The organism is Burkholderia sp. AU31652, assembly GCF_002223155.1.
Classification (GTDB): Bacteria; Pseudomonadota; Gammaproteobacteria; order Burkholderiales; family Burkholderiaceae; genus Burkholderia.
Window position 1 is genome coordinate 1,134,632 of record NZ_NKFG01000005.1, and the last position, 56,957, is coordinate 1,191,588.

Consider the following 56,957-nt stretch of genomic DNA (forward strand, 5'->3'; position numbering starts at 1 on the left):
CGAAACGCGCCGACGGTGCGCTGCAGCGTGCTCGAATAGACGGCCGACGACACGTAGCCGATCTCGATCCGGCCAAGCTCGCCGCGCTCGGCCAACGCAGCGAGTTCGCGGCCGCGCTGCAGGTGTTCGACCGCGGCGCGTGCCTCGGCGAGATAGGCCTCGCCGGCCGCGCTCAGCGTGACCGCGCGGCGCGACCGGTGAAAGAGGCGCACGCCGAGCACGCGTTCGGCCTCCTGGATCTGCCGCGTGAGCGCGGGCGGCGCCATGTCGAGCGCTTCGGCCGCGCGGGCGAAGTGCAGGTGCTGCGCGACGCTGAGGAACGCGCGTACGTGGCGGAATTCGAGCCGGTCCATGATTGCAATTTTCGTCAATAAAACAGCGTCGGCGTGTCAATGACAGGCAATACGGGCCAAGCCTAGCATACGGCTCGTCGATCCTGTTCCGGAGTAGCCGATGTCCCAGCCTTCCCCGGCGTCGCGCGCAGGCGCGGCTGCCGCCCCGCGCACGGGCGCCCGCCTGCCCGCCGCCGCGACGCTCGCCGTCGCGTCCGCCACCTGCTCGCTGATCGTGCTCGACACGAACGTCGTCGCCGTGTCGCTGCCGAGCATCGCGCGCGGTTTCCATGCGAGCTTCGCCGAGATCGAATGGGTCGTGAGCGCGTACATGACCGCGTTCGCCGCTTGCCTGCTGCCGGCCGGCGGGCTCGCCGACCGCTTCGGGCGCAAGCGGATGCTCTTCACGGGGCTCGCGCTGTTCTTTCTCGCGTCGCTCGGCTGCGGCGTCGCGCCGACGGCCGGCTGGCTGATCGCCGCGCGGGCGGTGAAGGGCGGCGGCGCCGCGCTGCTGCTGACGGCCGCGCTCGCCGTGATCGCGAACCGTTTTCCGGACGGGCGCGAACGGGCGCGCGCGTGGGCGATCTGGGGCATGTGCATGGGGATCGCGACAGCCATCGCGCCGCTCGTCGGCGGCGCGATCACGCAATGGATCGGCTGGCGCTGGGTGTTCCTGCTGAACCTGCCCGTCTGCCTGCTGCTGGCGGCCGGTGCGCGTGTCGCGATCGACGAGTCGCGCGATCCGCACGCGAAGCGCGTGGACGCGGCCGGCAGCCTGCTGTTCGGCGCGGCGCTCGCGTGCGCGATCGCGGCCTTGATCGGCGCGCCGTCGCACGGCTGGCTGTCGGCCGCGACGCTCGGCCGGCTCGCGCTGGCCGCCGCGCTCGTCGCGGCGTTCATCGGCGCGGAGCGCTGGCAGGCGCGGCCGATGATCGATCTCGCGCTGTTCCGCCAGCCGCGCTTCGTCGGCGCTGTGCTCGCGATGTTCGGCTATGCGGCGTGCGCGCAGGTGATGATGACGTTCCTGCCGCTGTACCTGCAGAACGCGTTCGGGATGTCGGCGATCGACGCGGGGCTCGGGATGCTGCCGTTTGCATTCGCGATGATCGCCGGGCCGTCGCTCGGCGCGGCGCTGGCCGCGCGCGTGTCGTCCGGCGGCGTGCTGGCGGGCGGGCTCGCGCTGATCGGCGCGGGCAACCTCGCGACCGCGGCGCTGACGGCCAGCGGCGACTACCGGCTCGTCGCGCTCGGCATGTTCGTGACGGGCTGCGGCGCGGGCATCATGAACGGCGACACGCAAAAGGCGATCATGGCGTGCGTGCCGCCGAACCGCACCGGCATGGCATCGGGCATCAGCACGACGACGCGCTTCTCGGCGATCGTGACGGCCGTCGGCGTGCTCGGCGCGGTGCTGGCGGCGAGCACGCAGGCGCGGCTCGACCGGTTGCTGTCCGCCGCGCCCGGCCTGCGCGCATTCGCCGATGCACAGTTCATGTCGAGCCTGCTGGCCGGCGACCTGGCGCGGGCGCTCGAGCGTGTGCCGCCGTCGGCCGCCGGTGTGCTCGCGCAGGCGGCGCCGGTCGCGTTCGCGAGCGGGTTCGCCGATGCGCTGACGGTGAGCGGCGGGCTCGCGCTCGCCGCCGCCGTCGTGGCCTACAAGTTGCTTGTGCAACCGATGCGCGACGGCGCGTGACGCCCGGGGCGGCTCGCGCCGCGCATTGGACGCGACCCGGCGGAACCATTAAGCTGGCGCGTTCCGGTTTCACGCAGCGTGTTCAAGATGTCAGCGACGATCGAGATTCTGTTGCCCGTGTTCGGGCTGATCGCGGCAGGGTTCCTGTGCCGCCGGCGCGGGGTGCTTGGGCCGGCCGCGGCCTCGGAACTCAACCGCTTCGTCGTGTGGCTCGCGCTGCCCGCGCTGCTGTTCCAGATCATGGCGCATGCATCGTGGCACCAGCTGTATCAGCCGGCTTTCGTTGCCACGTTCGCGCTGACCTGCGCGCTCGTATTCGTCGGCGTGCTCGCGTGGCGCCTGTTCGCGGGGCGCGGGCTCGCCGATGCGAGCATCGATGCAATCGCCGCGTCGTATCCGAATACCGGCTATCTCGGCTTCCCGCTGTGCCTGCTCGCATTCGGCACCGACAGCCTCACACCGACCACGATCGCGACCATCCTCGTGGCGTGCGTGCTGTTCGCCGGCGCGATCGTGCTGATCGAGGTCGGGCTGCAGCGCGATCGCGCACCGTTGCGGCTGATGTGGAAAGTGGTCGGCGCGCTGCTGCGCAACCCGCTGATCGTCGCGCCGCTGGCCGGCGTTTGCGTGTCGGCCGCGCAGGTGCCGCTCGGTGCGCCGGTCGATACCTTCCTGAAGCTGCTCGGTGCGGCCGCGAGCCCGTGTGCGCTCGTCAGCCTCGGGCTGTTTCTCGCGGAGAAGCGCGAAGTGTCCGGCGCCGCACCGCGGGGCAGCCTCGCACTGACGGCGGTGAAGCTGTTCGTGCAGCCCGCGCTCGCGTGGTGGCTTGGCGTGCGCGTGTTCGCGCTGCCGCCGGTGCTCGCGCAGATCGCGGTCGTGCTCGCCGCGTTGCCCACGGGTACCGGGCCGTACATGCTGGCCGAGTTCTACGGGCGTGAAGCGCAGGTGACGTCGCGCACGATCCTGTTGTCGACGCTCGGGTCGATCGCGTCGCTGTCGGTGTTGCTCGCGCTGGCGCGGCACGTCTGACGCGGCCCGTCCTTTCAACGCATCACGTCGGCCCTTCAGCCCTTCAGCGCATCGCGATCGATCTGCGCATCGTGCAGGTCGCGTGTTGCGCTGCGCAGCTTGGCCTGCTTGTCGTCGAGCTTGCGCTGCGCCTTGCCCAGCTTCTTCGCATCGCCGAGCGCTTCGGCTTCATGGACGCGTGCCTGCGCTTCGTGCACGTCGTCCTGCGCGCGCTGGAGATCCCGCTGCTTGTCGGCGACCTTGCGTTCGGCGCGCGCGAGCTGGCCGGCGTCCGTGCAGTGGGCCTTGACCTGGTCGAGCGCGGCTTGCTGGCGCATCGCCTGTGGCGCGTTGCCGAACCGCTTCGCGTTGTCGATCTGCGTGTGCAACGCCTGGATGCGCGTCGCGCAGTCTTGCGTATCGGCGAATGCGCCGGTACTTGCGAGCAGCGCGACCGGAACGGCCAGCGCAACGAGTGTCTTCTTCATGCGGTTTTCCTCGATAGGGGGCGACGGCGGGCGTCCGCGATGCAGATCGCCATCCGCCAAGGTTTGAGGCGTCATTCTGACGATTCGGTGCGGACCGGGTAAATAGGACGGGTCTGACTTGCCGCGACTGCGAGGATCGCTCCGGCTTGCGTATGACGCGCGTCAATGCGACTTCGTCGCGAGGCGGTGGATGCGTGCCGCATGGGGGACACGCCGAGGGTGCGATGCATGGCAATGCGTCGCCTGCCTGCGGCGCGTGCGTCGCGCGGGTTCGGGGGTATCGGCCGAGACCGGTGTGCCATTTCGTGCGTTCACGTCCACGACTGCACCGGCGGCCACCGCCGCCACCGCCGGTTGCATCGCCTCGGCATCGAGCCACGCACGCGTCGCTTCCGCGATCAGCCCGCGCAACCAGCGCACGCCCTCGACGCACTCGCCCGATTCGTTCCAGGTCATCCGGTACACGATGTCCGGCGGTTCGGCCGGCAGCGCGACGGCGGCGAGCGGCAGCAGCTTCGCGTAGTGCCGCGCGAGCCGGTACGTGGTGGTCAGCAGCATGTCGGTGCGCACGAGCGCATGCGCGGCGAGTTCGAAGTGCGGCAGCGTGACGACGATCCGCCGCTGCAGGCCCACGCGTTCGAGCTGCCTGTCGATCGCGCCGGACGCCTCGAGCCACGACGGTGTCGGGCACAGCTGCGGCGCGTCGGCAAACTCGGCCGACGTCATCGCGCCGCGCCGCGCGAGCGGATGGGTCGCGCGCATCAGGCACACGACGCGATCGTCGAACAGGTCGTCCTGCCGGAACCGCGACGCGCGCGCCGGGCGATTGTCGATCACGATGTCGAGCTCGCCGTCGGCCAGCGCGCGCTCGTCGTCGAAGCCGTCGCCGAGCGGATGGAACACGAGTTGCGCGTCCGGCGCGCGTTCGCGGAACAGCGCGACGAGCTTCGGCACGAACAGCACGTTCAGGTAGTCGGGGCAGCCGATCCGGTAGGTGCGCACCGACGTGCGCGCGTCGAACCTCGGCTGCTGGATGCGGATGAAGTCGATCACGCGCAGCGCGTTGCGCAACGGTTCGATCAGCCGCGCGCCGAATTCGGTCGGCACCATCCCGTAGCGGCTGCGCACCAGCAGCGGATCGCCGAGCAGCGTGCGCAGGCGCTTGAGCGCGGCGCTGGTGGCCGGCTGCGACATGTTCAGGCGCACGGCCGCACGCGACACGGTGCGCTCGGTCAGCAGCACGAGCAGGATGCGCATCAGCCGCGCATCGAGCACGTCGAGCGCGCCCGCGGCGTCGGACGCGTCGCGGGGCAGGGCGTTAGGGTCTAGCGGGTCCCGCATGCCGATTCGCCTCCCGGCGCCCCGATGCGCGAGTGCGACGCAGCAGCGGGCCGGCGCCGCGTCATTGTGCGAAGGTGCCCGGCCAGCCGACGATCCGCTTCGGGCGCGGCGGCGCGTACGTGCGGACTTTCGACGTCTTCAGCTTCAGGCGCACCAGCGACTCGGCGAGCGCCACCGCGGCCGAGACGCCGTCGACGACCGGCACGCCCGTGCATTCCTCGATCTGCCGGTCGAGGCCGGCCATTCCGCCGCAGCCGAGGCAGATCACTTCCGCGTGATCGTCCTGCACCGCGCGCTGCGCCTGGCCGACGATCGACTCGATCGCGCGGGCCGGATTCTCCTCGAGCTCGAGCACCGCGAGGCCGCTTGCACGCACCGACGCACAGCGTGCGTCGAGCCCGGCGAGCTTCAGGCGATCCTCGATCAGCGGCACCGTGCGGTCGAGCGTCGTGACGACCGAGTAGCGATGGCCCAGCAGCATCGCGACGCTCGCGGCCGCTTCGGTGATGTCGACGACCGGCACCGTCAGCAGTTCCTGCAGGCCTTCGCGGCCATGTTCGCCGTAGCCGGCCTGAATCACCGCGTCGTACGGCTCGTCGTAGCGCATCACGCGATCCATCACGGCGATCGCCGCGAGGTAGCTCTCGAAGTTGCCTTCGATCGACTCCGCGCCGAAGTGGGGCGTCAGCCCGACGATCTCCGTGCCCGGCGACGCGGCGGCCTGCGCCTGCGCGGCGATCGCGTCGGTGATCGACTCGGTCGTGTTGACGTTGACTACCAGGATCCTCATTGCGACTCCGTATGCAGGTGTGTCAGTGTTGGGTGCAGGCGACCGCGATGGATTCGCCCGAACGTGCCTCGTAGTGCCGGTTGCGATCGGCCAGCAGCCAGTACACGCTGCCCGCGATGGCCGCGCCGAGCAGCCACGAGAACGGCGTCATCGCGCTGAAGGCCGGCACGACGGCGAGCGTGATCGAGATCAGCGCGGACGGCACCAGCGCCGCGAGCGCCTTGCGGTTCACGCCGCGCGTGTAGAAGTAGGCGCCGGTCGGCGCCTCGGTATAGAGGTCGGGCACGTTCACGCGCTGCTTGCGCACGAGCCAGTAGTCGACCGTGATGATCCCGTACAGCGGGCCGAGCAGCGCGCCGAGGCCGGACAGGAAGTAGACGATCACGATCGGGCTGTTGTACAGGTTCCACGGCAGGATCAGCACGGCGATCGTCGCGCTGATCAGGCCCGCGCGGCGGAACGACAGGCGATGCGGCGCGAGGCTCGTCAGCACGAAGGCCGGCGCGACGAAGTTCGCCATGATGTTCACCGCGACCGTCACGATCAGGAACGCGAGGCAGCCGAGCACGAGGAACAGCTTGTTCGGCACCGTCGCGATGATCTCCGTCGGGCTGTGGATGATGTGGCCGTTCAGCTTGAACTGCGCGCCGGCGAGCACGAAGCTGATCGTCGCGAACACGAGGATGTTGACCGGCAGGCCCCAGAAGTTGCCCACGCGCACCGTCTTCGCGCTCGGCGACGAGCGCGCGAAATCGCAGAAGTTGAGCACCAGCGTGCCGTAGATCGCGAGCCACAGCGAGCCGCCCGCGAAGATCTCCGTCCACATCCTGAAGCCGGTCAGCGGCTTGCCGATCGACATCGCGAGATGGCCGCCGGTGCGGCTGACCATCCATGCGGCGAGCGACAGCGTCGTGACGAGGATCACCGGACCGGCGAGCCCCTCGTACTTGCGGACCATTTCCATCCCGTACGTGAGGATGCCGATCTGCACGAGCCAGATCGCGACGAACGTGACCCAGCCGAGCGTCGACAGCCCGAAGATCGCGTTCTGGTCGAAGGCGGCGAGGCCCGGCCAGATCGCGGTGAGCAGCACGCGCAGCACGACCGACGCGAGATAGGTCTGGATTCCGAACCATGCGATCGCGATCACCGCGCGGATCATCGCGGGCAGCAGCGCGCCGTAGATGCCGAAGCTCATCCGGCTGATCACCGGGAACGGCACGCCGGTCTTCTGGCCCATGTAGCCGGTGAGGTTCATGAAGCAGTAGACGAGCACCGCGCCGATCGCGAGCGATGCGAGCATCTGCCAGCCCGACAGGCCGAGCGCGAACAGCCCGATCGCGAACGAGTAGTTCGCGATGTTGTGCACGTCGTTGGTCCACAGCGCAAAGATGCTGTAGCGGCCCCACGTCCGGCCCTCGGCCTTGGTCGGCGCGAGGTCGGCGTTGTGCAGCCGCGGGCTCAGCGCGGGGTCGCGCGTGGCCGAATCGGTTCGATGCGATGCGTCGTCCGCGCCGAGCACGATGCCCGGGCGGTGGGTGGCTTCCAGTTGCACGCCGTTGTCTCCTTCCATGTGCGGGGCGCGAAACCGGCTGCGTGGGAACGCTGCGCCGGCACGGCCGCCGTGGACGTTATGTCTCGGATTTGTTCGCGAGTATGGAAGGCCCGCAAGGCGATGGGAAATTAAATATTCGGCTGGGCGTCATTTGGAAAATGAATGGAAGCGCGCGGCTGCGGCGGCCCGGCGCGGCACGCGAATTGCGCGCCTGCGGGTTCCATCCACATCGACATCAGCGGAGGTGTCATGCAGCGATATTCACTTCGACATGTATCGCGAGCCGTCTTCGCCGGCATCCTGATTGCGGGCCTGGCGGCAGGTGCGGGCTGCCAGAAGAAGAGCGAGAACGGTGGCGCAAGCTCGGAATCGAGCGCCACGGGCGGCATGTCGGCCGCACCGTCCACCGCGCCATCGGGTACGCCGAGTAGCGGGGCGGCCGGCAGCAGCGGCGACAGCGGCGCGAGCACGCCGGGCGCGGCTTCCGCGCCGGGCGGCGCGAGCGGCGGCTGACGCGCGGCTGACGCGTGTCTGACGCGTGGGGCGGACGTCGTGCCGGCTGCGCGCGGGCGCGCCGTCCGGATGAAGGGTGCCGTGCCGGTCTGGCACGTGCGCCTGGAGACGTGTACGTCGGGCCAAGCCCATGAAAGATTTGCAAGGACCGTTGTAGCGATTCCCGGACCGGCGGCGGCAGCCCTGATGCCGGCGCGCGCCGGCCGGACAAGGAGGTGCAATGCAGAACGCGGAATCGAACCCGACCCCGGAACAGCAGCGGGAACAGATCGAGAAGAGCCCGGTGAAGACGCCGGCGGCCGGCGACATGCCTGATGCGGCAACCCAGGCGGCGCAGGTCGCGCAGCGTCCGCTGACCCCCGAGAAGATTGCCGGGAAAATGCCGACCGGCCTGCCGCCGATCGAGCGCGGCACGCAGGCGCCCGACAGCGACGACCCCGTGCGGCGAGCGGCCGCGCGGATCCCGACGCTCGACAACGCGAACATGGCGATGACCGACAACACGGTCGACGTCGACGGCAAGGGCATGGAAGCCGCCGCGGGCGCGTCGAAGTGGCACGACAACGTGATTTATTCGAACGCGTCGCTCGACGAAGCGGTCGAGACGCCCGACGAAGGGCTCGGCGGGATCGAGAGCCGTCCGTCCGGCAACATGCCGCAGATCGCGACGCGGCCGGGCTGGCGCGTACGCCATGTCGGCGATGTCGACGTCGAGCACGGCGACAGCACGCGCGCCGAGCATGTGATCGTCCTGGAGCGGAACGACTGACCACGTGACGGGACGAGGCGGCGGGCGGCACGATCGCGCCGGCCGCCGCCATCATGCGCGGTCCTTATTGCGGGCCGAGTTCCTGCGCGGACGCATCGGCGTCGTTGCCCTGCGCAACCAGCACGTGGATATCGTTCGGCGTCACGTCGCCGACCCCGCCCGACGGGATCGTCAGCAGCAGCCAGTCGGCGTTGTTGTTGATGGTGACCGGCGCGGTCTTGAGGATCGGCGTCTTGCTGCCGGCCGTCGTGACGATCACCTGGTAGCTGCCGCCGTTCAGGTAGATCGAATCCTGCGTCGATGCCGGCACCGCGTTCTGGTAAGCCGTACCCGCGAGCGTCGGGCTTTGCGTCGTGATGTCGGTGCCGGGCGGGACGACGTACACGTCGACGTTCTGCGCGTTCGGCGACGCGTTGAAGCTGCGCACGCGCGCCTTGTCGGACAGCAGGCCCTTGGCGTACGGATCGTCGATCACGGAGATCAGCGACGTCGTGCTCGGCAGCGCGATCGTCGTGTAGTGATGGCCGTTTGCCGCGCTGAACGATTGCGCGGCGATGGTCGTCGTCGTGCCGGAGACGTCGTAGCTCGCGTTCTGCGTGCCCGAGTCGACGTCGTGATAGCGCGTCACGCCCTTGTACGCGATACCGCCCTGGTCGAGCTTCGCGTTCAGGTAGTAGTCGAGGTTCGGGCCGGCCGGCACCGCGTTGATGAAGCGCGCCTGCGGCTTCGAGATGCCGAGTTCGGTCCCGGCGTCGTCGCCGCCGCCGCACGCTGCGAGCACGGAAACGACCGAGCAAAGGGCGACCAGCGTTCGTATTGATTTCATGTTGTCCTCTCGTTCAGGGAACCTGCTTGCGATGCGGGATCGCCGCGCGAAGGGTCGCGCGGTGCGCAGCGCCGATTGAAGGAAGGATGCCGTCCGCCGGAGCGGCGGGCGCGTGGATGACGCAAGCGATGTGCCTGTGCGGCGAACGGCGTCGGGAAGGGGGCGGAAGCGACGGCGGGCGGCGCGCACGCGCCGGCGGGGCGGCGTGCGCGGGGTGGGAGGGGCGTGGGGCGAACCGCGCGCTCGACGCGGTTGCCGGTTGTAAAAATGACCGCGTCGCGCGCGCGACGCGCTGCGTCAGCGGTTCACGAGCCGGGCCGGATAGGCGAGCGCGAGGGCGCAGCCCACCACCATGCACGCGGCGAAACCGTACAGCCCCGCGCTTTGCGAATGGAACGTGTCGCGCAGCCAGCCGATGAAGTAGGTGCTGCCGAACCCGCCGAGGTTGGCGATCGAGCACGCGAACGCGATCCCGCCGGCGGCGGCCGAGCCCTTCAGGAACGTCGACGGCAGTGCCCAGACGACCGGCATCGCGGCGGCCGCGCCCGCGTTGATCAGCGAGAACAGCAATACCGTGCCGAACGTGCCGTGCGACGACGAGGCCGCGATCGCCAGCGCGACGGCCGACACCATGAACGGCACGACGATATGCCAGCGGCGTTCGCGCGCCCGGTCGGAACTGGCGCCGCAGTACAGCGTGGCGAGCACGGCCGCGGCATTCGGGATCACCATCAGCCAGCCGATGTGATACGCATCCTTGACGCCCGTGTCGCGCAGGATCGTCGGCAGCCAGAAGCTCACCGCATAGAGGCCGAGCAGCACGCACAGGTCGATCAGGCCGAGCGCCCATACCTTCGGATCGGAGAACGCCTTGCCGAGCGCATGGCTCTTGTTGCCGGACGGATCGGCGTCGAGGTTCGCGCGCAACGCGTGCTTCTCGTCGGCGTTCAGCCACGGCGCGGATTCGATGTTGTTGGGCAGCCAGCGCAGCACCGCGAAGCCGAGCAGCACCGACGGCAGCGCTTCGAGCAGGAACAGCCACTGCCAGCCGCCGAGCCCGTGCGTGCCGTCGAACGCGCGCATGATCCACCCGGAGATCGGGCTGCCGATCATGCTCGACAGCGGCAGCCCGACCATGAACAGCGCGACGATCCGCGCGCGGCGCGCATCGGGATACCACTGCGTCAGGTACAGCAGCACGCCGGGCAGGAAGCCGGCCTCGGCCGCGCCGAGCAGGAAGCGCACGACGTAGAACTGCATCGGCGTGTGCACGAACATCGTCGCACCCGACAGCAGGCCCCACGTGATCATGATCCGCGCGATCCACAGCTTCGCGCCGACGCGTTGCAACACCAGGTTGCTCGGGACTTCGAACAGGATGTAGCCGGCGAAGAACAGGCCGGCGCCGAGCCCGTACACCGTATCGCTGAACTTCAGCGCGTCGAGCATCTGGAGTTTCGCGAGCCCGATGTTGATGCGGTCGAGATAGGCCGCGAAGTAGCACAGGCAGAAGAGGGTAATCAGGCGCAGCGTGACCTTGCGATAGAGATTGCCGTGCAGCGCGCCGTCGGGGGAAACGGCGGCGCTCGGGTGTGCGGTAGACATGGGATTGCCCCTGTTCGAATGTGACGGATGAATGGGTGGCCGATCGACGCGAGCGGACGCTCCGCTGCGCTCTGGAGTCTGTATATCACGGCAATTAAATAGCGTACACACTAGAAAATACCGAAGCGCACAGGCATGATTCCGGCCGCGCGAAGGCAAGCGTTTGCGTGAGAAAAGCCGCGTGTTTGATGAGGTTTTTTGGGGAAATGAACGCGTTTTTAAAGAGGGCGCCAACGCGCAAGGTCATGCACAAAATTCGTGCGTATGCGCTTAAAAATACAGCGTGTGCACGAAAGTCTGCCGATGCACGCAAGCACGTGCGCGGCAGCGGATTCGAACGCGCATTGCCTGCCGTCGCTGCGCGGTACTCTGCGGACAACGCGCAGCGGTCAGGCGATCGCCAGGCACGCGGCGCGCCGAGTGCCGCGAATCCTGATGCACCGCAATGAAGCGGCCCCCGGCTGCCGGTCGTGCCAAATTGAGGGTGTACACTGCTTGTCTTTCCCTTACATGCGGCGCGGGCCTGCACTTTCATGGCGTCTTCGAAGGATTCCTACGACTTTCACGATCAGGTCGGCCACCTGCTGCGCCGCGCGTATCAGCGGCACGTGTCGATCTTCCAGGAAGCGATCCCCGATTCGGATCTCACGGCCGCGCAGTTCGTCACGCTGTGCGCGGTCAAGGAGCGCCAGGGGTGCTCGCTGAACGACATCGTCAAGGCGACCGCGATCGACCAGGCGACGATTCGCGGCGTGGTCGACCGGCTGAAGGCGCGTGCGCTGATCGAGGTGCTGCCCGATCCGAACGACGGCCGCAAGCTGATCGTGCGCGCCACCGCGACCGGCCTCGCGCTGATCGACCGCACGGTGCCGTTCGCGCGGCAGGTGACGGAGCGCACGTATGGCGCGCTCAATCCGGGCGAGCGGGTCGCGTTGCAGTTCCTGCTGCGCAAGATGATGGAAGAAGACGGCGACGCGTGATGCGTGTCGCGCGCGGGACGGCAGTCATGCCCTTCTGTCGGCGGGCTCGATTCAGTGATGAAGTCTGCAGCCTCTAAGCCGTGCCGGTGGTTGCCACTTGCGCGCCAGCCGCGTCGGCCGTCATCAACCGCCCCGCGTCGCGTAACGCGGCCCGGACCGTCTCCGGCGTAAACGGCGGCGCGTAGAACCGCACGCCGGTCGCATCGAACAACGCGTTTGCGACGGCGGCCGGGCCCGGCACCGACGCCGATTCTCCCGCGCCGAGCGGCGGCTCGCCTTGCCTCGGCATCAGCACCACATCGACGTCGGGCACTTCCGCGAAGGTCAGGATCGGATAGCTCGCCCATTCGCGCGACGCGACCTTGCCGTCGGCGAAGCGCACGCGCTCCTTCAGCGTGCGGCTCAATACCTGGATCACGTTGCCGTGGATCTGGTGGCGCACGCCGTCGGGGTTGATCATCGTGCCCGTGTCCTGGCCGACCGTGACGCGTTCGATGCGGATCTCGCCCGACACGCGATCGACGCTCAGGTCGACGACCCATGCCGACCACGCCGCGCCGAAGCCGGGGAAGCGGCTGTGCACGTAGCGCGCGTAGGCGATCCCGCGGCCGCGCACCAGCCGCGACGGCTCGGGTTCATCATGCGGCGTGCGCCGCACGCGTGGCGTCCAGCCCGCGCGATCGGCCACGGCCTGCAGCAGTTCGGTCGCGCGCGTGTCCTGCAGGTGGCGCAGCCGGAACGCAAGCGGGTCGACGCCGGTCAGCGCCGCGCATTCGTCGGCGAACGCATCATGCGCGAACGAGTTCGGCAATGCCGACACGCCGCGCAGCCACGACGCACGCACGAGCGGGGCAAGATCCTCGCAGACGAAGCGGCGATGCGGGCTCGCGTACGGCGACACGGCCGTGCGGTCGCCCATCTCGAACACGCGCGGCGCGGGCGCGATCGTGCCGGTCAGCAGCGCCGCGAGCAGCGGCGCGTCGTTCGACGGATAGCGCGTCGTGAAGTCGTAGCCGAGCAGGCGGCCATCGCGCGTGACGGTGCCGGTCACCTGCATCAGCTGGCCCGCGCCTTTCGGTTCCCACAGATGTTCGTCCGCGCGCGACAGTTGCACACGCACAGGGCGGCCGACCGTGCGCGACAGCAGCAGCGCGTCGCCGCACACGTCGTCCGCGCCGTTGCGGCCGTAGCAGCCGGCCGCTTCCATCCGCACCACGTCGAAATCGGCTTCGTCGCGCGCGACGAGTGTCGCGAGGTCGTAACGTAGCGAAACGGGATTCTGCGTGCCGGACCACACGGTGATTCGGCCGTTGCCCGGCTCGCGATAGTCGGCGAGCGCGCAGGACGGGCCGATCGAGCCGTGCATCTGGAACGGCCATGCGTAGGTGCGCGACAGCGTGATCGTGTCGGGCTGCGCTCGCGCCGCGTCGACGTCGCCTTCGTCGAGCAGCACGCGGCGTTTGGCCGGCGCGGCGGCGATCGCGGCAGACGGTTCGTCGAGCGGCGGCAGCGCGGGGAGCGGACGCCATGTCACGCGCAACTGGCGCGCCGCGCGGATCGCGTGTTCTTCACGCTCGGCCACCACGCCGACGAAATCGCCGATCGCGACGACGGCCACGAGCCCCGGCACGTCGGCCACCGATGCGCGATCGACGTCGATCAGCGCCCCCCCGACGAACGAACCGCTGTCATGCCCCGCATAGGGCGGCCGCACGACGCGGCCGTGCAGCATGCCCGGCACGCGCATGTCGTGCACGAACGTGAGCTGGCCGGTTGCCTTCGCGGGCAGGTCGACGCGCGGCGACGACTTGCCGACGATCCGGTACAGGGCGGGATCTTTCGTGCGGGTGTTCAGGTCCAGCGTCAGCGCGATCCGGTGCGCGGCGACGAGCGCGGCGAACGTGGCCGTTTGCCCGTTCGCCGAGATCGTCGCGTCGTCGATCCGCAGTTGCGCCGCGTCGACATTGAACCGTTCGGCGGCAAGCGCCAGCAACGCATCGCGCGCCTGCGCGGCCGCACAGCGCAGCGGCGTCGCGGAAATCTGGATCGTCGCGCTCGCGATGGTCGGGCCCTGGTTCGGTGTCGCGGCCGTGTCGCCGAGCACCATCGTCACGCGCGCGGCCGGCACATCGAGCTCCTCGGCGACGATCTGCGCGAGCGACGTGCGGATGCCGGTGCCGAGATCGACGTGGCCGTTGAACGCGAGGATGCGGCCGTCGTCGAGGATCGCGACGAATACTTCCGGCAGCGCCGGCACGTAGGACGACAGGCTGCCCGGCTGGCCGGGTGCCGGCTTGACGGGCGGCGCGGGCGGCCGGATCACGGTGAGGCAGCCGTTGCGCGCGAGCAGTTCGGAGCGGTTCACGGATGAAGGATCCTGTCGAGGGAGAGACGGCGCGCGGCCGGATGCAGCGTACGCGGCGCGAGGCGGCCGGCGGTCCGGGCGTCCTGTTCGCGGTGTGCGTCGAGAGCCATGACGGTGACCGTCGCGAGTGCGCGCGCCCCCAATCTAGGTCGCCAAAAGCGCAGCGTCAATCGCGCGGGCGGGCGTCGGCTGTTCAAGCCGCCGGCCTGCCGTGACGATTCAGCGTGCGCGTGCCTGCACCGCATCGATCGCCGCGATCGCATCGTCGAGCGGCATCACCGCCGCGTATTTCTGCTGCATGTCGAACAGGTTCGCGTCGTGCGGCGCGATCGCGCGATCGCCGACACAGTCGGCCAGCACGAGCGGGCGGAACCCGTGCGACATCGCGTCGACGACGCTTGCGCGCACGCAGCCGCTCGTCACGGCGCCCGCGACGAGCAGCGTCTGCACCGCGCGCTGCGCGAGCCACGGCGCCAGTTGCGTGCCGAAGAATGCCGACGGCACCGTCTTGCGCACGACGAGCTCGCCGGGCGCGGGCGTGAGCTCCGGCACGATCGCGCTGTTCGGGTGGTGCTCGGTCAGCGTCGCCATGCCGGGCACCTTCAGCGAGAACACGTTGTCGTCGCTGCCGTCGTCCGCGTACACGATGCGGCTGTGCGCGACCGGCCAGCCGCGTTCGCGCGCGAGCGCGAGCGCACGCGTCGTGCGCGCGATCGCCGGCGCGATGTTGCCGCCGCCGAACGTCGCGGGATCGGCGAAGCCGACCACGAAGTCGACGATCAGCAGGCCGATGTTGCCGTGCGGCGGTAGCGGCGTGCCGAAGCCCTGCTGGCGATAGACGTTCGCTTCGGCGTGACGGGAAAGATCGTTCATGGTGTCGGGGGCTCGTCGGTCAGGCGGGTTGGTCGGTCACGCGGCCGTCGCGCACGACGGTCGCGCCGTCGAGTTCTACGGTGCAGCGGCGCAGCGGGATGTCGATATGGCAGGTGGTCGTGCGGTTGCCGCCGCCTTCGTTGTTCGGACCGAGCGAGAACAGGAAGTTGCCCTCGAACGCACGCGCGTCCATGCCGATCGTCGCCTCGCGGTCGTACAGCCCGAGCGTCGACCAGCGCGCACGCGGCTGCAGCCCCCAGCCGATATGCGAGATCGCATAGCCTTCGGGGTCGGCGAAGGTCTCCATGTAGTCGCGCAGCAGGTCGGCGTCGACGCCGCCTTCGATGCGCGTCGCATAGCCGCCTTCGACGGTCAGCGCGATCGGTTCGCGCACGTAGTGCTTCTGCGGCAGCAGGATGTCGCCGCGGTCGATCACGATCGTGCCGCGCGCGGTGCGGTCGTTCGGGTAGGTCAGCGCGAAGCCGCTCGGCCAGTGGTCCCAGCGGCCCGGCGCGTCGACGAAGCCATATTCGGCCGTCGGCGGGAACTCGCCGAGCGGGCACACGAGCGCGGTGCCGGCCGCCGACGTCACGCGCATCTCGTGGGCGGCGGCGATCCGTTTCGCCGCGGCGAGCACGCGCGTGCGGTCGGCCAGCGTCGGCACCATCCGCACGAGCACTTCGGGCGGCTCGACCGCGAGCAGGATTTTCGTGCCGGATTTGAGGATCTCGTGCTGCTCGTGCGAGAACAGCAGCGTCATCAGGTCGAGCACGAGGTCGCTCTCGCGCAGCGCGGCGATCGCGGCCTTGTTGCCGGTCAGCGGCGTCGTGCCGAGATAGGCGAGCGGGTCGCGGCTGAACGCCTTGTCGCCGTTCACCGGCGGCAGGTCGAGGCGGTTGACGATCGCGCCCATCGTTTGCGTCGCGATCAGCGCGCACGACAGCGTCTGCGGATGGGTGGCCGCGCTCGTCAGGATCGTGACGGTCTGGCCCGGTTCGAGGCGCGACAGCGTGAGCACCTGCTTCCACGCGTCGATCAGTTGGGAATCGCTGACTGGCATCGTCGGCTCCGGTAAAGGCGTGAGGGGAAGTGAGGTCAGGGTCAGGCCGCGAGCGGCGCGCCGAGGAAGTCGCCGAACGCCGCGTAGAAGCCCGCTGCGTTGTCCCACGGAATCATGTGGCCGGCGTCGGGCACGTGCACGTGCCGCATCGACGGCGTCGCGCGCTGCAGTTCGGCGACATCGTCGTCGCGCACCACGTCGCCGCGCTCGGCCGTGATCAGCAGCGACGGCACGGCCAGTTGCGCGGCGTCCGCGTGGAAATCGTCGGTATGAAAGCCTTCGTACGACGCGCGCACCGCGCGCTCGTCGCAGGTATGCAGCCATTCGGCGCGCAACTGCAGCTCGGCGTCGGTCCAGGTCGGGCAGAACGCGCGCATGCCTTCGGCGTCGGTGCCGGCGCGCGCGAGCGCCATCGAGTCGATGTACCACGGCAGCTTGCCCGGATAGTCGCGGCGGTTCGGGCCCGACACGGGCGGATCGACGAGCACGACCGATTCGAGCCCGTGGATGCCGCGCCGCGCGGCGCGCGCGGCGATCCGCGCGCCCATCGAATGGCCGACGAGGCTGGTGCGCGGCAGGCCGAGCGCGGCGACGAGCGCCGCGACGTCGTCGGCCTGTGCGTCGAGGCTGTAGTCGAGCGACGGCGACGCGTCGGACAGCCCGCGGCCGCGCACGTCGAGCACGTAGGTATCGAACGCCGCGCCGAATACTTCGCCGACGAAACCCCACGTGATCGCGGGGCTCGTGATGCCGGGAATCAGCACGATCGCCGGTCGCGAAGCGCGCGCGCCGGTCGCGCCGCCGTAGCGCAGGTAGTGCTGGCGGATGCCGTTCGCGCGGATGTTCGCGCCATACAGGAAAGTCGAGGGCATGAAGGGACTCCGTCGAAAGGGGCGCGCTCAGTACGCGCCGGACAGCAGCGCGCCGGCGCCGGGCACGATCGGCTCGAGGTCGAGCTCGCGCAGCATCGCGTAGGTCGTCGCGATCGCGGCCGTGATCACGGGCTTGCCCGTCATCGCCTCGACCTTCGCGACGGCCGGCAGCGACGGCATCTGCACGCACGCGGACAGCACGATCGCATCGGCGTCCTGGTACGGCAGCGTCTTCACGATGTCGGGCAGGCGCGCCGGGTCGTGGCGGCCGACGTCGAGGTTGTCGGGGATCTCCAGCGCGCGGTACGCAAGCACGTCAAAGCCTTCGTTGCGGATGTAGTCGACCACGAGTTCGGTCAGCGGCAGCATGTACGGCGCGACGACGACGATCCGCTTCGCGCCGATCACCTTCAGCGCGTCGACGAGCGCGCCCGCGCTCGTCAGCACCGGCGCCTGCGCGCCGTTGTCCGCCGTGTGCTTCGTCAGGCGCGCCTGCGACACGCGGTGATAGCCGTGCCCCATCGCCATGATCGCGACCAGGCACGCGTAGCCGAGCACGTCGACGCGCGCGTCGCTCAGTTCCACCGCGCAGCGGTCGGATTCGGCGTCCATCGCTGCGAGTTCTTCCTTGACGACCTTCTTCATCCGCATCCGGCTCGAGTGATACGTGAAGCGCTCGGGGCGGATCGCTTCGCGCAGCCGCAGCATCGCGGGAATCTCGGTTTCCATTGTCGTGTTGGAACTCGGCACGATCTGGCCGATGCGGTAGGTCTTGCTCATGACGGAAGGCTCCGTGTCGGTAAGGGTGGGGCGACACGCGGGTGCGGGATCGCCGGATGTCGAGCAAAGTCTAGTGTGTACATTTGAAAATGGCAATGGATCAAAATGACGTCGATCTTGCGTGTATTGCTTTGTGGTGCGGATATTCATGGAGTTATTGGTGTTTTCCCGAATGCCGTTGTCGTTGAAGACAATCCGCTTGTCCTGAATAAATTGAGTGTGTACGCTACATAAACGCCATTCAATCCGCCCGTTCTCGCGCCGCGTTCGGCCACGGGCCCACGATCAGGAGATCCGCATGAGCACACCCCGTATCGCAATCATCGGCGCCGGTCTCGGCGGCACAGCCGCCGCGGCGCTGCTGCAGCGCGGCGGCTACGACGTCGCGCTGTACGAGCAGGCGCCGGCGTTCTCGCGCCTCGGCGCGGGCATCCACCTCGGCCCGAACGTGATGAAGATCATGCGGCGCATCGGCTGCGAGGACGCGCTGGAGACGATGGGTTCGCATCCGGATTACTGGTACAGCCGCGACTGGCAGACGGCCGACGTGCTCGCGCAGATCCCGCTCGGCGACTACGCGCGCAAGGCCTACGGCGCGCGCTACCTGACCGTGCATCGCGGCGATTTCCATGCGTTGATGACGCAGGCGGTGACGCCCGGCACGATCCGCTTCGGCAAGCGGCTCGCGGCGGTGGAGGACACCGGCGACGCGGTGCGCCTGACGTTCACCGACGGCAGCGTCGAGACGGCCGACATCGTGATCGGCGCGGACGGCGTGAATTCGCGGATCCGCGAGCACCTGCTCGGCGCGGAACCGCCGCGCTATACGGGCTACGTCGCGCACCGCGCGGTGTTCCCGGCGTCGCTGCTCGGCAACAAGCCGTACGACATGTGCGTGAAGTGGTGGTCGGAGGATCGCCACATGATGGTCTACTACGTGACCGAGAAGCGTGACGAGTATTACTACGTGACCGGCGTGCCGCAGGCCGAATGGCCCGAAGGCGTGTCGATGGTCGACAGCAGCCGTGACGAAATGCGCGAGGCGTTCGCGGGTTTCCACGCCGACATCCAGCACCTGATCGACGTGTCGCCGTCGATCACCAAGTGGCCGCTGCTCGAGCGCGATCCGCTGCCGTTGTGGAGCCGCGGCCGCCTCGTGCTGCTCGGCGACGCGTGCCATCCGATGAAACCGCACATGGCGCAGGGCGCCGCGATGGCGATCGAGGATGCCGCGATGCTCGCGCGCTGCCTCGATGAAGTCGGCGTCGGCGACTACGCGGGTGCGTTCGCGCTGTACGAGGCGAATCGCGCGGCGCGTGCGTCGAAGGTGCAGCTCGTGTCGCACAACAACACGTGGCTGCGCACGAACGAGGATCCGTCGTGGGTGTTCGGCTACGACGTGTTCGACGTGCCGCTCGTTTCGCCGTCGCGCAACAGCGTCGCGGCCGTGGCCTGACGCGTACGCGATGCCCGCACCGGCCTGTGCTGCGCCGTCGGCGTCGCGCGCGACGATGCGCCGGACCGTGTGTTTTTCGGCGTGTTATATGTCAGGCGCGCGCCGGCGGCAGTGCCCGCTGCCGGTTGCCCGCCGCATTCCGGATCCCTTCATGTCCCATCCCGCTTCTCCGTCGCGGCCGCTGGCGTTTCGCGTGAACGGCACGCCGCACACCTTCGTCGAGGCCGCGCCCGACGCGCCGCTGCTGCTGGTCCTGCGCAACGACTGCGCGCTCAACGGCCCGAAGTACGGTTGCGGGCTCGGGCAGTGCGGCGCATGCACGGTGCTGGTCGACGGGCAGGCCACGCGTTCGTGCGTCGTGCCGGCCGCCGCCGCGAGCGGGCGCGACGTCACGACGCTGGAAGGGCTCGGGTCGCACGACGCGCCGCATCCGATCCAGCGCGCGTTCATCGACGAGCAGGCCGCGCAGTGCGGCTATTGCCTGAACGGGATGATCATGAGCACGAAGGCGCTGCTCGACCGCCATCCCGCGCCGGACGATGCGGCGATCCGCGATGCGTTGCGCTTCAATCTTTGCCGCTGCGGCACGCACCTGGAAATCATCCGGGCCGTGCATCGCGCGGCACGCTACCTGCGAGGCGGCGATGAAGCCTGACGCGGGTTTGCCCGTCGAGTCGGCGTGCGTGACGGGCCCCGAGCCGCACGATGAAGTGGGCGCCGATACCTTGCGCGCACACCACGCGCGCTACACCTGGCCGATCGGCGATACACACGCAGACGCGCAGGTATCGCTCGACGTCGAAACGCGGACCGCGGCCGACGGGCGCATGACGACCTGGCGCTATCGCGCGCAGGCGGCCCCGGACGATCGTCACGCGCCGCATGGTGCGCAGACCGAACGCGCGGATACTGGCCCGACCGAGCCGTTCGTCTACCGGCACACGCAGACGTCGATCGAACTCGCCGATGCCGGTCATACGATTCCCGGGCACGCCCACGTGTTCGCGCGCGAATCCTTCGTCGACGAACTCGCGGGCGCGTTGCGGCGCGACCCGGTCGCGTTGCGCCTGCAGCATCTCGATGCGGCGCGGGACGCCGGGCCGCGCGAGATCATCCGGATGGTCAGCGAGCGTGCGGCATGGGGCGCACCGGCCGCGGTCGCCCCGGATGCTCATGCGCGCCTGAGCGGGCGCGGCTTCGCTTTCGATGGCGCCGCAGCGCCTTCCGGCAACCCACCGGCGGCCATCGACGCGACGGGCGACGGCGATGCGCGCTGGTCCGCATGGGTCGTGGATCTCGAGGTCGACCGTGCGACGGGCGACGTCGCGGTGCGGCGCGTCGTGGCCGGGCAGGGTGCCGGCGCACCGGGCGACGCGTCGATGGCCGGCTTGCCCGCATGGCAGATCGAGGCGGCGATTTCGCGCGTGATGGGCGCGCGCCTGTCCGCGCGGCCCGCGCACGACGAAACCGGCATGGGTGCGCAGCCGGATGCGATCGCTCATGAACTGATTGCGTTCGGCGACACGGACACGGCCGATCGCGCGCACGGCGAGCTGTCCGTGCACGACGCGCGCCGGATCGAGCAGGCGGCGGCGCCCGCGGCGGCGGCGATCGCGAACGCACTGTACGACGCGACGGGCGTGCGGTTTCGCGCACCGCCGTTCGACGCCGAGCGCATTCGCGCGGCGCTTGCGCGACCGGTGCCGGCCGATTCCGCGGAAGCGGGGCGCCGCGACCCGCGTCGCGCATCGCGCTGGCGCCGCTGGCTGGCCGGCGGCGGCGTGGGCGGGGTGGTCGGCGGGCTGATCGGCCTGGCCTGCGCGATCCTGCCGGGCCCCACGTCGATCGCACCCGTTGCGCCCGGCGGCGCGGACGGCGCGATGTGGAGCGCGGCGACGCTCGAGCGCGGCCGCCTGGTCGCGCTCGCCGGCGATTGCGCGGTGTGCCACACGGCGCCCGGCGGCGCGACCAACGCGGGCGGCCTTGCACTCGATACGCCGTTCGGCACGATCTACACGACGAACCTCACGCCCGATCCGGACACCGGCATCGGCACGTGGTCGTATCCGGCGTTCGCGCGCGCGATGCGCGAAGGCATCTCGCGCGACGGCACGCACCTGTACCCGGCGTTCCCGTACACGGCGTTCGCGAAGCTGAGCGAGCCTGATTTGCTCGCGCTCTATGCGTACCTGATGTCGCAACCGCCGGTGAAACACGTGCCGCCGAAGACGAAGCTGCCGTTCCCGCTCGACCAGCGGCGCCTCGTCGCCGGCTGGAACTGGCTGTTTCACGATGCGCGGCCGTTCGCGCCGGACCCGGCACGCTCCGCGACGTGGAATCGCGGCAAGTATCTGGTCGACGGCGCCGGGCACTGCGGCGCGTGTCATACGCCGCGCAACGCGCTGGGTGCGGAGAAGGGTGGTGTTGCGTACCTGTCGGGCGGCGAGGCCGAGGGTTGGGTCGCGCCGCCGCTCGTCGCGTCGCCGGCTTCGCCGGTGCCGTGGACCGAAGGTGCGCTGTTCGACTACCTGCGCACGGGCTTCTCCGCGCAGCATGGCGTCGCGGCCGGGCCGATGGCGCCCGTCGTCGCAGGGCTCGCGGCGCTGCCGGAGGCCGACGTCCAGGCGATCGCGCACTATCTCGCATCGCTGTCGCCGCCCGTCGACGCAGCGGCCGCCGCCGACGCGGCCGCCCGGCAGGCGCGCGGCGCGGAAGCCGTCGCGACGCTCGGCCTCGAGAACGGTCGCCGGGCGTTCGACGCCGCGTGTGCGGTGTGTCATGCGGAATCGGGCGGCGTCGGGCATTTCGGCGTACGCCCGCTGATGGGGCTCAACACGAGCGTCAGCCAGGCCGCGCCGGACAACCTGCTGCGCGTGCTGCATCACGGGATCGACCAGCCGGCCACCGGCGAACTCGGCTACATGCCGGGCTTCGGCGATGCATTCGACGACCGGCAGATGGCCGAGCTGGCCGCGTATATCCGCGCGCGCTACGCGCCGGGGCAGCCGGCGTGGCGGAACCTGGCGGAGGCGTCGGCACGAATCCGGCAGGAAGTTGCACACTGATCGGCCGCCAGGCAACGGGCAACGGGGCTGCGGCAGGCGGGCGACCGGGCAAAACTACCCGCTGACGCGATCTGGCCCGGAACGGGGGCGGAAATATTGCCCCATTTTCATCATCGTTTAACCATTCGAAACAATGTGTTCACTGAAAGGGGCATGATCTCCGGCGATCGAGCAGGCATACTGTCGCCTATGTTGCTCAATGCGCGTCGAACGGCGCGCGCCTGCCCCCCCATGTCCATTCCAGTATCCTTTCGAACCTTGCGATGGTTGACCGTCGCGGCTGCCGTATGCTTGCTCGCCGCGTGTTCGACCGCTTCCGACGTGACCGCGACGTCGAACCCGAACGTCTATACCGTGACGACGCGCACGGTCGGCGTGTCGACGACGTGGGCCGATGCCCATACGAAGGCCGTCGACGAAGCCACCAACTATTGCACGCAGCGCGGCATGCGCGCGAGCATGAAGCAGGAATCGCTGACCAGCGGCAGCCGTGTCGGCGCGCGCTCCGAACTTGCGTTCGAGTGCCATCCGACCTTCGAGACGGCGTCGAACCCGCGCGGTTGAGCGACCGGCGGCGTTGACGCCGAGTCCGTGCCGCACGTTTTCCTTCCCCCGCATGCAAAACGACCCGCGATGCCGTTCAGGCACATCGCGGGTCGACGCACGTCCGGTGCGGGCGGCGGCGGTTACGCCGGCTGCGCTTCGTACAGCTTCACGCACGCGGAGAAGTCGAGCGTGCCGAGCCCCTGCTGGCTCATCGACTGATAGAGCTGCTGCGCGAGCGCGCCCATCCACACCGGCTGGTGGGCGCTGCGCGCCGCTTCGGTCGCGAGCCCGAGATCCTTCAGCATCAGGTTCGCCGCGAACCCTCCCGCGTAGCCGCGCGCGGCCGGCGCGGTGTCGCTCACGCCCGGATACGGGTTGTACGCGTCCGAGCTCCAGCAGCGGCCGGTCGACGTATTGATGATGCCGGCCAGCACGGCCGGATCGATCCCGAGCGCCGCGCCGAGCGCCATCGCTTCCGACACGCCCATCATCGAGATCCCGAGCAGCAGGTTGTTGCAGATCTTCGCGATCTGCCCGGTGCCCGTGCCGCCGCACTGCACGACGTTCCTGCCCATGTCGAGCAGCACGGGGCGGATGCGCTCGAACAGCGCGGCGTCCGCGCCGACCATGAAGGTCAGCGTGCCGGCCAGCGCGCCGCCCGTGCCGCCCGACACGGGCGCGTCGGCGAGCGGGAAGCCGCGCTGCGCGGCGGCCTCGGCCACCGCGCGCACGGTGCCCGGATCGATCGTGCTGCAGTCGATCAGCGCAGCGTCGGCGCGTGCGCCGGCCAGCACGCCGTCGTCGCCGAGGTAGACCGCACGCACGTGCTGCGCGGCCGGCAGCATCGTGATCACGATGGCGCCGCGCGCGGCCGCTTCGCGCGGCGAGCCGGCGGCCGTCGCGCCGGCGCGCACCGCGACGTCGACCGCGTGCGCGTCGAGGTCGAACACCGTCAGCGCGTGGCCGGCTTTCAGCAGGTTGGCGGCCATCGGGCCGCCCATGTTGCCGAGTCCGATGAATGCAATTTCCATGTGCAGGCTCCCGGGGTCAGCGCAGCGCGATCGTCGTGTTCACGCCGCCGGCCGTCGCGTCGTCGTCGAACCAGCGCGCGGTGACCGTCTTCGTCTGCGTATAGAACTGCACGACCTGCTTGCCGTACGGGCCGAGATCGCCGAGCTTCGAGCCGCGCGAGCCGGTGAAGCTGAAGTAGGGCACCGGCACCGGGATCGGGATGTTGATGCCGACCTGGCCGATGTCGATCTCGTTCTGGAACTTGCGTGCGGCCGCGCCGCTCTGCGTGAACAGGCCCACGCCGTTGCCCATCGGGTTGCGGTTGACGAGCGCGATCGCTTCATCGAGCGTGTCGGCTTCGAGCACGACCACCACCGGCCCGAAGATTTCTTCCGTGTAGATCGACATGTCGGTCGTCACGCCCGAGAAGATCGTCGGGCCGACGAAGTTGCCCTGCTCGTAGCCGGGCACCTTCACGTTGCGGCCGTCGAGTTCGAGTTTCGCGCCGGCCTTCACGCCTTCGTCGATCAGCGACAGGATGCGTTCCTTCGCGGCCTTCGACACGACCGGCCCGACGTCCGTGCCGGCTTCCGCGCCCGCATTGATCTTCAGCGCCTTCGCCTTCTCGACGAGTTCGGGCAGCCAGTCGCGCGCCTTGCCGACCAGCACGACGACCGACGTCGCCATGCAGCGCTGGCCGGCCGCGCCGAAGCCCGCGCCGACGAGCGCGTTGATCGACTGCTCGCGGTGCGCATCGGGCAGCACGACCGCGTGGTTCTTCGCGCCCATCATCGACTGCACGCGCTTGCCGTGCTGGCTGCCGAGGTTGTACACGTGCGTGCCGACGCGCGTCGAGCCGACGAACGAGATCGCCTTGATGTCCGGATGCGTGCAGAGGCGGTCGACCACCGTCTTGCCGCCGTGCACGACGTTCAGCACACCTTGCGGCACGCCGGCCTCGATCGCGAGTTCGACGAGCTGCATCGTCGACAGCGGGTCCTGCTCCGACGGCTTCAGCACGAACGTGTTGCCGCACACGATCGCCATCGGGAACATCCACAGCGGGATCATGCCGGGGAAGTTGAACGGCGTGATGCCCGCGCACACGCCGATCGGCTGGCGCAGCGTGTAGGTGTCGACGCCGCCCGCGACGTTCTCCGCGAATTCGCCCTGCTGCAGCGTGCCGATCGAGCACGCGTGCTCGACCACTTCGAGGCCGCGGAAGATGTCGCCCTGCGCGTCGGGCAGCGTCTTGCCTTGCTCGGCCGTCAGCGTGTGCGCGATCCGTTCGAGATTGCGGCGCACGAGATCCTGGAACTTCAGCATGATGCGCAGCCGCGCGCCGATCGGCGTCGTCTTCCAGGTCTGGAACGCGCGCTGCGCGGACGCGATCGCGGCATCGACCTCGTCGAGCGTCGCAAACGGCACGCGGCCGATCACGTCCTGCGTCGCCGGGTTGACGATGTCGCCCCATTCGGCGCTTTGCGATTCGACGAATGCGCCGTCGATCAGCAGCTTGGCGGTGGGCAGGGCGAGGGTGGTCTGGGGAACTGCGGCGTTCATGGATGTCTCCGTAAAGCGGTGTGACGATGAAAGGGTGTCTGCTTGCGCCGCGCGTGGATGCGCGGCGCAAGCAGGCTGAACTGAAATCGATCGAATGCCGGCCGGCGTGCTCACGCGCGTGCCGGTCGCATCAACGCCGTACACATGAGCGCGAACACGCCGAAGCCGACGAGGTACGCGATCACGTAATGCGGCTGGCCGCCGCCGGCCTTGAGCAGCGACGTCGCGATCATCGGCGCGAAGCCGCCGCCGATCACGCCGGCGAGCTGCACCGACAGCGAGATGCCGCTGTAGCGGATTTCCGCGGGGAACTGCTGCGCGAACAGCAGCGATTCCGGCGCATAGAGGATCGGGAACACGACGCCGAGGCCGAGCACGATCGCCCACCACGCGTACGACACCTGCTGCGTGCCGAGCATCATGAAGAACGGCGCGGCGAACGCGCACATCAGCACGAGGCCGATCGCGAACATCCGGCGCTGGCCGATGCGGTCGCTCAGGTGGCCGCACAGCGGCATCGTGACGAGCGACAGCGCCGCGCCGGCCGTGATCGCGTGCAGCATCTCGGCCTTCGGCAGCTGCAGTTGCTGCGTCGCGTAGGCGAGCGCGAACGTGACGACCATGTAGAACCAGGTGTTCTCGGCGGCGCGCGCGCCGACGATCGTCAGCACCTCGCGCGGATGGCGGCGCAGCGCGGCCGTCACCGGCGACTTCTCGGCCTTGCCCTGGCGCTGCATCTTCTCGAAGTCGGGCGACTCGGGCACCTTCGCGCGGATGAACCAGCCGAGGCCGACGAGCGCGATGCTCGCGAGGAACGGCACGCGCCAGCCCCACGACAGCATGTCGGCTTCCGGCAGCGCGGCCACCGCGGCCATCGCGACCGACGACAGGATCAGGCCGAGCCCGACGCCCGTCTGCGGCAGGCTGCCGAACAGCCCCTTGCGGCCCTTCGGCGCGTGTTCGACGGCCATCAGCACCGCGCCGCCCCATTCGCCGCCGACGGCCATCCCCTGCAGGAAGCGCATCGCGATCAGCAGCGCGGCGGCCCAGTAGCCGATGCGGTCGTACGACGGGATCAGCCCGATGATCATGCTCGGCACGCCCATCAGCAGCAGCGTGATCATCAGCATCGACTTGCGGCCGATGCGGTCGCCGAAGTGGCCGAACACGATGCCGCCCATCGGCCGGCCGATGAAGCCGACCGCGAACGTGCCGAACGCGGCCAGCGTGCCGACGACCGGGTCCAGCGACGGGAAGAAGATGCGGTTGAAGACGAGGGCGGCGGCGGTGCCGTAGAGGAAGAAGTCGTACCACTCGATCGTGGTGCCGGCCATGCTGGCCCAGCCGGCCAGCAGGTAGTGCTTCGCGGTGCGCGCGGGCGCCGGCGCCGCGACTGTCGCATGCTCATCGAGGGTGGATCGGGTCTGCATGGTGTCTCCGTGGTGGTGCCGCGGCTCGTGGTCCGCAGGTCACGGTCGAGTATAGTTATGCGCAGATTCATCATGTACCGATAAAGAAGCCGGTTGGATGTGCATTTATGCATATCGACGGCCGGCCCGGAGACTCCAGCCCCTTTTTTTCCCGCCGATGCGACACGCCACCGAGCCGGTTTCCGGCAACCTGAACTGGGACGACCTGCGCTTTTTCCTCGAAGTCGCGCGCACGCAGCGCGCAAGCGGCGCCGCGAAGCGGCTGGGCGTCGACTACACGACCGTCGCGCGGCGCATCCGCGCGCTCGAGGCCGCGATGGGCACGCTGCTGTTCGACAAGTCGCGCTCCGGCGGCTTCACGCTGACGGCCGAAGGGCAGCGGCTCGTCGCGTATGCGGACGCGATGGAGACGACCGTGCAGTCCGCGTGCGACCAGGTCGCGAACACGGGCGAGGCGCTGTCGGGCCATGTGCGGATCGGGTCGACGGAAGGGTTCGGCTGCTTTTTTCTCGCGCCGCAGCTCGCGCAGTTTCGCGCCGAGCATCCGCACGTGACGGTCGACCTGCTGCCGGTGCCGCATTTCGTCAACCTGCCCAAGCGCGAGGCCGACCTCGCGATCACGCTCGAGCGGCCCGAGCGCGGGCCTTACGTGGTCACCAAGCTGTGCGACTACCAGTTGCGGCTCTATGCGACGCGCGACTATCTCGCGAACCATGATCCGATCACCTGCACGGACGATCTCGCGCGGCACGCGTTCATCAGCTACGTCGACGATCTCGCGTTCAGCAACGAATTGCTGTACCTGGACCGCGCGGTGCCGGGCGCGACGGCCGGGCTGCGCACGACGAGCGTGATCGCGCAGTATTTCGCGGCGCTGCAGGGCGGCGGGCTCGCGATCCTGCCGTGTTTCATGGCGGCCACGCAGCCGGCGCTGGTGCCGGTGCTGCCGGACGACGTGGTCGTCACGCGGTGCTTCTGGCTGACCTGCCGCGAGGATCTGCGCAAGCTGCGGCGCGTGACCGCGCTGTGGGATTACCTGCGCGCGGCGGCGGACGCGAATCGCGCGCTGCTGTCGGGGGAGTCGGGGAGGCTGAGGTTTGTTGGAGGACTAAACCAACAGATTTCTGTTCGCTGATACATGTAGAGAAGCGATCGTAGGTCTCACGGATATCTAACCGTCAGCCGCGCGTTAAAGAACGTAGAACTCCGATAGCCGTGATGGATCATTCGACATAGGCATATGAATTATTGACAATGCGCTTCAGAGTGTTGCACAGTGTTCGTAGGGATTTTATGAAAATTACAGAATATGGACTTACTTAACGGGGCGAGCGTGAAGGTACGAACAGAGATCGCTGTAGATGAAAAGACTTCCACTACAGAACAAGGACGGCTTCTCGAAGACTTAGGGCGAGAGGTTTTGGAGACGCAGAACCACAGTGTCATCCAAGAAATTCGTTTAACGGGCGCTGAAGTTGATTTGTTGGCTACGCACAAAAACACTGGTGAAAAGGTGTTTGTTGAATGTAAAGCGTATCGGGACAAAACAATTAGCGCCGAAGTGCTTGCTAAATTGCTCGGTAATGTCGATATCCAGGATGTGCAGGCCGGATGGTTGATGACAACTTCCGAGCTCGGGAAGGATGCTAAAGGCATCATTGAGAAGAGGCAATCGCGCCCTCCAGAGGAGCGACGACGTCTTCAGGTGTACACATCTGAACAAATGGCTCAATTGCTTATACAAAGTGGGCGTTGCGTTGATCCTCGAGCGATTAATCTTCCTCAGGAGTATCGGTACTCGGAAGAAGTAACGCTCCTCATTTCAAATGTCGGTAGATTTTGGGCCATTCCGATCGTCCATGCTTCTGCCGGAATTCCGCAGAAAGTTGCCTATTTCCATGCTGAAGATGGGGCTTTGGTGACTGATGGGAAGGTTCTTGATTCGCTTGCGAAGGTAAATTCAACTTTCGAGAGTTTGGAGGTTATTCGAGAACTTACTTCGAAGCGTCTGTCTAAACTCGTTTCAAGCGTTGATGTTATTAAGGATGAGTTTGATAATATAGTTCCGGTCCCGATGGCCGTTGATTGGTCGGACTACAGGCCTGCGCGCCCTGTTGATTTTGTTGGGCGGGAGATGGCACAAAATGATGCGATGAATTTCTTTGATTCCGTTCGTCGAGGAACGGCGTCAAGCCGATTGATTGCTATAAAGTCTCCGTCGGGTTGGGGGAAGAGCTCATTTTTAAATAAGTTGCGTGAAAGGTGTCGTGATAAAAACAAAGGGAGTAGGTTTTATCTTTATCCCGTTGATTGTCGTACTGCGGTATCGGGTCGCTACGCTGAATTGGCGTTAAAAAAATGTTTTGATAGCGCCATCGAGGATGGTTTTTTTGAGTTTGATGAGCCGGTGACTTTTGGTAGTTCTTCTGGTGTTTTTTCTGAGGCGTCAATTCGGCGTGCACTGGAGGTTCTTAAGTCCGAGCAAAAAATAATTATATTGTTTTTTGATCAGTTCGAGGAGGTTACGACTAAAGTTGAGCTCGAGGATTTGTTTGGAAGTGTGCAAAGTCTAAGCTATGCCGTTGATGCGCTGGCGGAGAATGTTGTTCTTGGCTTCTCATGGAAGACCGATGGGACTGTCCCGCAAGATCATCCGGCATACCATACGTGGCATAATTTGGCAGATCGACGGTACGAAATTGAGCTCTCTCCATTCAGTGCGGCCGAGGTTACGAACGCGTTGAATAAATTTTCAAAACAACTGAAAAATCCTATTAATGCGCAGTTGAAAAGGATGCTCTCGGATCATTGTTAGGGCTATCCGTGGCTATTGAAAAAACTGTGCATCCATGTGTTTCAGGTGCTGGTAAAGGGAAATGCGGCTCAGTCCGATATTTTGAATAAAGCTCTAAATGTCGAGGAGCTTTTTAAAAAGGATTTGTCGGGGCTTAATGCAAATGAGCATGCCTGTTTGAGAAGAATTGCTCTCGAGTCACCTGCTGAGTTTTTTCAGATAGAGAATACATTTGATGGCGATACTGTAAAGCGGCTGATCGACAAGCGGTTAATTATAAGAAATGCAACAAAATTAATACTTTATTGGGATATTTTTCGTGATTATGTTTTGACGGAGCGGGTTCCTTTTATTCCAATTAGGTATATTCCGAGAACGCATGTTTCGTCATACAAGCAGGCGCTGCAGGCTCTTCTTGAGAAGAGGAGAATTACTCAATCAACTCTTGAGCGACGACTGAAGATTGGTGCAGGGACGGCTGATAACGTCGCACGCGATTTGGTGATGATTGGAAATGCTGAACGTCTCAGGAAGGAGGGGAAAATTGAGTTGCTTCAAGATGGCGAGGCTGCTGTATGTGGGGCTATTCATCGATTTCTTCTTAATCATGAAGTACTGAGGCGGCTCGTTGTGGTACATGGTCCGGGATTTAAGGTGAGCGAGTCTCAGATTGCGGAAATAATGAAGGACGTATTTCTGGGGTCTGATTTTGCGGAAAAAACATGGCTTACATACACGAAATTATTTGTAAGATGGCTCGAGGCTTTTAAGCTTATAAGTACTAGTGTTGATAATGTTGAGCACACGCCTGATATTCCAATCCCAAAGCGTCTTGCGGAGGTTGTTTCTCAGCCTCGAAGAAGTCGTTCTCGTATTTTTATTGGTGAGGCGCCACCTCAGAGAGTGCTTGATTTTATTTCTCGTTTGCAAAAAGGAGAAACTCCGTCTGCTACCGATCGTAATTCCTTGTATGTTCTGCGTGCTTTGAATTTAATACCGGCGGCGAATGTTCTTTCATTTATTGAGAATCCGCCGCGCCATGGTGTGGAAAAGTGGCTTGCATCGAAGGTCGCTGTTCAACCAACGATTACGGCGGTTTGGCGTGCTCTTGATGAGCGGCCGGAAACGTCGCCTGTTCATCTCGGCGAGTTCGTCGCGGTATTGCGAGGGAGCAAACTATCAGATGCGTCGAAACTGCGTTATGGCACTTCGCTTCAGGTTTGGCTTCGTTGGGCTCAGCAGATTTTGGGCTAAATCTCGGTGTCTTTTCATTTGTGAGCAATAGGGACGTGTCGGTGGCTCTTCAAGTCGATACGTGCCCTTTTGCTGCTGCTGGATCTGCATCTATATACCTTCGTCACGGATCAGCGTAACCAAGGGATGCGCTTCACCGCTCTAGTGTTTGATCAGATCGTTTGGTAGTCAGTTCGCGCCAGCCGTAGTTCGAAGGTACTCGTGATACGACCATGCATCGAAGCATTTCCGTGGCTGAAGATGGTCCGTACTGAATGCCGACGACATCACGCAATGTTGTTGGCTGACCTGTCGCGAGGACTAGGGCAAGCTGCGATGGGAGACTGCACTATGGATTTACTATGTGCGGCTGCTGCGCGGAACTACTGACGGCGGGTGTCCGCGTCGCTAAGATTCGCTGGGACATAGGGCCTATCATGCCATCATGGCCGCACCGACAGCCGCCAGGAGACGGTCGTGGAAATTCATTCGCAGTGGACGTTCGATTGCCGGCCCGAGCATGTCTGGCCGCATTTTCTCCATGCCCGGATGGACGACACGCGGCCGTTGCTGTTCCGCCTCGGCGTGCCGAAGCCGGTCAGTTGCCGCGTGCTCGAAGGCGTGCCGGCCGTCGGCAACACGCGGCAGTGCACGACCGATCGCGGCACCATCGACCAGCGGATTCTCGTGCTCGACGAGCCTCGCCGGCTGCGTTACCGGATGGTGGCGTCGACGGTGTGGTGCCGCGACTGGGTCGGCCTGCTCGAGGACGAATTCACGCTGACGCCGATCGAGGGCGGCAGGACCCGCGTCGAACGGCGCACCGTGTTCAGCGCACGCGGCCTCTTCAAGCCGGTTCGGCAGATCGGGTTGTGGTTCGCGTTGCAGCAGGCGCACCGGTATGCGGCCCGCAACTGGCGGCGCCTCGCGATGGCGGCGCAGGGGCGGGCGGCCGAGATGGCGCCGGCGCGCTAGGCCTTGGGCGCCGGCGCTCGACGAGCCGCTGGCCACCCCGCGATCGCGCACCGGCACCCGGTTTTCAACCCGGGCACTCGAGCCGGTCCGCGAGTTCGTTCAGATCCCTGACGTCGAAGTCCCACGCATCATCGGCTTTCAGGTCGGTCGTCTGGCCCGGGCCGTGTTCGGTCGGCCGCAGCACGAACGCGGTCGACAGTCCCTGCCGGCGCGCGGCCGCGAGATCGCCGTTGTGCGCGGCGACCAGGCACAGCTCGGGCGGTTCGACGCCGAGAATCTCGACCGTATCGCTATAGACCTGCGGCGACGGCTTGTACGCGCGAACCACCTCCGCACCGAGAATCGCATCCCACGGCAGCCCCGCGCGTTTCGCGACGTCGACCATCAGCCGGATGTTGCCGTTCGACAGCGGCGCGATGATGAAGCGTCGCTTCAGCCGTTGCAGCGCCGCGACGGCGTCGGGCCACGGGTCGAGGCTGTGCCACGCGAGGTTGAGCGCGTCGATGTCGGCGTCGGGCACGTCGTCGATCCCGTAGCGGTCGAGCGTGCGGACCAGGTTCTCGCGGTGCAGGACGTCGAGCCGCACGTAGCGGCGGCGTCCGCTGCGGATTTCTTCCATCGACGGCGAATATTCGGCCCGCCATGCATCGGCGAATTCGAGCGGGTCGAGCGCGGGGGCATAGCGGTCGAGGAACGCGGCGGCGCCGCGTGCGACGCCGCTTCTCCAGTCGACGATCGTTCCGAAGACATCGAAAACGAGCGCCTTGATTTCGGCAGGGTTCGTCATGGTGATCCAGTGAGGGTCGATCGATGAGGTGGCGAATCGCCGTGCCGCCCGACTGCGCGACGCCGGTTCGATCGTCATTGAATCACGGATACGGAAAGGCGGTTTGGCCGGCCGTGCAGCCCGGTCAGCTCTTGTCGTACGAGAACTGGATGCCTGCCGTGCCGCCGGTTTCGATGAACAGGTCGATGAAGGCCGGCACGGTGGCGCTGCGCGCCCAGTCGCGCTGCCACTCGCAGAACAGCTGCGCGACGCTGATCATCCGGCCGCCGGCCTGCTCGATGCGGCGCAGCGCCGCGTCGTGCGCGGCAACCGACGTGCCGCCCACCGCGTCGACGACCACATACACCTCGTAGCCGGCCTTCAGCGCGTCGAGCGCCGGGAACGTCAGGCACGCTTCGGTCCACAGCGCGGTCATGATCAGCTTCTTGCGGCCGGTCGCCTCGACGGCCTGGCGGAACTCGACGTCTTCCCACGAATTGATGCTCGTGCGGTCGTAGGTCGGATGGCCTTCCAGCGCCGCGCGCAGTTGCGGGATCGGCGGCTTGTTCAGGCCGGTCTTCACGTTGACGGTCGAGTGGACGATCGGCAGGCCGTACGCGACGGCCGCCTTCGACGCGCCGACGATGTTGTTGATCAGCAGCTGGCGATCCATCGACGCGATGGAGTTCACCTGGACCGGCTGGTAATCGATGACGATGAACGCCGCATTCTGCGGGGTGAGCAGGTGGTCGTTCGCGGGGTCGCGAATCGGTTCGCTTGCCATGGTTGCCTCCAGAGACAGTGCAGGAAGTGAAGGGGAGTGCCGACGGGCCGGGGCGGCAGAGGGGCCGGACGGAAACCGTCCGGGCCACTGCGACGACCGCGATACACGTCGAATCAAGATGCTATTCGTGCAACAAACGGCGTTCCAGTCCGTTAAAATGCCGTCAATGTTCTATGAGTGGAACAATCATGGATGACCTGAACGACCTCTACTACTTCGTGAAGGTGGTCGAACACGGCGGGTTCACGCAGGCGGGGCGCGCGCTGGACGTGCCGAAATCGACGCTGAGCCGGCGCATCGCGGCACTGGAGGCGCAATACGACGTGCGGCTGCTGCAGCGCACGACGCGCCGGTTCACGGTGACGGAGACCGGGCGCGAATTCTACGAGCGGTGCCTCGCCGTGCTGGTCGAAGCCGAGGCGGCGCGCGAGGTGATCGAGCGCCGGCACGCGGAGCCGCGAGGCATCGTCCGCGTGAGCTGCCCGACCGCGCTGCTCGAATACCGGGTGAGCGAACTGATCGCACGCTTCATGGCGATTCATCCGCAGGTGCAGGTCCATCTCGAGGCGACGAATCGGCGCGTCGACCTGTTGAGCGAAGGCATCGACCTTGCGTTGCGCGTGCGCTTTCCGCCGCTGGAGGACAGCGATCTCGTGATGCGCATCCTCGGCGACAGCCCGCAGCGGCTGGTGGCTGCGCCGCACTGGCTGGGCGGGCGCGCCGCGCCGTCGGATCCCGCCGAACTCGCTGGCGTGCCGAGCCTCGACTGGGGGCCGGCGCGGCATCACGTGTGGCAACTGGTCGGGCCGAACGGCGAGCAGGTGCCATTGCGCCATCACCCGCGCTTCATTACCGACGATCTGCATGCGCTGCGCGATGCGGCGATTCACGGCGTCGGCATCGTGCAACTGCCGTGCATGGTCGTCGAGGACGACCTGCGCAACGGCACGCTGGTCGACGTGCTGCCCGGATGGGCGCCGAAGGGCGGCGTGATCCACGCGGTGTTTCCGTCGCGGCGCGGGCTGCTGCCGCGCGTGCGTCTGTTGATCGACTTCCTGGCCGAACACATCCGCAGGGATTGACGCGCGGCGGCCGCGTTCGGCGTGTTGCCGCCGGGCGCGCCGAGGCGGCCGGTGCATCCCGTCGCGCTTTTATCGCATCGAGGCCGTCGCCCCGGTTGCGGCGTGAGATCGAACCGCCCGGCATCGACGCGCGCGAATCGCCCGTCGTGCGTCCTCGGCTCGCGAGATTCTCGTGTGGCGATTCCCGAATCCGGCGTGCAACCTTGCCCGGCCGCCCCGGCTCGGGTTACTCCGGACGCAATTTTCCGACAACCCGCAATAAGCAGATATCGCTGCACCCAACCGCTCTCTACCATTCGTCGAACGGCTGAGCGCCGCGACGATACGGCGCGGCACGCCTGCCGACGAAACGGAGCGTCGCCATGGAGGAGAGGAATCCGCGACCGCGGCGTCGACTCGTCGCGTTGATCTCGACCGTGTCGGCGCTGGTGTTCGCCTACGGTGTGGCACGACATCTGTCGCACGCGTCGACACGCCCCCCGGATCAACAGGTTTTTTCCGTCGACGTCGATCGGGACAGGGCACCCTGGGAGCGATCCGTGATCGCGATTCGCGAAGGCGTGCCGGCGCATATCCGCGTGCGTTCGCGCGAGGCGGGCGTGCTGATGGCGCATGAAATCCCGGGTGCGCTTGCGGCCTGCACATCCGGAACCGATCAGTCGATGGACATTCTCCCGGTCGGGATCACCGGGCGCTTTTCGCTGCACTTTCACAGCCGGACCGGCGAGCAGATCGAGGTGGCCGTCATCGAGATCTATCCGGATAACTAACGATAAAGACGGAACGGAACGAAATTCGAAACGAAGTTCGAAACAGGAGGAGGCAAAGATGCACGCACTGAATCGCCTGGCGATCGCGTTATCGCTCGGCACACTCATGCTCGCCGGCTGCGGCGGAGACGACAACGTCACGACGAGCGCGACGCCCGCCGTATCGGTGGCCGACTACGTCGTGCCGCGCGTGCCCGGCTGCAGCCCCGGCGATACGCCCGAGACGGCGCTGCAAGGGCAGGTGCCCGCCGCGCTGCGCCAGTCCGGGTTCGGCGGCTTCAACTGCAACCTGAAGCGCGTCAGCCAGGTGCAGGGCGAAGGCGCGTCGTGGTCGGCGGCGACCTACACCGACCGGCAGGGCAAGACCTGCTTCTACCATGCGACGATGGGCGCCACACCGGCCTTCAACAACCCCGATGCACCGCCGCGCGTGAACCCTGGGGTGCCGGTGATCGACATCACCGATCCGGCCAAGCCGGTGCGGGTGAGTTCGCTGACGTCCACGGCGATGATCGATCCGTGGGAATCGCTGCGCGTGAACGTCGCGCGCGGGATTCTCGCCGCCGATAACGGGCTCGGCGGCGGCGCCGGCCCCGAAGTCGACCTGTACGACGTAGCGACCGACTGCACGCGCCCGCAACTGCTCGCGAGCGTACCGATCGGCACGGGCGCCGACGGCGGCATTCTCCCGAGTGCCAGGCCGATGGGCCATGAAGGCGGTTTTTCCCCGGACGGCTTCACGTATTACATCGGCGGCGCCTATTCGAAGTCCTACTATGCGGTCGACGTGACGATCCCGACGCGGCCTAAGCTGATTTCTGCGATCACGATGGCCGACCTGGGCTTCGGGGCGGTTCCGCACGGGCTGTCGGTGAGCCAGGACGGCAACCGCGCATACTTCATCGGCCTCGGCAACACGGGCGCGGCGGCCGGGGCGGGTGCACCGCCGCTGGACAACGCGAACTCGAACGGCGACAACGGGTTCTTCGTCATCGACACCAGCGAAGTGCAGAGCCGGCGCCCGAATGCGCAGATGCACCGGATCGCGACGGTGCCGGTGCGCGACGGCAGTGCGGGCCAGCATACGATTCCGTTCATGGTGGGCGGCAAGCCCTATCTGGTCGAAGTGGATGAAGGCGGCTCGGGCGGAATCCAGGATCCGGGTGCGGCAGGCGTGAAGGCCGCGTGCAATGCGGGGATGACGCCATTCCCGCTGGGCCATATCTACGACATGTCGAACGAGGCGGCGCCCAAGCTCGTGTCCGAGCTGCGGCTCGAAACGCATGCGGTGCAGAACTGCAGCAAGGTGATGCCCGACATTCTCGGTCTTTCCACGTTCACGTACGGGTCGCACTACTGCAGCGTCGACAACCGGCAGAACGCCACGGCGCTCGCGTGCAGCTACTTCAACTCCGGCGTGCGTGTGTTCGACATTCGCGATCCGGCGAAGCCCAAGGAAATTGCGTACTACAACCCGCCTTCGGCAAAGTCGCCCGGCGCCGGTTCCGCGCACCTGATGTTCGGCCAGTACCGCCCGGGCGGCCCGGACTGGTGTGCGTCGCGTCTCGATTTCGACTTCGACCGCCACCTGCTGACCACGGCGTGCCAGGACAACGGCCTGCTCGTGCTGTCGTTCGAGAACGGCGCGTGGCCGTTCCCTGAAAGCACGAAAGCAACGGAGATCGGCAATTGATGCGTAGCACACGGGTTGCGCGCGGACAGTCGCGCGAGGGGGGCGCTACCGGCAGGGCAGGCCTGCGAGGCCGCGCCCGGAGCAATCCGGGCGTGGCCGGGCTGGCCCTGCTGGCGGCGCTTGCGATGCCGCTGACGTGCTCGGGGTTCGAAGCGGACGTGCACTTCGGCCTCACGTTCTGGCTCGCGCGGCAGGCGGGGTTCGCGCCCGGCGAGGCCGATGCGATTGCGCTCGCCGACCAGCGGCTGGATGCCGGCTCGATCGAATACATGACGTCGCCGCTGCAGTTCGCGTGCCTGTCGCGCTTCGCGCCCGATGCTCAGGATGCCCAGGCGGCCCACTATCCGGGCGAGACGCGGGTGCCGGCCGCTGCCACAGCCCGTCGCGTGGTGCCGGACGGCCCGGCGTCGCGGTCGTTGGTCGAAACCGCGCTACGGCGTGCGGAAGGGCGCAACGCGGGAATCATGTTGGGTGAGTTCGGCCGGGCGCTGCATGCGCTGCAGGATGCGTGGGCGCACCAGGGTACGCCGTCCGCACCCGACTGGCGCCGCTATGGGATCGAATGCGACGCCGGTCTGGCGATGGCCGCGCCAGTCGAGCGCGGTGGTCCGGCCGGCCACGCCGCCGAGATGACCTGGCGTTGGCCCGTCGATACGGAGGCGATGGCGAAGTCGACGTATCTCCAGATGATTCGTTATCCGAAGATCAACGGCGCGTCGAGAAATGCGCTGCCGTGGGAGCAGGTCCGGCCGATGCTTGCCGGTTTCATCGACGCGCGGACCAAGCACGCGAAAGCGGGCTGGTTCGTCGCGAATGGCGTGAAGGACACATCGTTTCTCGACGGCACGAGCCTGCCTGACGGGCCCGCCTGGCAGGCGGTCCGCTGGCACGGCCGGCGCGACGTGCCGAAGCCGCCCTCGCCGGGCGCGCAACCCGACGTCGACAAGGGGCTCGCCGATTTCTACGCGCGCTTCTTCAGCGACTGGGTCACGACGTCGCCGGTGGACAGGCGCTGGCTGCCCGCACTGGCTGCCGGCCGCGCCGGCAAGCCCGACGGCGCGCTGGTCGAGCAATTGACCGGCTGGCGCTTGCGGGATCACGGTGCCTATCTCGCCATCGGAACCCCGTCGCAGCCGACGGCAAGCGCCAGCGCGATCTTGCGCAACCGTGCGTCGTTCGCGGTCTTCAAGTCGTTGAACGATGCGGTGTTGCCACTCATCGTGGAGGGCGACAAGCCGTCGCCGATCCTGCCGTTCCTGGTGTTTCCGCTGCCCGATTCGGCGGACGGCAACAAGCGCGCCGTCGCGTTGATCAAGCTGCTCGATGCGCCGTACGACACGATCGGCGTGGTGTCGGAGCAGGGAAGCGGGGCCGGCTGGAAGGTCACGGGACTGATTGCGTCATCCGATTACTGACATGCACGACGACTTCGAATCTCATGCGACTCACCCGGCCAGCCGCCACGTACCGCGCCGTAACGCGTGGCGGGTCGCGGGGGCTGCGGCGCTGCTAGCCTGCGCGCCGATCGGTGCCGATGCGCATGCGTGGAATATTCCCTACTACCTGCCGGTGCCGTTGTGGCTCTATGCATACGCGGCCACCGGCACGCTCGTGGTGTCCTTCATGATCCTGGCGTTCGCGTCGGGCTCGGGCGCGCGCGCGCCGGTGACCCGATCGCGGCGGGCATGGCGGATACCGGCCATGGCGCTCGCCGCGTGGCAGGCCGTCAGCCTGAGCTTCGTCGTCCTGCTGATCGTGTCTGGCCTCTTCGGCACCCAGAACCCGTTCGTCAATCTCGGCATGTCGGGATTCTGGCTCTGGTTCTACCTGGGGTCGATCTATGTCAGCGCGGTGTTCGGCGACCTCTATGCGTTCACGAATCCATTCGCATTGATGTTGCGGATCGCGGCGCGCTGCGTCCCGGCAATCGACCGGGGCCGGTATCGCTATCCGCGTGGCCTTGCGTCGTACCCCGCGCTGTTCGTGTATGTGGCCCTGATCGCGCTGGAGCTGTTCGGCGCGGCACGGCCGCGAGACGCCAGCCTGTTTCTTGCCGGCTATGCAATCTACGCACTGGCCGGTTCATTCTGCTTCGGCCGCGACGTGTGGCTCAGGCATTTCGATGCATTCGGCATCCTGTGCGGATTGTGCGCGCGACTGTCGCCAATCGAATGGCGTCGCGGGTCGGCGCGCGAAATCGGCATCAGGCTGAGGAATCCGGTCGCCGCGATGGCCGCGGAGCCGCCGTTCCACACCAGCGTCGTGATCTTCCTGTCGTTCATGTTGTCGTCGACGGCCTACGACGGCCTGCGCGATACGGCCGTCTGGAACACCTTCTTCTGGCGCGGCATCTATCCGCTGATCGTCGCGGCGTTGCCGGCGCTCAAGAACAACTACGCGATTGCGGGAGACCTCGTGCTCGCCGGGCAGTGGGCGACCTTTGCCGCGGTCGGGCTGGCCTACCATGGGCTGTTCCGGGGCTTCTGCACGCTCGGCGCGGCGGGGGCGCGTTCGGGGCTGGATGGCAGCACGTTTGCGCGGCAGTTCTGCCTGTTGCTGTTGCCGATCGCGCTGTTCTACAACGTGTGCCACTACTTCACGCTGTTCATCGATCAGGGGCGGCAGGTCGTTTCACTGCTGTCCGATCCGCTCGGCATCGGCTGGAACCTGCTGTCGATCGAACCGGCGCAGGTCGCGCCGACCGCGCTCCTGATCAACGTCGGCACCATTTGGCACGCGCAGGTCCTGCTGATTCTCGCGGGCCATGTGCTGAGCGTGGTCGTCACGCACGCGATCGCCGTCCGTCATCGCGTGCTGGCCGGCACCGTGGTGCTCAACCAGTTGCCGATGCTGGTGCTGACGATCGCGCTGACGATCAGCGGCCTGTGGATCCTGTCGCTGCCGCTCGCGTGACGTTCGCGGCACGCGGCTTGAGCTCGGACGGCGAGCATCCCCACCGTTTGCGGAAGGTTGCGGAGAAGTGGCTGGTGGTCGAAAAGCCGCATGCGAGCGCGGCCTCGGTCACATCGCATCGTCCGCGTTCGATCAGGTCGCGGGCGGCCTGCAGCCGGGTTTCGACGATGTACTGATGCGGCGTCATCCCGTTGGCCTTCTTGAAGTTCCGGATGAACGAATACAGGTCGCCGGGGTAGTCGACCGCTTCGGCCAGCGTCACGAGCGTCAGCGGATCGCGGAAGTTGTCGCGGATGTACTCGACGGCCCGTCGCATGCCCTGCGCATGCGTGTACTCACGCGCCTTGCGTGTCGACTCGAGATACGACATGCGGCCGAGCGCGGCCGCGCCGAGGGTTTCGACGTAGGTCGGCCCCGACGGCATCCCCGCGACCGCATCTTCATGGATGCTCCGGATGATCTGCACGAGCAGATCGTCGCTTACGTCGAAGCGGGGCACGGCCGGCACGGTCGGCGTGCTGGCCAGCAGGCCGGAGCGCGACAGCCAGGCCACGTCGAAGTGGACGGCGAGCCACTCGATGTCGTTCGACCAGCGGCTGGAACACGCGAAGCCGGGCGGCACGTAGGTCAACGGCGTGCGCATCACATGCGCGGCCCAGCCGTTGCCGTCGGTGCGCATCTCCAGTCCCGTCGGTGCACGCAAGTGCAGCGTGAAGACGGGCTCGGTCGTCTCGAGATCGATCACCTCCGACGCATTCGCGATGTAGTGATCGATCGCGACGACGCCGCGCGACGGCGTCGCCAGCTGCCGTTTCCAGCTCGCGGGCGGTTGCCAGTTCGACCGGCGTCCGTCGGGATGTTTCGCACACACATAGCTCAACGCTGGCCGGTTCTGCATGCCGTTTCCCTTCATGTTGCCTGGACCCGGGCGAAGCGCACGCTCGCCGCGATGATCCGTCCTGGAGAATCAGCACACTGTAGGGCGTCATGCTTACTCGATGCTTACCTGTCTTGAGCGATGACGAAAAGAGACGCCCCGCGTACGGCGCGCATGGCGCGACCGTACGGCAGGGGGTCACGGGACGCGGAATCGTCCGATGATTGCCCGGTTCGGAAGAAAGCCGGCCGCCTTCAATGCCACTTGCGGATCTGCACCTGCACCTTGCCGTCGCGGATCGGCATGACGTCGGGACTGTCGTCGCCTACCTCGCTCGCGATCAGGTCGTTCAGGCGGGCGTTCATCGCGAGCAGCAGCTCGCCGTGCTTTTTCCGGTCCATCGCGAGATTGCGCATCTCGCCCGGATCGCTCGCGATATCGAACAGCTCGACGTCGTTGCGCGCGAACAAGCCCTCCATCGTCGTCGGCCGGTTGAATTCGAGCGGCGAGAAATAGCGCGTGAACCGGTAGCGGCCGTCGAACACGCTGCGGATCGTGCCGCGCAACCGGAAATCGGGCTGCTGCGCGAGCGCGCGGCGCAGCAGCTCGTCCTCGGGCACGCCTTTCTGGCGCATCGTGCCCAGTTCCTTCAGCATCCATTCGCTGTCGTAGTAGAGCAGCATCGCGTAGTTGAACAGCGTGGCATCGCGCGCCGCGTGCAGCTTCGCGTCGGCCGGCTTCGCGAGCCAGCGCGTGAGGTCGTGCCCCTTCAGCGCGCTGCCGCGAATCGACGCGAGCCGCGCATCGTCGAGACCGGTGAGCCCGAGCAGCGTCGGCGCGATGTCGATGTGCGACGTCAGCGCATCGCACTGCATGCCGCCCGGATACGCGGGATGGCGGATCACGAGCGGCACGTGGTTCTGCGGCTGGTACGCGGTCGCGCCCTTGCCGACGAGCTGGTGCGCGCCGATGTGATCGCCGTGGTCGGCCGTCATCACGACGATCGTGCGTTCGTCGAGGCCGAGCGACTGCAGCGATTGCAGCAGGCGCACGACATGCGTGTCGCAGTCGCGTACGCAGTTGAAGTAGTTGTCCTGATAGATGCGCAGGCGTTCGTCGGTGAACGGATAGCGTCCGACCAGGTTCGCATGCGCGGCGTTGAACATTCCGTGCGCCGGCGGCCGCCCCGGCTCGTCGTAGGGCTGCCGCCGCGAAGCCGCGAGCGGCACGTCGTGCCATGACGTGCGATACAGCGCGTCGTTCGGCGGCGGCGCGTTGCCGAGCATCGGGTGGTTCGCGTCCTGCACTGTCGAGCCGTTCGTGTCGGTCTTCACGAACATCGCGTCGTGCGGGTTCACCAGGTTCACCGCGAGGAACCACGGCTTGCCTTCCTTCGCGAGACGCGGCGCGTGGTTGCGCATCCAGCTCACCGCCGCCTCGGCCGTGATCCCGTCGTACTGGTAGCCGCCGCGCACCATCCCGATCAGGTCGCCCACGCCGAAATAGTCGTCGAAGCCGTACGACCGGATCGTGCGGTTGTAGTCGGCCACGGGTGCCGTATACGGGCTCGCGGTTTCGTGCATCGACGCGCTCAGGTGCCACTTGCCGAGATACGCGGCGTAGTAGCCGGCATCGCGCAGCATGTGACCAACGGTGCGCACGTCCGGCGACATGTCCTTCTGCCAGGGCACGCCCGCGTTGTCGAGCACGCCGGTGTGCTGGATGTGCTGCCCGGTGTAGACCGTCGAGCGCGACGGCGAGCACACGCAGGCGGCGATCTGGTGGTGCATGAACGTGATGCCGTCTCGCCGCAGCGCTTCGCGGCCCGGCACCGGGAACGGCCAGCGATCGAAGTGGCGCTCCTGGTCGGTCAGGATGAACAGGATGTTGTAGCCGGCGGGCGGCGCGGCGGGCGCGGTCGTCGCGCCGTGGAACGCGGGCGCGGGATCGACGCCCGCGCCGGCGGCGACCGGGGTGACCGGGGCGGCCGGCGGCGCGCTCGCGGCCAGCGCGTCGGCGCCGAAGCCGGCCGCCGCGACTGCCGCGCCGGCCCGCTTGAGGAACTGGCGCCGCGGGGTGGGTTCGGCGGCGGGGGTGTCCTGATCGTCTTTCACGTCGGCTGTCTCCTGGTCATGCCGGCTCGTGCCGGGGGTTTTCATGCGGACGACTATGCGGCAGGATCATGTATCGATCGATGAAAGATCAGGGTCGATTGATAACCTGACGAATATGAATGACGGAGGCGCCCGTGACCTACGATCCACGCGGCCCGGCCCGCCGCACGCGGCCGGAACCGCTCGCGCCGCCCGGCGCGCCGGCCCACGAGCAGCGCATCGCGCAGGCGCTGCGCCGGCTGCGCGTGCGCGACATGGAAACGCTCGACTCGCTCGGGCGCACACGCAGCTTCGCGCGCACGGCCGAGGCCGCGTCGATCACGCAGCCCGCGTTGTCGAAATGGCTGCGCGAGCTCGAGGACGCGCTCGGCCTGCCGCTGTTCGAACGCACGTCGCGGCGCGTCGCGCCGACCGTCTACGGCGATGCGCTGCTCGAATGCATCGGCCGCGTGTTGACCGACATGCGCGGCGTCGCGCCCGCGTTCGACGCGTTGCGTACCGGCACCGGCCGCCCGGTGTCGATCGGCCTGCTGCCGAACATGGCGCCGCAACTGATTCCGGGCGCGCTGGCGTGGCTGCGGGAAGCCGGCCGCGCGGTGCAGCTCAACGTGCGCGAGGACACGCTCGACCGGATGCTCGCGCAGGCGCAGCGCCACGAGCTCGACCTGCTCGTGTGCCGGCTCGACGCATCGGCGCTGAGCGCGGGGCTCGACGTCGCGCCGCTGTATCGCGACGACATGATCGTCGTGTGCGGGCCGCGCCATCCGCTGCTCAGGCGCGCGCGGATCGGCTGGCGCGACGCGGCCGCGTTCCCGTGGATCGCGCCGCCGCTCGGGTCGCCCGCGCGCACGGCGCTGGACGCCGAGTTCGCGAATGCGGGCTTGCCGCCACCGCCCGTGCTGATGGAATCGGTGTCATGGCAGACCAACCGCATGGTGGCCGGGCAGTCGCCTTGCCTGTTCGTGCAGTCGGCCCGCGCGTTCGAGCTGGCCGTGCGCGCAGGGGAGCGGGTCGGCCGGTTGCCGCTGAAGCTGTCGACGATGCCGGACACGGTCGGCGCGCTGTATTCGGCACCCGCGGGCGTGTCGGTCGCGGCCGCGATCGATGCATTGAAGGCCGTGACGCGCATGGAGCCCGGCGCGGTGGCATGAAGGCGAACGGAGCCGGGCGCCGCCACAATCTGACGAACGGTTTGCATGCTCGCCGCGCACCACGCGCGGCGTTGCCCCGGGTTGTCGCGCCGTGCGCAAGTCTTTCGGCGAGCTGACTGCCGGCGGCAACCGCCGTGCCGACCACGCGTAACCCCTGATGCACGTGGATGCGCCGCTTGTCACGGATTGGTGTTAAATGTATTTCGGCGCGTGTTGGCACCGCGCGCAATACGGGGCGCACCGGGCATCGGCGTAAACCCGGAGCGAAATACGGCACGAAGGATCGAAAACGAATCGGGCGCATCAGACCCGATCGGACAGACGGCAGGATTCAATTTGAATACCGAACCGCAAAGTTCTCGTTACAGTCTCGGGCTCGCGGCGGAAGTGCTCGCATCCGAGCAAAGCGTGCTGAGGCTGATCACGCGCAACACACCGCTGCCGGAGCTGCTCGTCGAGGTCTGCCGGCGCGCCGAGGCGTTGCTCGGCGACGGCGCGTCGTGCACGATCCTGCTGCTCGACACCGACGGCGTGCACGTGCACGTCGGTGCCGCGCCATCGCTGCCCGTGCGGTACAGCGCGGCGATCGAAGGCGCGTCGATCGGGCCTGCGGCCGGCTCGTGCGGCACGGCGATGTACCTGCGCCGGATGGTCGTCGTCGAAGACATCGAAACCGATCCCCTGTGGGCCGACTACCGGGCCGTCGCATTGCCGCTGGGCTTGCGCGCGTGCTGGTCGGTGCCGTTCCTCGACGAAGCGGGCGTCGTGCTCGGCGCGTTCGCCGTCTATTACCGCACGCCGCGCCGGCCGGGCGACGAGGAAACCGAACTGTTGCGCGACATCGGCAACAGCGTCGGCCTCGCGGTGCACCAGGACCGGATCGCGCGACAGCTCGCGCGCAGCGAGGAACATCATCGGCTCGTGGTCAACAGCCTGAACGAAGGGATCCTCGTGGTGTCGCGCGACGGCATCGTCATCGCGAGCAACCCGAGTGCGAACCGGATGATGCGCGTGAGGGGCGACCTCGTCGGCCGCCGGCTGTCGACGGTGATCCTGCGCAAGCTGCACGAGGACGGCACGCCGATCGCGCCCGACGACTGGCCGAGCCGGCGCGCGCTCGAGACGGCCACGCCGATGCTCGGCTACACGGTCGGCTTCGGCCTGGCGGACGGCGACATCATCTGGGTGCGCGGCAACGCGGTGCCGATCGTGAGGCCGGGAGAGACGCAGGCCGATTCGGTGCTCGTGTCGTTCAACGACATCGGCCCCGTGCGCGAAGCGCAGCAGCAGTTGCGCTACCTGGCGACGCGCGATGCGCTGACGGGCCTCTACAACCGCCGCTGGCTCGGCGACCGCATGCGCGAGCTGTTCGGCGGACACGATGCGGCGGGCGGGCCCGCACGCGTCGCGATCCTGTTCATCGATCTCGTCGGTTTCAAGAAGGTCAACGACACGGCCGGCCACGACGCCGGCGACGCGCTGCTGCGCAGCGTGGCCGCGCGGCTCGCGGCGTGCGGCGGCGGCCAGTACGCGCTGACGCGGGTCGGCGGCGACGAGTTCGTGATCCTCGTCGACGACTGCGACGATCCCGACCGGCTCGCGGTGCTCGCGCGCGAGGTGATCGACGCGATCGCGAAGCCGTTCGCGATCGCGAACAACGAATACTGGCTCGGCGTGTCGATCGGGATCAGCGTCGCGCCGCGCGACGGCGACGATGCCGTCACGCTGATGCGCAATGCCGATTCGGCGATGTATGACGCGAAGCAGCGCGGCCGCAACCACTTCACGTTCTTCACCGCGCAGCTCAACCTGCGGCTGCAGCGCCGCTTCGCGATCGAGCAGTCGCTGCGGCGTGCGCTGTCGTCGGACATGCTGCGGCTCGCGTATCAGCCCGTCGTCGACGCGCGCAGCGGCCGCACGGTCGGCGCCGAGGCGCTGTTGCGCTGGACGAGCCCCGAGCTCGGGCCGATGTCGCCGGCGGAGTTCATTCCGGTCGCGGAAGATACGGGGCTGATCGTCGCGATCGGCCAGTGGGTGCTCGAAACCGCGTGCCGGCAGGCGGCCGAATGGCGCCGCACGATCGCGCCCGACCTGATGCTGGCCGTCAACCTGTCGCCGCGGCAGTTTCACGAAGGGCTCGTCGAATCGGTCGGTCGCTGCCTCGCGCAGACCCGGCTCGATCCGTCCGCGCTCGAACTCGAGATTACCGAAGGACTGCTGATGAACGACACGGAAACCGTGCTGCCGATGCTCGAGGCGCTCACGGACATGAACGTGCGAATCTCGGTCGACGATTTCGGCACCGGCTATTCATCGCTCGCGTACCTGAAGCGCTTTCCGCTGCACAACCTGAAGGTCGACCGCTCGTTCGTGTCGGGCGTGCCCGATCATCACGACTCGGTGGCGATCACGCAGGCCGTGGTCGCGATGGCGCATTCGCTCGGGATGAAGGTCACGGCCGAAGGGGTCGAGACGCAGGCGCAATCGTGGTTCCTGCAGCAGATCGGCTGCGACATGCAGCAGGGCTATCTGTTCAGCCGGCCGCTGGACCCGAGCGACTACGCGCGCCGGCTCGGCGCCGTGTGAGCGCGACGCGCGTTCGGCGTTCGGCGCTCAGTCGACGGGCGGCCCGCCGAACCCGCCGGGGACCGGCGCCGTCGGCGTCGCATCGATCTCGACGCGGTTCTTGCCTGCGTGCTTCGCGCGATAGAGCGCACGGTCGGCCGCTTCGATCAGCAGCGTCGTCGGCAGGCCGGGCATCGGCACGATGCTCGCGCCGCCGATGCTGATCGTCACGGTGTTGCCCGTCGACGAATGCGCGTGCCGCAGCCGCAGCGCCTCGACCGCGAGGCGGATCTTCTCGCCGAGCAGCCGCGCGGCGCCCGGCGACGTGGCCGGCATCACGACCGCGAATTCCTCGCCGCCGAAACGCGCGGCGAGATCGCCCGACTGGCCGAGGCAGCGCTCGATGGTCGACGCGATCTGCTTGAGCACGCTGTCGCCCGACACGTGGCCGTACGTGTCGTTGTACAGCTTGAAGTTGTCGACGTCGATCATCAGCAGCGACAGTTCGCTGCGCTCGCGCGTGCCGCGCCGCCATTCCGCGGCGAGGTATTCGTCGAGATAGCGCCGGTTCGACAGCCCGGTCAGGCCGTCGGAATGCGTGAGGCGCCGCAGCTCGAGATTGGCTTCGAGCAACTGCTGCTGCGATTGCCGCAGCGCGCGGTAGGCCTCGTCGCGCTGCAGCAGGTTCATGTACGAGCGCGAGTGGTAGCGCACCCGCGCGACGAGCTCGATGCGGTCGGGCAGCTTCACGAGGTAGTCGTTCGCGCCGGCCGCGAACGCGGCGCTCTTGATCACGGGCTCTTCCTGCGTCGACAGCACGATGATCGGCACGTCGCGCGTCGCCGGATTCGCGCGGTACGCCTTCACGAGGCTCAGCCCGTCGGTGCCGGGCATCACGAGGTCCTGCAGGATCACGGTCGGCCGCGTCTCGATCGCGGTGGCCATCGCGTCGTCCGAACGTGGGCAGTAGTGGAAATCGATGCCTTCCTCGTCGACGAGCGCACGCCGCACGGCTTCCGCGACGATCGTCTGGTCATCGACCAGCAGCACCATCGCCGGCACGTCGACGGGCGGCGTATAGGGGCCGCCTGGCGGGCGAGTCAGGTCAATGGTCATGATCGACGCGGGTTGTTGCGGTTGTTGCAGGAGCAGGCATGGGTGTTGCGCGTGTTCATCGTCGGGCTCAGATTTTCGCGAGCGCCGCCAGCTCGCCCGCGATGCGCCCGAGCGGCAGGATCGCGCGCGCCGCGCCGAGTGTCGCGGCCGCTTTCGGCATGCCGTAGACGGCGCTCGTCGCCTCGTCCTGCGCGATCGTATGGTAGCCCTTCATCCGCAGCGCCTTCAGGCCGATCGCGCCGTCGCGGCCCATGCCGGTGAGCAGCACGCCGATCACGCGGCCGGGCCAGTGCTCGGTCAGGCTGTTGAAGAACACGTCGACCGACGGGCGATACGGCGTGGCGGCCGGCTCGCGCGTGTATTCGAGCGTGCCGGCACGGGTGATGCGCAGGTGGTCGTCGGTCGCGGCGAGCAGCGCGACGCCCGGCTGCGGGCGGTCGCCTTCGCGCGCGACGCGCACGGCGAGCGGTGTCTGGCCGTCGAGCCATTGCGCCATGCCTTCGGCGAACGCGCGGTCGACGTGCTGGACGATCACGATCGGGGCGCTGAAATCGGCCGGCAGGCCGCCGAGCACCGACGCGAGCGCGCCGGGGCCGCCGGCCGATGCGCCGATCGCGACCAGCGGGCCGCCGCCGGCGCGGGAGGCCGTGCCGGCGACGCGCGTGCCGCCGGGCGCGTCGAGCAGGCGGCCGATCTGGTCGATCTTCGCGAGCAGCAGGCGGGTCGTGTCGCCGGCCGCGCCGTCGCCGAGCCGCGGCGTATCGACCGCGTCGAGCGCGCCGGCGCCCATTGCCTCGAACACGCGCCAGGCATTCGCGCCGATGCAGCTCGTCACGATCAGGATCGCGCACGGTCGTTCGGATCGCATGATCCGCCGCGTCGCTTCGATCCCGTCGAATTTCGGCATGATCAGGTCCATCAGCACGACGTCGGGCGGCTGCGCGGCGCACAGCTCGACGGCTTGCGCGCCGTCGGTCGCGACCCACAGCACGCGGTGCTCGGGCCGGCGCGCGATCGCGCGGCGCATCGCCTCGACGGCAAGCGGGAGGTCGTTGACGATGCCGATGTTCACAAGCGGAATTCTCCGGTCGGTTCGTAGTGTTGGAGGTGGGCCGGGTTCATGGAAGGGGCTGCCTGTTCGGCGCCGCCGGACGGCATCGGCGGCCGGACGGCACGGCATTCTTTTGGGTTGGCGACGCCCGCATGCTGTCATGCGGCGCGGGCGGCGGCAATCGAAAAATTCGCGCATGGTGCCGTTTCAGTGCGTTTCCTCTATGACGACGCGGTGTTTGCCGACAGCAGGGGAGCCGGGTCGGCCCGCGCATGCCGGTCCGGCGGTTTCGGCACGACCGGCCGCGCAAGCCGGCATGTTACCGTGGCGGCTTCGATAATAATGACGGGGGAGAATGCCGGATGACCGTGCCCGATACCCTGCTGGTCAGCCGCGATCCGTACGCGCCGGTCGTGACCGAGCACGACGGCCGCTTGCTGTACCGGATCCCCATCGAGAGCGGGCATGCGTCGTTCCACCGCGATTTTCCGGTCGATCCGGACGCGGTGCGCGTGCTGTGCGACGACGCCGAGCGCTTTTACTTCCTGTTCGCGGCGCTTCACCATCCGTACCAGCTGCGCGCAACGAACCTGTCCGACGCGGAACGCGAACGCTACTTTCGCACGATCCTGTTTGCCGGCCGCGACGAGGTCGAAGCGTTCATGACGGAACTCGACCGCGCCAGCAACGGCGCGGTCGCGAACCTGCTGAGGATCTTCACACAGGCCGACTACCGGCAACTGCGCGCGGGCCGGTGGTTCGACATGGGCGCCGGTACGCCGGCCGCGTAGCGCCCGCGCCCGCCCGTCATCCGCTTCGACGGGCGAGGGCCGCACCGTCAATGGCTGCGCGCGTACCCCTGGATCAACGCGCGCATCATGCCTTCGACGGTCGCGTCGAGCAGGTCGGCTTCCTGCTCGGACTCCTCGACGAGCGCGGCATACGCGGTCGCGAGCGTCACGCGATCGACCTCATGGCGTTGCTCCATCAGCGTCACCATCCCGTCCTTCGCCAGATGAGCGGAGAACGCGCGGCTGCCGATGGTCTGGAATACGTCAATCATGGCGGCTCTCCCGTCCGTTGCCGATGCTTTCCAGTGTAGTCGGCGCACCGGGGCTCCGCCACGCGCGGCGGGCCGCTGCATGCCGCCGACCGGGGCGCTGACGCGCGTGCCGCAACCGGCGCGTTCGCGTCCCCCGTTTCCTCCGATGAAACTCCACCGACACCTGGCCCGGGCACGGCGTTCGCACACTTCAACGTTTACCCGGAGCAGTAAATTGTCGACTTTTTGTCGATAAAGTCTCGTGTTAGATTGCGCCGTCAGAGCCCGGTCCAAACCGGGCAGGCGGCGCGTTGCCAAGGCGCCGTGCATTCGACACAAGGAGGAGCAATGCTGGTGCTGATTGGGGTGCCGATCGTCGTGATCGGTTTTGCGCTGCGCTTCAATGCGCTGCTGGTGGTCACGATCGCGGGGCTCGCGACGGGGCTGGCGGGCGGGCTGAATCTCGTCGACATCGTCAGCGCGTTCGGCAAGGCGTTCACCGAAAACCGCTACATGGGGCTCATCTGGCTGACGCTGCCGGTGATCGCGCTGCTCGAGCGCAACGGGCTCAAGGAGCAGGCGAAGCGGATGATCTCGCGCGTGCAGGCGGCGACCACGGGCCGCGTGCTGATGCTGTACTTCGTGCTGCGCCAGGCGACGGCCGCGCTCGGTCTCACGTCGCTCGGCGGCCATGCGCAGATGGTGCGGCCGCTGATCGCGCCGATGGCCGAGGCCGCCGCGGTCAACCGGCATGGCGAGCTGCCCGAATCGGTGCGCCAGCAGATCCGCGCGCATGCATCGGGCGCCGACAACGTCGCCGTGTTCTTCGGCGAGGACATCTTCATCGCGATCCAGTCGATCCTGCTGATCAAGGGCTTTCTCGAACAGAACGGCATCGCCATCGAGCCGCTGCACCTGTCGGTGTGGGCGATCCCGACCGCGATCGCCGCACTCCTGATCCACTGCACGCGCCTCGCGCTGCTCGACCGCCGGCTCACGCGCGGCTTCGGCCTGGTGGCGCAGGAGGGCGCGCGATGATCGGCCTCGAATCGCTGTACACGCTCGCGGGGCTGATGTTCGCCGCGTTCGCCTTCTTCAACCTGACCGATCGCACGAACCCGCGCCGCATCGTCAATTTCGCGTTCTGGGCGATCTACGCGCTCACGTTCCTGTTCGGCGCGCTGCTGCCGCATTTCGTGACGGGCTGCCTCGCGATCGCGCTCGCGGTGATCGCCGGTTCGGGCAAGCTCGGGCGCGGCACGTCCGACGAAGCCGGGGAAGCGGCGGCCGTGCGGCGCGAGACGCTCGCGCAGCGTTTCGGCAACAAATTGTTCCTGCCCGCGCTGCTGATTCCGGTCGTCACGCTGATCGGCACGTTCGCGTTGAAGCTCGTGCCGTTCGTCGAGCAGAAGAGCGTGACGCTGATCTCGCTCGTGCTCGGCACGCTCGTCGCGTTCGCCGTCGCGCTCGCGATGCTGCGCGATTCGCCCGTGCATGCGGTGAAGGAGGCACGCCACACGATGGACGCGGTCGGCTGGGCCGCGATCCTGCCGCAGATGCTCGCGGCGCTCGGCGCGCTGTTCGCCGTGGCCGGTGTCGGCGGCGTGGTGTCGGGGCTCGTGAAGGCGTGGGTGCCGATCGATTCGCCGTTCGCGGTGGTCGCGGCCTACACGGTCGGCATGGCGTTGTTCACGATGATCATGGGCAACGGCTTCGCCGCGTTCCCCGTGATGACGGCCGGCATCGGCCTGCCGCTGATCGTCCACCAGTTCCACGGCAACCCGGCGATCGTCGGCGCGATCGGGATGCTGAGCGGCTTCTGCGGTACGCTGATGACGCCGATGGCCGCGAACTTCAACATCGTGCCGGCGGCGCTGCTCGAACTGAAGGACAAGAATGGCGTGATCAAGGTCCAGTGGCCGACGGCCTTGCTGCTGCTCGCCGTGAACACGCTGCTGATGTACGCGTTCGCATTCCGCTTCTGACGAGATCCCCATGACCGACCGACTGACCCCCGAACTCGCCTCGAAATTCGCGTCGCTCGCGCTCGCGCACCTGACCCGCGAATATCCGAACAAGCTCACGCATTCGCTCGAAGGTCCGCACGACGTGCAGGGGCCGCGCGCGCTGCACCCGATCTTCTACGGCAGCTACGACTGGCACTCGTGCGTGCACGGCTACTGGCTCGTGCTGCGCGTGCTCGAACGCTATCCGGCATTGCCGGAGGCCGAACGCATCGTCGCGATCGTCGACGCGCACTTCACCGACGCGAACGTCGCCGGCGAGCGCGCGTATCTCGCGCGGCCGCACAACGCCGGTTTCGAGCGGCCGTACGGCTGGGCGTGGCTGCTCGCGCTGTCCGCGCAACTGGAGCGGCTCGCGCTGAAGGGGGCGATGCCGCAGGCCGCGCGCTGGGCGAAGACGATGGCGCCGCTGACCGACCTGTTCGTGTCGCGCTTCGAGACCTTCCTGCCGAAAGCGACCTATCCGCTGCGCGTCGGCACGCACTTCAACACCGCGTTCGCGCTGGCGCTCACGCTCGACTTCGCGCGCGACACGCAGCGCGACGGGCTCGCGGCGCTGATCGTCGATACCGCGAAGCGCTGGCACCTGAACGATGTCGCATGCCAGGCGTGGGAGCCGTCGGGCGACGAATTCCTGTCGCCCGCGCTGATGGAGGCGGAGCTGATGCGGCGCGTGCTGCCGGCTGCCGAATTCGACGGCTGGTTCGCGCGCTTCCTGCCCGATCTCGCGCGCGGCGAGCCGGCGACGCTGTTCGAGCCGGCGACGGTCAGTGATCGCAGCGACGGCAAGATCGCGCACCTCGACGGGCTGAACCTGAGCCGCGCGTGGTGCCAGCGTGCGCTGGCCGGGGCGCTGCCGGAAGGCGATGCGCGGCGCGCGAAGCTGCTCGACGCGGCCGACCGGCATCTCGCGAGCGCACTCGCGCACGTGGCCGGCGACTACATGGGCGAGCACTGGCTCGCGACGTTCGCGTTGCTGGCGCTGGAGGCGTAGCGCGCGAAACCCCGCCGGCGGCAAGGTCTTCGGCGCGCGGCTATACTCGCCGCTCGGGCCGTATCGCAGAGCATGCGTTGCGCGATGCGGCCATCTGTTTCCTTGCCGCCTCGCCATGGACAAGCTTATTTCCTACGTCGCCGCGATCCACGGACTCTCGGGCCCCGTGTCGATCGTGTCGCACACGACGTCGCACGACCGCTGGACCGACGACGACGTCGAAGTCACGCGCGACGAAACCGAATACCGCTTCGACAACGGCGCGATCGTGCGTCGCTCGGTCGAGCAGGACCGCGCGCCGTCCGACCTGCTGTGCGCGGAATGCTGGATCGACTACGACGTGCTCTGCCATCCCGATGCGCATGCGATCGGCCCGACGCGGATGACGTTCGACAACGCCTGCCGCGAAACTTTCTGGCTGCGCTACCACCTCGCGTGAACGTGTGGCGGCATAGCGGTGCGACCGCGCGCGGCCGCATCAACCCGGCGGCGCACCCTCAGCCGCATGCAGCAGCGGCGCGAGCCGCGTCGCCGCTTCCCGCATCTTCGGCACGTTCTCCAGCAGGTCGTTGAGCGTCGCGCGCGCGGTCGGCGCATGCACGGCGAGCGCCGCGAGCACGCGACCGCTTGCTGCCTCCTTCACCGGCACTGCAACCGCCACCATCCCGCGCACGAATTCCTCGTTGTCGATCCCGACGCCGCGCGCGGCGAGCCGGTCGAGCTCGGCCGCGAGCAACTGCGCATCGGTCAGCGTCCGGTAGGTCATCTTCTTCAGCGTGAGCCGCGCGAGCATCGCGTTGCGCTCCAGCGCATTCAGCTGCGACAGGAACAGCTTGCCGCTCGCCGTGCAATGCAGCGGCACGCGCATGCCGGGCCGCATCTCGAGCCGTAGCGGCTCGGTCGTCTCGACGCGTTCGACGTACAGCACCGTGTCGCCGTCGAGCGCGGTGAGGTTGCAGGTTTCGCCAAGCACGTCGACGAGCGAGCGCAGCACCGAGCGGCAGCCGCGCGTGAAGGTGTTGTTCGACAGCGCCGCGAGCGCGAACTGCGCGGCGCGCGGGCCCAGCGCGATGCCGCGATCGTGGCCGCGCGAGTCGGGCATGTGGATCACGTAGCCGCGCGTTTCGAGCGATTCGATCAGGCGCAGCAGCGTCGCCTTCGGGATATGCAGCCGCGCGGCGAGCTGCGACAGCGTGTAGGGCTGACCGGCCGACGCGAGCGCTTCGAGCACCGCGAGCGCGCGCAGGACGCGCGCGTCGTCGGCGGGCGCGCCATCGGGCGGCGCGGGGGCGGTTTCGCGCATGTGTCTCCTCCGTCGGGATCGGCGTGCGTCCCGGCATGGTGTGTGCGAGGGAAATGAAACGAATTGAACGGTTTTTGTACCACATTCGCGGCGTGGACAATAAATCGGCTTGTATGCGTTCCGTGTGCTCAATAAATTTGGACGAAACATACCGGATTTTTCCAAAACCCCGGAACGGAGACACGAATGACACGCAGCTTCGACTATGTCGTGGTCGGCGCGGGATCGGCCGGTTGCGTCCTCGCCAACCGGCTGTCCGACGGCGGCCGCCATACGGTGTGCCTGCTGGAAGCGGGCCCCGCCGACCGCTACATGTGGATCCACGTGCCGATCGGGTACGGCAAGACGATGTTTCATCCCGTGTACAACTGGGGCTTCCATACCGATCCCGATCCGAACATGCACAACCGCCGCCTGTACTGGCCGCGCGGCCGCACGCTCGGCGGCTGCAGCTCGATCAACGGGCTGATCTACGTGCGCGGGCAGCAGCAGGACTACGACCATTGGGCCGCACTCGGCAATCGCGGCTGGAGCTGGCGCGAGTGCCTGCCGTATTTCCGCAAGCTCGAACACAACACGCTGGGCGACGGGCCCACGCGCGGCACCGGCGGCCCGCTGTGGGCGTCCGCGATTCGGCAGCGGCACGAACTCGTCGATGCGTTCGTGGCCGCGTCGAACCGGTTCGGCGTGCGCACGGTCGACGATTTCAACACGGGTGACCAGGAAGGCGTCGGCTATTACCAGCTCACCACGCGCAACGGGCTGCGCTGCTCGACGGCGGTGGCGTACCTGAAGCCCGCGCGCGGGCGGCCGAACCTGCATGTCGAAACCGATGCGCAGGCGCTGAAGGTGCTGTTCGACGGCGCGCAGGCGTCCGGCGTGCGGTACGTCCAGCATGGCAAGGTGCATGAGGTGCGCGCGCTGCGCGAGGTGATTCTCGCGGCCGGCGCGCTGCAATCGCCGCAACTGCTGCAGGTGTCGGGCGTCGGGCCGGCCGCGCTCTTGAACCGGCACGGGATTCCGGTCGTCGCCGATCGCGCGGGCGTCGGCGAGAACCTGCAGGATCACCTGCAGATTCGTCTGATCTATGAAGTGACGAAGCCGATCACGACCAATGACGAACTGCACTCGTGGATCGGTCGCGCGAAGATGGGGCTGCAGTGGGCGCTGTTCCGCGGCGGCCCGCTCGCGATCGGCATCAACCAGGGCGGGATGTTCTGCCGTGCGCTGCCGGACGAATCGGCGACGCCGGACATCCAGTTCCATTTCTCGACGCTGTCGGCCGATTCGGCCGGCGGCAGCGTGCATCCGTTTCCCGGCTGCACGTATTCGATCTGCCAGCTGCGGCCCGAATCGCGCGGCACCGTGCGCATCCGCACCGACGATGCGCGCGACGCGCCGTCGATCCAGCCGAACTATCTCGACACCGAGCGCGACCGCCGCACGACGGTGGCCGGCGTGCGCTTCGCGCGCCGCGTCGCGGCCACCGAGCCGATGGCGCCGCTGATGAAGCGCGAGGTGCGGCCGGGCGCGGACGCGCAGACTGACGACGAGCTGCTCGAGTTCTGCCGGGAATACGGGCAGACGATCTTCCATCCGTCCGGCACCGCGAAAATGGGCGTCGCGAGCGATCCGCTCGCGGTCGTCGACGAGCGGCTGCGCGTGTACGGCACGCGCGGGTTGCGCGTGGTCGACTGCTCGATCATGCCGACCCTCGTATCGGGCAATACCAACGTGCCGATCGTGATGGTCGCCGAGAAGGCGTCCGACATGATCCTCGAGGACGCGCGCGCGGCCGATCGCGGCCACAGCGTCGCGCCGGCCGCCGAGGCGCTCGCGTAGGGCGTCGCCCACGCATCACCCGCGTGGCCCGTGCGCCTGCGCCCGGACGGCCGCCGCGCGTTCATCGATGCCCCCGCCGGTACGGCGCCGGGGCAGGTTGCGGCGCATCCTTACCTGGAGAAGCTCGCATGGCAATCGATTCCCGGGTCGTCCGACGCGTGGCCGCGGCCAGCGTGATCGGCGCGACCGTCGAGTGGTACGACTTTTTCCTGTACGGCGTGGTCGCCGGCATCGTGTTCGACAAGCAGTACTTTCCGGCCGGCGACGCGTTCGTGTCGACCTACGCGCAGATCGGCATGTGGGCGCCGGTGCTGCTGCTGACGCTGCGCGTGCTGCAGGGCATCGGCCCGGGCGGCGAGTGGGGCGGCGCGGTGCTGATCTGAATGCGCGTTAAACCTCGTCCTTCAGGGCGGGGAACGATAGCGCGGACGCCGTAGGGGTCCTTTCGGGCGGCGGGTGGGGCGTTTTCTGTTGGTCGATGTATTTGCGAACGATTTCGACATGCGCTTCGCCACAACTTCCGACGAAATATGACGGAGACCCCAGCGCGCCGCCCCACAACCTTTTACGAATGCTCGAGTAGCACTTGAAAGACGTAATAGCGACCACGTCGAATGGCTTGACTCGCTCTTGTGGGCCGGACATACAATCGTCCGATGCGACGACTCCAGGCCTTCAAGTTCGAACTGATGCCGAACGGCGAGCAGCAGCGCGATATGCGCCGCTTCGCCGGATCGTGCCGGTTCGTTTACAACAAGGCACTGGCGTTGCAGAAGGAGAACTACGAGGCGGGCGGCAAGTTCATTGGCTACGTAGCAATGGCCAAGCATCTGACGGAGTGGCGTAACGGAGGCGAAACGCCATGGCTCAAGGATGCCCCCGTTCACCCGTTGCAACACGCCCTCAAGGACATGGAGCGGGCCTACAAGAACTTCTTCGCCAAGCGA

51 protein-coding genes and 1 pseudogene (2 of these 52 running past the window's edge) are annotated in these 56,957 nt (G+C 67.5%); 28 read left to right on the plus strand and 24 right to left on the minus strand.

Annotated elements, in window-relative coordinates:
• On the minus strand, positions 1-353 hold the 5' portion of the coding sequence (locus tag CFB40_RS22695; RefSeq protein ID WP_089432438.1) for a LysR family transcriptional regulator. Its footprint begins 526 nt before the window's first position; 353 of the gene's 879 nt are visible here — the first part of the coding sequence; it begins with the start codon at positions 351-353; its stop codon lies off the left edge, out of view.
• 100 nt (positions 354-453) lie between these two features.
• Between CFB40_RS22695 and CFB40_RS22700 the strand changes: the two genes are divergently transcribed.
• Both CFB40_RS22700 and CFB40_RS22705 read left to right on the plus strand, forming a co-directional pair.
• Positions 454-2,025: an MFS transporter gene (locus tag CFB40_RS22700; RefSeq protein WP_089427871.1), complete on the plus strand. Its 1,572-nt coding sequence runs from the start codon at positions 454-456 to the stop codon at positions 2,023-2,025.
• 87 nt (positions 2,026-2,112) lie between these two features.
• Positions 2,113-3,054, plus strand: coding sequence for an AEC family transporter (locus CFB40_RS22705; RefSeq protein ID WP_089433282.1), 942 nt, complete (start codon positions 2,113-2,115; stop codon positions 3,052-3,054).
• 35 nt (positions 3,055-3,089) lie between these two features.
• On the opposite strand, the gene CFB40_RS22710 is transcribed toward CFB40_RS22705, so the two are convergent.
• From CFB40_RS22710 to CFB40_RS22725, 4 genes are all read right to left on the minus strand, one after another.
• Positions 3,090-3,521, minus strand: a complete 432-nt coding sequence (locus CFB40_RS22710) for a DUF1090 family protein (RefSeq protein WP_089432439.1) — start codon at positions 3,519-3,521, stop codon at positions 3,090-3,092.
• Between the two features lie 162 nt (positions 3,522-3,683).
• Positions 3,684-4,862: a LysR family transcriptional regulator gene (locus CFB40_RS22715; protein WP_089432440.1), complete on the minus strand. Its 1,179-nt coding sequence runs from the start codon at positions 4,860-4,862 to the stop codon at positions 3,684-3,686.
• 61 nt (positions 4,863-4,923) lie between these two features.
• Complete coding sequence (locus CFB40_RS22720) at positions 4,924-5,652, minus strand: aspartate/glutamate racemase family protein (RefSeq protein ID WP_089432441.1); 729 nt, start codon at positions 5,650-5,652, stop codon at positions 4,924-4,926.
• A gap of 22 nt (positions 5,653-5,674) precedes the next feature.
• Positions 5,675-7,225: an NCS1 family nucleobase:cation symporter-1 gene (locus CFB40_RS22725; RefSeq protein WP_089432442.1), complete on the minus strand. Its 1,551-nt coding sequence runs from the start codon at positions 7,223-7,225 to the stop codon at positions 5,675-5,677.
• 231 nt (positions 7,226-7,456) lie between these two features.
• On the opposite strand from CFB40_RS22725, the gene CFB40_RS38770 reads away from it, so the two are divergent.
• A complete protein-coding gene (locus CFB40_RS38770) occupies positions 7,457-7,720 on the plus strand; it encodes a hypothetical protein (RefSeq protein ID WP_174971865.1) in 264 nt (87 codons plus the stop codon).
• A gap of 220 nt (positions 7,721-7,940) precedes the next feature.
• The gene (locus tag CFB40_RS22735; RefSeq protein WP_089427867.1) at positions 7,941-8,489 is read left to right on the plus strand and encodes a DUF3005 domain-containing protein; all 549 of its coding nucleotides are present in this window, start codon (positions 7,941-7,943) and stop codon (positions 8,487-8,489) included.
• Positions 8,490-8,553: 64 nt separating this feature from the next.
• On the opposite strand, the gene CFB40_RS22740 is transcribed toward CFB40_RS22735, so the two are convergent.
• Together CFB40_RS22740 and CFB40_RS22745 are read right to left on the minus strand one after the other, a co-directional pair.
• On the minus strand, positions 8,554-9,315 hold the full coding sequence (locus tag CFB40_RS22740; RefSeq protein WP_089427866.1) for a DUF4397 domain-containing protein: 762 nt from the start codon (positions 9,313-9,315) through the stop codon (positions 8,554-8,556).
• Positions 9,316-9,612: 297 nt separating this feature from the next.
• Positions 9,613-10,920 carry an MFS transporter gene (locus tag CFB40_RS22745; protein ID WP_089427865.1) on the minus strand — a complete coding sequence of 436 codons (1,308 nt, stop codon included), beginning with the start codon at positions 10,918-10,920 and terminating at the stop codon, positions 9,613-9,615.
• Between the two features lie 533 nt (positions 10,921-11,453).
• Here CFB40_RS22745 and CFB40_RS22750 point away from each other — a divergent pair.
• Positions 11,454-11,900, plus strand: a complete 447-nt coding sequence (locus tag CFB40_RS22750) for a MarR family winged helix-turn-helix transcriptional regulator (RefSeq protein ID WP_046549825.1) — start codon at positions 11,454-11,456, stop codon at positions 11,898-11,900.
• Between the two features lie 73 nt (positions 11,901-11,973).
• On the opposite strand, the gene CFB40_RS22755 is transcribed toward CFB40_RS22750, so the two are convergent.
• From CFB40_RS22755 to CFB40_RS22775, 5 genes are all read right to left on the minus strand, one after another.
• A complete protein-coding gene (locus CFB40_RS22755; protein WP_089432443.1) occupies positions 11,974-14,265 on the minus strand; it encodes a xanthine dehydrogenase family protein molybdopterin-binding subunit in 2,292 nt (763 codons plus the stop codon).
• Positions 14,266-14,484: 219 nt separating this feature from the next.
• Entirely contained in the window at positions 14,485-15,138 is a 654-nt protein-coding gene (locus CFB40_RS22760; protein ID WP_089427863.1) for an isochorismatase family protein, read from the minus strand.
• A 19-nt stretch (positions 15,139-15,157) separates the two neighbouring features.
• Complete coding sequence (locus tag CFB40_RS22765) at positions 15,158-16,198, minus strand: 2,5-dihydroxypyridine 5,6-dioxygenase (RefSeq protein ID WP_089432444.1); 1,041 nt, start codon at positions 16,196-16,198, stop codon at positions 15,158-15,160.
• 41 nt (positions 16,199-16,239) lie between these two features.
• Positions 16,240-17,070 carry an alpha/beta fold hydrolase gene (locus tag CFB40_RS22770; protein WP_089432445.1) on the minus strand — a complete coding sequence of 277 codons (831 nt, stop codon included), beginning with the start codon at positions 17,068-17,070 and terminating at the stop codon, positions 16,240-16,242.
• A gap of 27 nt (positions 17,071-17,097) precedes the next feature.
• Complete coding sequence (locus tag CFB40_RS22775) at positions 17,098-17,850, minus strand: maleate cis-trans isomerase family protein (RefSeq protein ID WP_060212471.1); 753 nt, start codon at positions 17,848-17,850, stop codon at positions 17,098-17,100.
• 298 nt (positions 17,851-18,148) lie between these two features.
• Between CFB40_RS22775 and CFB40_RS22780 the strand changes: the two genes are divergently transcribed.
• The 4 genes from CFB40_RS22780 (at position 18,149) to CFB40_RS22795 (ending at position 22,935) form a co-directional block, all read left to right on the plus strand.
• Complete coding sequence (locus CFB40_RS22780) at positions 18,149-19,306, plus strand: FAD-dependent monooxygenase (RefSeq protein WP_089432446.1); 1,158 nt, start codon at positions 18,149-18,151, stop codon at positions 19,304-19,306.
• Positions 19,307-19,457: 151 nt separating this feature from the next.
• Complete coding sequence (locus CFB40_RS22785) at positions 19,458-19,961, plus strand: (2Fe-2S)-binding protein (protein ID WP_089427859.1); 504 nt, start codon at positions 19,458-19,460, stop codon at positions 19,959-19,961.
• The gene (locus CFB40_RS22790; protein WP_089432447.1) at positions 19,951-22,371 is read left to right on the plus strand and encodes a c-type cytochrome; all 2,421 of its coding nucleotides are present in this window, start codon (positions 19,951-19,953) and stop codon (positions 22,369-22,371) included. Before CFB40_RS22785 ends, CFB40_RS22790 begins: the two co-directional genes overlap by 11 nt.
• Positions 22,372-22,602: 231 nt before the next feature.
• Complete coding sequence (locus tag CFB40_RS22795) at positions 22,603-22,935, plus strand: hypothetical protein (protein WP_089427857.1); 333 nt, start codon at positions 22,603-22,605, stop codon at positions 22,933-22,935.
• A gap of 122 nt (positions 22,936-23,057) precedes the next feature.
• Here CFB40_RS22795 and mmsB read toward each other — a convergent pair whose 3' ends face one another.
• From mmsB to CFB40_RS22810, 3 genes are all read right to left on the minus strand, one after another.
• Complete coding sequence (gene mmsB, locus CFB40_RS22800; protein ID WP_089432448.1) at positions 23,058-23,948, minus strand: 3-hydroxyisobutyrate dehydrogenase; 891 nt, start codon at positions 23,946-23,948, stop codon at positions 23,058-23,060.
• A gap of 16 nt (positions 23,949-23,964) precedes the next feature.
• The gene (locus tag CFB40_RS22805; RefSeq protein WP_089432449.1) at positions 23,965-25,491 is read right to left on the minus strand and encodes a CoA-acylating methylmalonate-semialdehyde dehydrogenase; all 1,527 of its coding nucleotides are present in this window, start codon (positions 25,489-25,491) and stop codon (positions 23,965-23,967) included.
• Between the two features lie 110 nt (positions 25,492-25,601).
• Complete coding sequence (locus tag CFB40_RS22810) at positions 25,602-26,921, minus strand: MFS transporter (RefSeq protein WP_089427854.1); 1,320 nt, start codon at positions 26,919-26,921, stop codon at positions 25,602-25,604.
• A 157-nt stretch (positions 26,922-27,078) separates the two neighbouring features.
• Between CFB40_RS22810 and CFB40_RS22815 the strand changes: the two genes are divergently transcribed.
• From CFB40_RS22815 to CFB40_RS22835, 4 genes are all read left to right on the plus strand, one after another.
• Positions 27,079-28,056, plus strand: coding sequence for a LysR family transcriptional regulator (locus CFB40_RS22815; RefSeq protein WP_089432450.1), 978 nt, complete (start codon positions 27,079-27,081; stop codon positions 28,054-28,056).
• Between the two features lie 174 nt (positions 28,057-28,230).
• Positions 28,231-29,736, plus strand: coding sequence for a restriction endonuclease (locus CFB40_RS22820; RefSeq protein WP_089432451.1), 1,506 nt, complete (start codon positions 28,231-28,233; stop codon positions 29,734-29,736).
• A gap of 36 nt (positions 29,737-29,772) precedes the next feature.
• On the plus strand, positions 29,773-30,969 hold the full coding sequence (locus CFB40_RS38150; RefSeq protein ID WP_143329875.1) for a hypothetical protein: 1,197 nt from the start codon (positions 29,773-29,775) through the stop codon (positions 30,967-30,969).
• Between the two features lie 456 nt (positions 30,970-31,425).
• Positions 31,426-31,923, plus strand: a complete 498-nt coding sequence (locus CFB40_RS22835; protein WP_089432454.1) for an SRPBCC family protein — start codon at positions 31,426-31,428, stop codon at positions 31,921-31,923.
• A gap of 64 nt (positions 31,924-31,987) precedes the next feature.
• On the opposite strand, the gene CFB40_RS22840 is transcribed toward CFB40_RS22835, so the two are convergent.
• A complete protein-coding gene (locus CFB40_RS22840; protein WP_089432455.1) occupies positions 31,988-32,710 on the minus strand; it encodes a haloacid dehalogenase type II in 723 nt (240 codons plus the stop codon).
• Between the two features lie 124 nt (positions 32,711-32,834).
• On the minus strand, positions 32,835-33,473 hold the full coding sequence (locus CFB40_RS22845; RefSeq protein ID WP_089432456.1) for a hydrolase: 639 nt from the start codon (positions 33,471-33,473) through the stop codon (positions 32,835-32,837).
• Between the two features lie 188 nt (positions 33,474-33,661).
• Here CFB40_RS22845 and CFB40_RS22850 point away from each other — a divergent pair, with 188 nt between their 5' ends.
• The 5 genes from CFB40_RS22850 (at position 33,662) to CFB40_RS22870 (ending at position 39,931) form a co-directional block, all read left to right on the plus strand.
• Positions 33,662-34,555: a LysR substrate-binding domain-containing protein gene (locus CFB40_RS22850; protein WP_043179391.1), complete on the plus strand. Its 894-nt coding sequence runs from the start codon at positions 33,662-33,664 to the stop codon at positions 34,553-34,555.
• Positions 34,556-34,917: 362 nt separating this feature from the next.
• Complete coding sequence (locus CFB40_RS22855) at positions 34,918-35,325, plus strand: hypothetical protein (RefSeq protein ID WP_089432457.1); 408 nt, start codon at positions 34,918-34,920, stop codon at positions 35,323-35,325.
• Between the two features lie 58 nt (positions 35,326-35,383).
• The gene (locus tag CFB40_RS22860) at positions 35,384-37,018 is read left to right on the plus strand and encodes an LVIVD repeat-containing protein (protein WP_089432458.1); all 1,635 of its coding nucleotides are present in this window, start codon (positions 35,384-35,386) and stop codon (positions 37,016-37,018) included.
• Positions 37,019-37,110: 92 nt separating this feature from the next.
• A complete protein-coding gene (locus CFB40_RS22865; protein ID WP_256976884.1) occupies positions 37,111-38,433 on the plus strand; it encodes a DUF6765 family protein in 1,323 nt (440 codons plus the stop codon).
• Position 38,434: 1 nt separating this feature from the next.
• Positions 38,435-39,931 carry a hypothetical protein gene (locus CFB40_RS22870; RefSeq protein WP_256976885.1) on the plus strand — a complete coding sequence of 499 codons (1,497 nt, stop codon included), beginning with the start codon at positions 38,435-38,437 and terminating at the stop codon, positions 39,929-39,931.
• Here the strand turns inward: CFB40_RS22870 and CFB40_RS22875 are convergent.
• Positions 39,894-40,829, minus strand: a complete 936-nt coding sequence (locus tag CFB40_RS22875) for an AraC family transcriptional regulator (RefSeq protein WP_089433284.1) — start codon at positions 40,827-40,829, stop codon at positions 39,894-39,896. The two genes, CFB40_RS22870 and CFB40_RS22875, sit on opposite strands and share 38 nt — an antisense overlap.
• Before the next feature lie 233 nt (positions 40,830-41,062).
• A complete protein-coding gene (locus tag CFB40_RS22880) occupies positions 41,063-42,922 on the minus strand; it encodes a sulfatase-like hydrolase/transferase (protein ID WP_089433286.1) in 1,860 nt (619 codons plus the stop codon).
• A 134-nt stretch (positions 42,923-43,056) separates the two neighbouring features.
• On the opposite strand from CFB40_RS22880, the gene CFB40_RS22885 reads away from it, so the two are divergent.
• Both CFB40_RS22885 and CFB40_RS22890 read left to right on the plus strand, forming a co-directional pair.
• On the plus strand, positions 43,057-44,073 hold the full coding sequence (locus tag CFB40_RS22885; RefSeq protein ID WP_089429134.1) for a LysR substrate-binding domain-containing protein: 1,017 nt from the start codon (positions 43,057-43,059) through the stop codon (positions 44,071-44,073).
• A gap of 336 nt (positions 44,074-44,409) precedes the next feature.
• Positions 44,410-46,659 carry a putative bifunctional diguanylate cyclase/phosphodiesterase gene (locus CFB40_RS22890; protein ID WP_089432459.1) on the plus strand — a complete coding sequence of 750 codons (2,250 nt, stop codon included), beginning with the start codon at positions 44,410-44,412 and terminating at the stop codon, positions 46,657-46,659.
• Positions 46,660-46,686: 27 nt separating this feature from the next.
• Here the strand turns inward: CFB40_RS22890 and CFB40_RS22895 are convergent, their stop codons facing one another.
• Positions 46,687-47,754, minus strand: a complete 1,068-nt coding sequence (locus tag CFB40_RS22895; RefSeq protein ID WP_089427844.1) for a diguanylate cyclase — start codon at positions 47,752-47,754, stop codon at positions 46,687-46,689.
• Positions 47,755-47,821: 67 nt separating this feature from the next.
• Positions 47,822-48,826, minus strand: a complete 1,005-nt coding sequence (locus tag CFB40_RS22900) for a chemotaxis response regulator protein-glutamate methylesterase (RefSeq protein ID WP_089427843.1) — start codon at positions 48,824-48,826, stop codon at positions 47,822-47,824.
• A gap of 341 nt (positions 48,827-49,167) precedes the next feature.
• Here CFB40_RS22900 and CFB40_RS22905 point away from each other — a divergent pair, with 341 nt between their 5' ends.
• Positions 49,168-49,596, plus strand: coding sequence for a hypothetical protein (locus CFB40_RS22905; RefSeq protein ID WP_089432460.1), 429 nt, complete (start codon positions 49,168-49,170; stop codon positions 49,594-49,596).
• Between the two features lie 47 nt (positions 49,597-49,643).
• Here CFB40_RS22905 and CFB40_RS22910 read toward each other — a convergent pair whose 3' ends face one another.
• Positions 49,644-49,868, minus strand: coding sequence for a hypothetical protein (locus tag CFB40_RS22910; RefSeq protein WP_039357299.1), 225 nt, complete (start codon positions 49,866-49,868; stop codon positions 49,644-49,646).
• A gap of 327 nt (positions 49,869-50,195) precedes the next feature.
• Here CFB40_RS22910 and CFB40_RS22915 point away from each other — a divergent pair, with 327 nt between their 5' ends.
• From CFB40_RS22915 to CFB40_RS22930, 4 genes are all read left to right on the plus strand, one after another.
• Positions 50,196-50,885, plus strand: a complete 690-nt coding sequence (locus CFB40_RS22915; protein ID WP_089432461.1) for a DUF969 domain-containing protein — start codon at positions 50,196-50,198, stop codon at positions 50,883-50,885.
• A complete protein-coding gene (locus CFB40_RS22920; protein WP_089432462.1) occupies positions 50,882-51,832 on the plus strand; it encodes a DUF979 domain-containing protein in 951 nt (316 codons plus the stop codon). Before CFB40_RS22915 ends, CFB40_RS22920 begins: the two co-directional genes overlap by 4 nt.
• 10 nt (positions 51,833-51,842) lie before the next feature.
• Positions 51,843-52,865, plus strand: coding sequence for a DUF2891 domain-containing protein (locus tag CFB40_RS22925; RefSeq protein WP_089427839.1), 1,023 nt, complete (start codon positions 51,843-51,845; stop codon positions 52,863-52,865).
• A gap of 115 nt (positions 52,866-52,980) precedes the next feature.
• The gene (locus CFB40_RS22930; RefSeq protein WP_089432463.1) at positions 52,981-53,304 is read left to right on the plus strand and encodes a hypothetical protein; all 324 of its coding nucleotides are present in this window, start codon (positions 52,981-52,983) and stop codon (positions 53,302-53,304) included.
• Between the two features lie 39 nt (positions 53,305-53,343).
• Here the strand turns inward: CFB40_RS22930 and CFB40_RS22935 are convergent, their stop codons facing one another.
• Complete coding sequence (locus CFB40_RS22935) at positions 53,344-54,168, minus strand: IclR family transcriptional regulator (protein ID WP_089432464.1); 825 nt, start codon at positions 54,166-54,168, stop codon at positions 53,344-53,346.
• Positions 54,169-54,354: 186 nt separating this feature from the next.
• On the opposite strand from CFB40_RS22935, the gene CFB40_RS22940 reads away from it, so the two are divergent.
• Together CFB40_RS22940 and CFB40_RS22945 are read left to right on the plus strand one after the other, a co-directional pair.
• Positions 54,355-56,010 carry a GMC family oxidoreductase gene (locus CFB40_RS22940; RefSeq protein WP_089432465.1) on the plus strand — a complete coding sequence of 552 codons (1,656 nt, stop codon included), beginning with the start codon at positions 54,355-54,357 and terminating at the stop codon, positions 56,008-56,010.
• Positions 56,011-56,138: 128 nt separating this feature from the next.
• Positions 56,139-56,390, plus strand: a pseudogene (locus CFB40_RS22945) (MFS transporter); the annotation flags it as partial.
• Positions 56,391-56,400: 10 nt separating this feature from the next.
• On the opposite strand, the gene CFB40_RS39505 reads toward CFB40_RS22945, so the two are convergent.
• The gene (locus CFB40_RS39505; protein ID WP_373452686.1) at positions 56,401-56,655 is read right to left on the minus strand and encodes a transposase; all 255 of its coding nucleotides are present in this window, start codon (positions 56,653-56,655) and stop codon (positions 56,401-56,403) included.
• A gap of 11 nt (positions 56,656-56,666) precedes the next feature.
• Between CFB40_RS39505 and CFB40_RS22955 the strand changes: the two genes are divergently transcribed.
• Positions 56,667-56,957, plus strand: the beginning of a protein-coding gene (locus CFB40_RS22955; protein ID WP_089432466.1) for an RNA-guided endonuclease InsQ/TnpB family protein. The gene runs 912 nt beyond the window's last position; 291 of the gene's 1,203 nt are visible here — the first part of the coding sequence; its start codon is at positions 56,667-56,669; the stop codon falls past the right edge of the window.

Coding starts and splice junctions, on each gene's coding strand:
- CFB40_RS22700 (WP_089427871.1), top strand. CDS start 454: ATGTCCCAGCCTTCCCCGGCGTCGCGCGCAGGCGCGGCTGCCGCCCCG.
- CFB40_RS22705 (WP_089433282.1), top strand. CDS start 2,113: ATGTCAGCGACGATCGAGATTCTGTTGCCCGTGTTCGGGCTGATCGCG.
- CFB40_RS22710 (WP_089432439.1), bottom strand. CDS start 3,521: ATGAAGAAGACACTCGTTGCGCTGGCCGTTCCGGTCGCGCTGCTCGCA.
- CFB40_RS22715 (WP_089432440.1), bottom strand. CDS start 4,862: ATGCGGGACCCGCTAGACCCTAACGCCCTGCCCCGCGACGCGTCCGAC.
- CFB40_RS22720 (WP_089432441.1), bottom strand. CDS start 5,652: ATGAGGATCCTGGTAGTCAACGTCAACACGACCGAGTCGATCACCGAC.
- CFB40_RS22725 (WP_089432442.1), bottom strand. CDS start 7,225: ATGGAAGGAGACAACGGCGTGCAACTGGAAGCCACCCACCGCCCGGGC.
- CFB40_RS38770 (WP_174971865.1), top strand. CDS start 7,457: ATGCAGCGATATTCACTTCGACATGTATCGCGAGCCGTCTTCGCCGGC.
- CFB40_RS22735 (WP_089427867.1), top strand. CDS start 7,941: ATGCAGAACGCGGAATCGAACCCGACCCCGGAACAGCAGCGGGAACAG.
- CFB40_RS22740 (WP_089427866.1), bottom strand. CDS start 9,315: ATGAAATCAATACGAACGCTGGTCGCCCTTTGCTCGGTCGTTTCCGTG.
- CFB40_RS22745 (WP_089427865.1), bottom strand. CDS start 10,920: ATGTCTACCGCACACCCGAGCGCCGCCGTTTCCCCCGACGGCGCGCTG.
- CFB40_RS22750 (WP_046549825.1), top strand. CDS start 11,454: ATGGCGTCTTCGAAGGATTCCTACGACTTTCACGATCAGGTCGGCCAC.
- CFB40_RS22760 (WP_089427863.1), bottom strand. CDS start 15,138: ATGAACGATCTTTCCCGTCACGCCGAAGCGAACGTCTATCGCCAGCAG.
- CFB40_RS22765 (WP_089432444.1), bottom strand. CDS start 16,198: ATGCCAGTCAGCGATTCCCAACTGATCGACGCGTGGAAGCAGGTGCTC.
- CFB40_RS22770 (WP_089432445.1), bottom strand. CDS start 17,070: ATGCCCTCGACTTTCCTGTATGGCGCGAACATCCGCGCGAACGGCATC.
- CFB40_RS22775 (WP_060212471.1), bottom strand. CDS start 17,850: ATGAGCAAGACCTACCGCATCGGCCAGATCGTGCCGAGTTCCAACACG.
- CFB40_RS22780 (WP_089432446.1), top strand. CDS start 18,149: ATGAGCACACCCCGTATCGCAATCATCGGCGCCGGTCTCGGCGGCACA.
- CFB40_RS22785 (WP_089427859.1), top strand. CDS start 19,458: ATGTCCCATCCCGCTTCTCCGTCGCGGCCGCTGGCGTTTCGCGTGAAC.
- CFB40_RS22790 (WP_089432447.1), top strand. CDS start 19,951: ATGAAGCCTGACGCGGGTTTGCCCGTCGAGTCGGCGTGCGTGACGGGC.
- CFB40_RS22795 (WP_089427857.1), top strand. CDS start 22,603: ATGTCCATTCCAGTATCCTTTCGAACCTTGCGATGGTTGACCGTCGCG.
- mmsB (WP_089432448.1), bottom strand. CDS start 23,948: ATGGAAATTGCATTCATCGGACTCGGCAACATGGGCGGCCCGATGGCC.
- CFB40_RS22805 (WP_089432449.1), bottom strand. CDS start 25,491: ATGAACGCCGCAGTTCCCCAGACCACCCTCGCCCTGCCCACCGCCAAG.
- CFB40_RS22810 (WP_089427854.1), bottom strand. CDS start 26,921: ATGCAGACCCGATCCACCCTCGATGAGCATGCGACAGTCGCGGCGCCG.
- CFB40_RS22815 (WP_089432450.1), top strand. CDS start 27,079: ATGCGACACGCCACCGAGCCGGTTTCCGGCAACCTGAACTGGGACGAC.
- CFB40_RS22820 (WP_089432451.1), top strand. CDS start 28,231: ATGGACTTACTTAACGGGGCGAGCGTGAAGGTACGAACAGAGATCGCT.
- CFB40_RS22840 (WP_089432455.1), bottom strand. CDS start 32,710: ATGACGAACCCTGCCGAAATCAAGGCGCTCGTTTTCGATGTCTTCGGA.
- CFB40_RS22845 (WP_089432456.1), bottom strand. CDS start 33,473: ATGGCAAGCGAACCGATTCGCGACCCCGCGAACGACCACCTGCTCACC.
- CFB40_RS22850 (WP_043179391.1), top strand. CDS start 33,662: ATGGATGACCTGAACGACCTCTACTACTTCGTGAAGGTGGTCGAACAC.
- CFB40_RS22855 (WP_089432457.1), top strand. CDS start 34,918: ATGGAGGAGAGGAATCCGCGACCGCGGCGTCGACTCGTCGCGTTGATC.
- CFB40_RS22860 (WP_089432458.1), top strand. CDS start 35,384: ATGCACGCACTGAATCGCCTGGCGATCGCGTTATCGCTCGGCACACTC.
- CFB40_RS22870 (WP_256976885.1), top strand. CDS start 38,435: ATGCACGACGACTTCGAATCTCATGCGACTCACCCGGCCAGCCGCCAC.
- CFB40_RS22875 (WP_089433284.1), bottom strand. CDS start 40,829: ATGCAGAACCGGCCAGCGTTGAGCTATGTGTGTGCGAAACATCCCGAC.
- CFB40_RS22895 (WP_089427844.1), bottom strand. CDS start 47,754: ATGACCATTGACCTGACTCGCCCGCCAGGCGGCCCCTATACGCCGCCC.
- CFB40_RS22905 (WP_089432460.1), top strand. CDS start 49,168: ATGACCGTGCCCGATACCCTGCTGGTCAGCCGCGATCCGTACGCGCCG.
- CFB40_RS22910 (WP_039357299.1), bottom strand. CDS start 49,868: ATGATTGACGTATTCCAGACCATCGGCAGCCGCGCGTTCTCCGCTCAT.
- CFB40_RS22915 (WP_089432461.1), top strand. CDS start 50,196: ATGCTGGTGCTGATTGGGGTGCCGATCGTCGTGATCGGTTTTGCGCTG.
- CFB40_RS22920 (WP_089432462.1), top strand. CDS start 50,882: ATGATCGGCCTCGAATCGCTGTACACGCTCGCGGGGCTGATGTTCGCC.
- CFB40_RS22925 (WP_089427839.1), top strand. CDS start 51,843: ATGACCGACCGACTGACCCCCGAACTCGCCTCGAAATTCGCGTCGCTC.
- CFB40_RS22930 (WP_089432463.1), top strand. CDS start 52,981: ATGGACAAGCTTATTTCCTACGTCGCCGCGATCCACGGACTCTCGGGC.
- CFB40_RS22935 (WP_089432464.1), bottom strand. CDS start 54,168: ATGCGCGAAACCGCCCCCGCGCCGCCCGATGGCGCGCCCGCCGACGAC.
- CFB40_RS22940 (WP_089432465.1), top strand. CDS start 54,355: ATGACACGCAGCTTCGACTATGTCGTGGTCGGCGCGGGATCGGCCGGT.
- CFB40_RS39505 (WP_373452686.1), bottom strand. CDS start 56,655: ATGTCCGGCCCACAAGAGCGAGTCAAGCCATTCGACGTGGTCGCTATT.